The following is a 53,462-nucleotide window of genomic DNA, read 5'->3' on the forward strand; positions in this document are numbered from 1 at the left end:
TTCCATGAGGGGTTTCATGGAATGGATTGTCTTACGACACATTTAAAAATTTTTAACTCACTTAACATATGGAGCACAGGATTATAGGCAGGCCAAGTTACAGCCTTCTCGAACTAAAACTCAGAAGTGGAGAAGAGGTCGTCGCTGAAACGGGGGCAATGGTTTACATGCAGAATGTTGAGTTAAAAACCGAGATGAGAGGCGGCTTACTCAGTGGTTTGAAGAGATCGCTACTCGGTGGGGAATCTCTATTTCTGAACAGGTTTGTTTCCAAGGGAGAGGGGATAATAGGTCTTGCACCACCCTATCAAGGTGACATAATTCACATACCTCTGAGAGGCAGAATTTTCGCCCAGAGCGGTGCGTTCTTGGCTTCAACTCCTGAAATCAGCATTGATACAAAGTGGGGAGGGGCAAAGACTTTTTTCGCCGGGGAAGGATTGTTCCTGCTTAAACTTGAGGGAATGGGAGACCTGTTTCTTTCATCCTTCGGAAGCATTGAGGAAATTCAGGTTGACGGAAGCCTGAGGGTTGATACTGGTCATATCGTTGCCTTTGAGGATACGCTTAATTTCAAAATTTCGAGGGCTGGTGGGCTTAAAACAACGTTACTAAGCGGTGAGGGGCTTGTTGCGGACTTCAGCGGTAGTGGTAAAGTCTGGATTCAGACGAGGTCTATATCGGACTACGTGGGCTGGCTCTCTTCTCTGATACCAACCAAGGATTAGAGCGGGAACTCCCTCTTTACTTTTTTAGTCTTTAAGACCTCTGTTCCTGTCATTTCTGCAGCTTCACCTATCATTTTCTTTATTTTTGAATTTACAGATTTTTCATCAAAAACGATGTGTTTTGCCTCGCTCAATTCTACAGCCTTTGCGAGAAATTCTGCGCTCAGATACTCGAAGGTGTATTTTGCAAAGTTGTGTCCAAAGGTGAATGTCGTTTCGAGCATAATTTCAGTCTGTCTCGGAGCGTAGTGGGTACCACCAACCCCCACAGCAATGTTCCACTCGCACCTCTCATCTCTGATAGCCTCCAAAAGCGATTCTGCAACAACTGTTGCAGCTTCTTCATCCTCCCACTCCTCCTCTGTTGAACCAATTTCATAGAATGCAGACGGAATTGAGATTTCAGAAGGGCCATGGTGTGTGACCTCAAGTGTGAACTCGAATTCCGGTTTTCTGTCGAGCTTTTCCTTTAAAGCCAGAACGTAGTTCTTCATCGTGTGTGGAGAGGGTTTTGCAAGGCTGTATGGTCTTCCCCCATAATCTGCCGTACCGATGTTGCCTGAAACATGAACTGTGAAAATTTTTCTGGCATCCTTGCTGCTGTGTCTCGACGCGAAAAGGATTTCATTAAAACTGATGTGTTTTGAGAGCTTCAGATCAATATGATCGGCGTAAATAAGCCTTTCATCAATCTCGGCAATTGCAAAATCCTCTGAGATGTAAAATTTGTAATCTCCTTCGCTTCTTTCATCGAAGCTCTCCATCATGAGAAGAGCATCCCGTATGTTCATCCCCGCTTTGTCTTTTCTGCTACACACTATGAGCTTCATAGGGATGGGATTAGCACTGGAGTTATAAATGCTTCAACTGCTGCTGCGATGAGCAAGATAGGAACTATGACCCTAAGGTATACTTTAAGGGCGTGCATGAGATAGGGTTTGAACGCCTCTCCGGCAAAAAGGGATATATAAAATCTATATCCGAGCCAGACTCCATAGGAGCAGGCTATTATTATCGCGGGTATTTCAAGTATTCCGTGGGGTAGTATTGCCATCAAAACCTTCTGAATTCCCCACTCTGGCTGACGGAGCGATACAACAACACCCACGATGTACCCATTGAGAGTTATGAACAGAACGGGAAATATACCGAAAAAGAATCCGGCAAGCATAGCTATTAGCCCTTTTCCAGCATTATTAGCGAATATTATTAGCATAAGAAGTACAGGATTGCTCATATAGTCTCTGAAACCCTCGAAGAACTTTCTCAGCGTGTCGTCAATACCCGGATTCTCCTGCGCGGCTGTATAGCCTACATAGGCGGAGATGAAAAATATCAGAGTTAGGACGAGTGAGACGCTGATTATGAAATCCCTCATTGTTTCTTTAATTCGAACTGCATTTTATAAAGGTTCTCAACTCTCTCGATTGTGTCAGCCTCATCAACATCCTTGTCATCCCTCAACCTAATAAACCTCGGAAATCTTAAAGCGTATCCGCTCTCATACTTTGGACTCTTTTGAATTTCTTGATACGCCACCTCAAATACGTATTTTGGGATAAACTCAACTTTTTTGCCTTCCTGCGATACTATCAGCGGTTTAAATAATTCTGTCATCTCCTCCAAATCCTCTTCGGTAAATCCCGTTGCCACCTTCCCCACTCTCAACAGACTCCCGGTTGTGGTATCAACGCAGGCAAGTTCAAAGGAGCTCAACCAATGACTTCTCTTACCCTCTCCCCATTCTCCTCCTACAACTACCAGATCAAGTGTTTCCATTACTGCCTTCAATTTCAGCCAGTGCTTACCCCTCTTCCCCGGAACGTATGGGGAGCTTGGGTTCTTGATCATAACCCCTTCATGACCAGCATCTACTGCCTGCCTGTATATTGTCTCCACCTTCTTTACGTTATCGGTGATGGTTTGTACTGCAATCTTAATCTTCTCGGACTCTTCAATCACCGATTCGAGTATTTTTCTTCTCTCTTTAAGCGGAAGGTCAATAACTTCTCCCTCGCTATAAAGAACATCGAAAAAGTGGACTTCAAGCGGAATTTTCTCCACCATCTTACCCACATCGTGCTTTCTCCTGAACCTTCTCAGCACATGTTGAAAGGGCATCGGTCTGCCGTCTTTCACGGCAATTATTTCTCCGTCCAGTATGACATTCGGCTTGATACATTTCTTTATCTCCTCCACCATCTCCGGGAGCGCGTTTGTAACATTTTCGAGTCTTCTGGAGTATATCGTAACCTTCTTTCCATCCCAGTGCACCTGAACCCTGCTACCATCAAACTTCCATTCAACCGCAGCTACCTTCATCTCGTCTAATGCTTCCTTAACACCCTCGGCAACCTGAGCAAGCATCATCCTCACCGGAACGTGTATCTGAACACTCATATTTTTCAGACCCTTTTCTCCTTCATTTTTGGCTACAACTGCAACCTTTCCAAGATCGTTGGTTATCATGTATGCTCTCTCCACAATTTCAGAATCCGCACCGAAAGCTCTTGCGATTGCATCCCTCATTATCCCTTCTCCCACCCCAAGTCTCATCTCGCTAAGAATCAGTCTTGTTAGATACTTTGCCTCCATAGGAGACGCCAAACCGTAAAGACCTGTAAGAAGCATTATCTTCCTTTTCCTGCTGCCTTCGCCTGTCAAAGAGGACATTTCATCAAAAGTATCCCTCACCTTTCTTATGGTAAGCTCCTCAAAGGCAAGGGTTGCCATCTTCTTTTTCTCTATCAATTTTTCTGCAGCAAGCCCAAGATCACCGAGTTCCCTAATCATCTCTTCGATCTTCGCCTTCTTAACCCCACTCACGTTTTCCAGAGCTTCATAAATCAAGCCCACACCCACTCCAAGTTCTCTCTCATCCCAAGGAGGATAGACTTTACCCAGAATGAAAAGGACAACATCGTAAAGGTCTTTTTCATCCTCAATCTTCTTTAGAAGTTCAGCTATTCTTGCTGCAAGCTCAAGAGTTGAGGAGATTTTTTCAAGCCTTTCGCAGAATTCGGCAAATTCTCTGAAGAGCATAAATAATAGACGTTGGCAATTAATTAAATTTTATCGCCAACCTTTTAAACTTCCCCCCTCTAATTCTTACGATGGCTCTTGAAGCACTCAAAGATATTGCGAGGAAAATAGCTGGATCGTCGAGCATAGATAAGAAGTTTGTTGAGGAGATGGTTAGAGAGATTCAGAGAGCCCTGATTAAGGCTGACGTCAATGTGAGACAGGTAAAAGAGATCAGCGACGCGATAAAGAAGAGAGCGTTAAGCGAGGATGTGTTGCCCGCCTTGAACGCAAAGGAGCAAATCCTGAAGATCGTTTACGAAGAGTTGCTGAAGGGTGTTGGAGAGGGACTTGAGATTCCGCTAAAAAAAGCAAAAATTATGCTTGTCGGACTGCAGGGGAGCGGTAAAACCACCACAACGGCGAAGATTGCCAAGTATTTCAAGGATAAGGGTATGAAGACTGCTGTCGTTGCTGCAGATACGTGGAGACCAGCAGCCTACGAGCAGTTGAAGCAGCTTGCCGAGGAGTATGGGATAGCCTTTTACGGTGAAAAGGATGAGAAAGATGCGGTGAAGATTGCCAAGAACGCAATTAAGCAGCTTGAGGACTATGATATGATTATTATAGATACTGCCGGAAGACACGCTTTGGAAGATGAACTGATTGAAGAGATGATCAACATTGCAAAGGTTGTGAACCCTGACTACAAGTTTCTGGTTCTGGATGCCGCAATTGGGCAACTTGCGAGCAAGCAAGCTGAGGCGTTCCACAATGCTATCGGGATTGATGCGATCGTCATTACAAAGTTTGACGGAACTGCAAAGGGTGGAGGAGCTTTGTCTGCGGCAAGGCAGATTGGCATTCCGATAGCCTTCATAGGAACGGGTGAAAAAGTTGAAGACTTTGAAAGATTCGATCCTGCAGGCTTTGTGTCAAGACTGCTCGGCATGGGAGACATAAAAGCTCTGATGGAGAAGATAGAGAGGATAGCGAGTGAAGAGGAGCTTGACCCAGAAGCGTTTTTGAAGGGAACCTTTACGCTGAAGGACATTTACAAGCAGATTGAGGCCATGAACAAGATGGGACCTGTTAGGAAGATATTTGAGATGCTTCCCTTTGGATTGAGTATGAAGGTTGACGATGATGTTATGGACATGACACAGGACAAGATGAGGAGGTTCAAGGTGATTATGGACTCAATGACCGAGGAAGAAATGCTGAATCCGAAGATAATTGATTCTTCGAGGATAAAAAGGATTGCAATTGGCAGTGGAACTTCACCACAGGAAGTAAAGGAGTTACTGAAGTATTACAAGACAATGAAGAGTCTGATGAAAAAGATGAAGAAGAACAAGTTACCAATCAGGGGCTTGAAGCTGGGTTTCTGATGAAAGCTGGAGTAGACGAGGCAGGAAAGGGCTGTGTGATAGGGCCTTTGGTGGTTGCGGGAGTTGCGTGCAATTGCGAGGAAAGACTGGGTGAAATCGGGGTTAAAGATTCGAAAAGGCTTTCCCATAGAAGGAGAGAGGAGCTTGCTGCTGAGATACGTAAAATGGGGAAAGTTGAGGTCATTAAAGTTCAGCCAGAGAAGTTGGATGAGATGATGAGATACAAGACAATCAATGAAATCCTAAGGGAATGTTACGCTTCGATAATCAGGAAGCTAAGCCCTGAGGTTGCGTATGTTGACAGTCCCGACGTAATTCCTGAGAGGCTTTCGAGAGAGCTTGAGAAAATGACATCGGTTAAAGTCGTGGCAGAGCACAAGGCAGATGAGAAGTATCCATTGGTTGCTGCGGCCTCGATAATAGCCAAGGTAGAGAGGGAAAAGGAGATAGAGGAACTGAAGGAAAAGCTCGGGGATTTTGGAAGTGGTTACGCAAGTGACCCAAGAACAAGGGAAGTTCTGAGGGGATGGATCACAAAGGGAAAGCTGCCAAGCTGCGTAAGGAGGAGGTGGAAAACAATCTCAAACCTGAAGCAGCAAACGCTTGAAGACTTTTAGCAGGCAAAACCACACAATCGAAAGCGTTATTATCCTTCCAACATACTTAATAAAAAGCCCCGTGGTGTAGCGGTCAATCATGCGGGCCTTTGGAGCCCGCGACCGGGGTTCGAATCCCCGCGGGGCTATCAATCATAAACGTTTAATATAAAGGGCTACACGTGTGTTTTTACATCTCAATTAAGGACGAGGATGTTGAAGATATGGATGAGCTGGGAGAGGATGTGTTTGTGGAATACAACAAAGATGGGGGGATAGGCATAGAAATCTGGCAGGCTCGTAAATATGTAATTCCGGAGATTTTGAAGTTCATTAAGGCGGCGAAGCAGGTAGGGTGATTTTGCAATTAATTCAACCGGTCATAGTCTGTTTAGAAATTACTATCTCCTTTCGAGTCTTCTTCTGAACGCTATAAACACGTTACCAAGAAGGATAATTGACAGTAGCCTAATCGCGATCTCCCACATACCGTATCCGTGTTCCACCGGGAGCTGGAAGAACAGCCTTGCGGTGGCCTCAACATTAGACCAGTAGTTCTCGAAAGCTGGCACTCCGCTAAGGAGACTTGCGGTGATGGGTAGCGTGAAAATCGACCCGACAAGTATCATAAGGGGTCTTAGGAAGGATTCTCCGTACCTCGATATTCCATCGTAAGCCCAGTGCACGATCTTCTCGGGGAAACTTAGATTCTCTCTGAGCATTCTCATCTCTCTGATGAAAAGCTCTGAAGCTTCAGCGAAGGTTCTATTCTTTTCGAAGGATTTTCGGATGTTCCTGTATTCGGCAAGGACAGTTTCTTTACTCAAATGTGGCTTGAGAGCATTAATAGCTACTTTTACGTATTCGTTATTGATTCCAGATTTGCCCTTCTGTTCCATTTCTTTCAGCAAACGCTCGCTAAGAATCCCCTTCTTCTTTATTTCCTTCGGATCGCATATAATCAGGATATTGGAGACATCGGTCATGAGAAAAGAGAGACTGGAAAGTGGGAAGTGGATAAAAGTTACATTCTGCGGGTTTTTGAAGGTTACGAGATGGAAAAGGAGCATGGACTCGATTTCTGGATTGTACCTAAATTCGTCACTTACATTCTTAAAAACAGAAGTATCTTCAAAAATGGAACGTGAGAAGTCGGCACATTGTATCTCTACCTCATTGAATTCTGCATTCCGAAAGTAGGCATTTTCAAAGTCTGCTTTTTGGAATTTGGCTCCTCCAAAATTTGCATCTCTATGAAAGTAAGCTCCAGCAAAGTCTGCATCTTTATGAAAGCAAGATTCTATAAAATATGCACCCTGATTGAATTCGACTTCAGAGAAATATGCATTCTGATGGAATTCAGACTCTCCAAAGTATGCATTTCGATAAAATTTAGCTCCAAAGAAATAAGCATCCTGATTAAATTTAGCCCTCCAAAAATTTGAATCTCGACTAAATTCAGCCATAGCAAACCTTGCATCCTCAAATTCGGCCTCGCTGAAGTTTGCATTCTGAAAAAATTTACAATACGAAAAATTTGCAAATCCAAATTTTGAAATGTTCAATTCCTTAATGTTTATTTCAGGTAAGTTGTATCCTATGCAGATAACGTTTTCTTCCTTATCAACAGCGCTCCTTACCTCTTTGTAGAATTTCTTCCTAATCTCGTCAGGATTTTCTTTCCAATAAGCGGGATGGTGAAAGATGCAGTAGCCGTCCTTTACAGCTTTATGTGGACATTTGTAGCTTACTGGTTTTTTGGTTCTACTATCTAAGTATTCGACTTCTTTTTCACGCCCGTATTTACACAATCCTTCAGTTTCGGAACTCATTTAATCATCTCCCTTATCCATTTTAATAATCATCCTTCCAGTTCAAGAACTCCTCATCCGATTCAGGGGCGTAATGATATTTCTCAAACTCTTCCTGCATCTCTTCAAGGTGTTTCAGAATTTTCTTTCCGAGAGGGCTTAGCTGATAGGCTTTTGATCCTGTTGGTGTATCGTAGATTATTGTTATTTCAAGTATACCGAGATTAAGGAGTTCCCTTATACGATAGCTTAGAGCTTGTTTGTCTCCAATTTCTTTTTCCAGTTCACTCCAGCGTTTTGGCTCGTTTTTGAGCAGATTTAGTATTTCGTAAGACGCTTTTAATCCCAGAGTTTTCAATAGTTCTTTGAATGAGGGTTTTGTTGGATTCATTTGACCAAAGTATGGTTTTTATTTTGATATAAGCAATACCTACGATTTTTCTAACAAAAGTTTGATAATCGTAACTTTAATGGTTTGAAATTTCATACTTTAGATTGAGAAATATAACATGAAGTAATGCTTATATAGTGGATATGTCATACAAAAAATTGGATACAATAGAATACAATAGATATGAGGGTGGACACACCCCAACATTAGAAAGCTTAAGACTTGTGTTAGGGGAGGGCGGGCACGCCCTCACAGGGACACCCTCAGAGGATGTTATTATACCTTGTGTACTCTTTTTTATATTTTTAAATTTAGATAAGTTGGGGAATCCCAATATTTCAGTCCATACCCTTTAAATTGACCACTATTGTCTTTATCTAATCGTTTTATGATACATCTAAAATATTTATCAAAATCAAAGTATTTTTTAGTAATTTCATAACGTTTTTTGGCAATCCACTTTGAAATCGTATATGTGACCACATCTGCTAGTTGTATTCCGATATGTTTATGCGAGGGAGCAAAGAGAGGGGGAACAATGATGTATTTTGAACCTGGGATTGTACTTGCATATACACCTCTTACTATTTCATTCTCTAAATCATTTGTTGTTCCTTTTTGGTGGGATAGGCCGGATTCATCTATCATCAAAAGCATCCATTCAAGTCCGTTGTTAGTAATATACCACGCCAAACGTTCTATTAACAATCTGTATAACTGTTTTCTTGTTTTTTCTGCTACGATGGATTTTTTTAAATTAATGCGACTGTCAATCGTCTCATTAATTCGTTTTTTATCCATGACAACAGATATGATTGTTATATTTGAATCGCTACCTATGTAATCATGAAGTGCATCCATAAGTTCAATTCGTTTATCCAATTTCAGCCCTTTATAGTTTTTATTTCCATGAACGATCTCATTAGCGTGTAATTCGAGATTTCTGTATTTTTTTGGGAGGATGTTGCGCTTAATCTTTTCGATTTCACGGTTCAAGGCGGTGATGTGTGAGTCATGTATAATTATCGCAGAAGCCGCGTAAAATATCTCCTGCTCATTGTTGAAATTAGGATTGCCACTTTCGTCGATGTAGGCTACCCACATCTGTGACCCTCCTCAACTTTTCTTATTCATCCTCTCTAAAACTCATCTTTCTTTCTAAAAACTCCTCATCCGATTCAGGCTGATAATGCCACTTCTCAAACTCCTTCTGCATTTCTTCAATGAGCTTAACAATTTTCTCGCCAAGAGGAGAGAGTTTGTAGGCTTTTGTGCCCGTAGGAGTATCATGGATTATTGTTATTTCGAGTATTCCGAGATCCAGAAGTTCTTTTATTCGGTAACTTGTGGATTTTTTGTCCTTTAACTGATGTTCAAGCCAGCTCCAGCGTTTGGGCGAGTCTTTTAGCATCATGAGTATCTCAAGCCCGCCTTTTTTTGCAAGAGTTTCAATGAGGCGACGGAAATCTGGTTTCATTCAATAAAAGTTAGTAGCATCTTTATAATATTCTACCTTCTAAAAAGAAGGTTAAAGGTTGGAAAATAGAAACATTTTTAAATTGGTTTCTAAGAATAAACTAAAAAGTAGGAGTTGGTAAACATGAAAGTATGGATAGGAGTTCCAGAATTTGTAAAAATGGAAGGCTGGGAAAAAGAGACCGACTACACATCAGAGAACCAATCAAAAACGACCTGAAAGCCAAGGGTCTGCTCGGCGTGCAGAACGGCAGGGAGGAGAAAGGGGCTGTTGTGGTGGAGGGTTGAGGATGTTACAGTCGGTCGTAAATTCTCTCCCGCTTGTCGATTCTCAGGATACGGATCTCCTTACCTCTAACAGCGTAGATAACTCTGAAGTCACCAATACCAATCCGGTAAGTAGCGTCTCTACCTTTGATTTTCTTATACGGCAGAGCGAAAGGATTTTCAACAAGGAGCTTGAACTTCTCCACGATTCTGCTTCTCGCCACTTTGTCAGTCCTATCGAGGAACTTCCTTGCCTGCCGGCTGAGAAAAATCTCGAACGTCATTCGAGTGGGAACTTCTCTCCCATTTCCATCTCAGCCTCGATGTCGTCGAGTTCCTTCAGTTCTTCCTCGCTGAGCTCCTCGAAGCCCATGAAGTTGTCCAGCTTGCTGTTGATTATCTCCAGTTGCTTCTCGATTCTCTGCAGATGTTCGAGAATGGCATTCTCTTGCATATTTGATAATCTGCTAAAGGAAGTTGATAAAGGTTACCTCTTCGAGTATTCCTCAATCTCCTCCAGCTTCTCTAAAACGAATCTGCCGAAGTCTGTGAGGACATACGCCTTGGAGCCTTTTGGGGAGTCTTCGAGGAGGATCGGCTTTACGAGACCGAGCTTAATGAATTCATCGATTCTCCGACTTACGGAGTTCTTGTCACCTTTTGCAATTTTTTCAAGCTCTATCCAAGTCTTTGGCTCCTTAAGTGAGCGAAACAAAACCAGACCTTTTGCTTTGCCGAGCGATGCAAGTATGTTCTCTAAGTTTGACATTAAATCCTCTGTTCGAGCAAAGATACATTTGTTTTGGGTTGAGAATTGTGATTTTGTAATTGAATACAAACAAAGTAACGTATCAGAAACATTTAAATACATGTGTATGATATTAGATACAAAGTTTGGAGGTCAGAACATGAAAGTCTGTTCGGATGTGCCGGAGATGTGGGAGGAGCTGATAAGGAAGGCGATGCGCATAGAGGGCTGGGACACGGTTTCAGCATACATTCAAGACTTAGTCAGAGAAGACCTGAAGAGAAAGAGCTTGCTCGGCGTGCGGAACAGCAAGGGATGGGCTGGTGTGGTGGAGGGTTGAAGATGCTACAAATACTTCAAAAACTCCTCAACTGTCATATCAGCATCCCTTATAAGAGCCCTCAGCAACCCCTTCTTCAGCTCCCTATGCAGCGGAACGGACAGCGTGACAGGCGAACCCTCTTTACGCAAAATAACATGGCTGCCAACAACCCTGTCAACCCGCCAGCCAGCTTTAACGAAAGCCTTAACTGCCTTCTCGCCGGAAATGACAGGAAGTTTAGCCATTCAGACCACGACTTCAACAATCCTGCCCTTCTCTTTGAGATGCTTCATCCTTTCCTCAGCCAGAGATTCGAGGCAGCCGATGATGGCTTCTTTGATGTTCTCCAAAGCTTCCTCAATGGTTTCACCCTGAGAATGGCAACCCGGCAAAGCTGGGCAGCTGACAATGTAGCCACCCTCCTCAGCCTCCTGAATGATGACCTTGAACTTCATGGTACTCTGTTGGTTGATGTTATAGAAAAGAGTTACTGCTGGTTGTACTTCTCAATCTCCTCCAGCTTTTCCAAGACAAAGCGGCCGAAGTCTGTGAGGACGTATGCTTTGGAACCTATAGGCGAATCCTCAATAACTACTGGCTTAACAAGTCCGAGTTCGGCGAGTTCTCTCAGACCTTGGTGCACGTATTTCTTATTCATGAGCTTTTCAAAATCACTCCATTTTTTCGGGCCGGACTTCAGAGAGAACAGAATAAGAAGATTCGGCTTTTTGGCGATTCTGCGGATTATCAGTTTATTGACGTCGAGCACAGTTTTTGTTTTCCAGATTGTATATTTAGTTGGTAGTTTGCTAAAATGCAAAGTAAGTATGCAATTGCGAAAACCTTATAAAGATAGTATTCTTTATTGGATATACAGTTTGCTAAAAGGTGTGTGACGAAAATGAGGTTGTGGATAACTTTCCCTGAGGAATGGGAAACTACAACGGTTGAAGCAGCAGCAATGGAAGGATACAGAAACGATTTGAACAAGTACATACGGCAGCTTGTCAGAGAAGACCTGAAGAGAAAGAGCTTGCTCGGCGTGCGGAACAGCAAGGGATGGGCTGGTGTGGTGGAGGGTTGAAGATGCAGTAGATAACACTTGAGGAGCTGAAGGAGCAGCTTAAAGCTTTGCCAAGGAGTGAGAGGCTTCAGAGGTTAAGAGGGCTGGTTGAGGCTGAGTGGAGGGTTGCGCAATCTTATAAAGCCAATGACCTTCACTAAGTTTTTATTGTGGCAAAGACCCAGAATGATGATTTGGAATTTCAAAAATGAGGTGCTGGAGAATTTTGACGACCTACCTTGAGTTCAGGGGCGGTGTGGAAAAGGTAGACCAAAAAAGAGGGGGCGACGAACGGCAGGTTGTCCTCAAAACAACGGTAATGTTCGTCGTACCTGCGAAGGATATAGCACCGTTACCATTCGAAACCTATTTATTTCAGGGGTCAGACCACAGACCATGCAAGTATCATCTCTGAGGTCATGGTTCCAGATCGGTGATAAAAATTACTACAGCGGTATACTTTTCGCAGTTCACAGGCTTACAGGGCTGATGATGGTTGCACTTTTGCTTCTGCATCTCTATGCTTTCAACGTATCTCTCTTACTCGGTTATAACTACTATAAAATCTTCTTTATAATTGCACTGTTTCATGGAATGAACGGGATAAGGCTCAGTTTACAGGAGCTGGGGTTTTTTTACAATGCCAGGAAAATCATTTCCAGCACAGTTCTCGCATTTTGGCTTATTGGAAGCATACTTATCTTGACCTTCTTTTGAGGTGGTGCTATGAGGTTCAATTCTGTTTTATGGCTAATGAAGATTTTGACGGGAATTCTCCTGATACCAACCATTTTGACGCACTTAAACATCACCCACCTCCACTCGGAGAACCTGATTTTATCCGGGAGTACACTGTATTTTTTGATTTTAATTCTCCTCTCTCTACATATCACAGCAGGTCTGAGAGATATCCTCATTGAAGCTGAGGTGCAAAGATCAGCAACATATCTGGTGCTTTTACTTATCTTTCTGGCTTTGTTGCTTCCCTTAAACTCCAGTGGAAACACGCTGGAAAGCTTCGTAAACTCCACACCTGAAAACGGTAACTGCATTAAAAAACCGGAGTGGATGATATACAATCACGGATACCTGCTCAAGAAATGGAGAGATGAGGTAGTGAGAGACGGGAACAGGTTCCTTCCTGAGTATGGAGAGAAGGGTTTTACAACATGCTACTCCTGCCACTCCTACAGAGATTTCTGTTCAAGCTGTCACCAGAAAATAGGAATTAGCCCAGATTGCTTTAGCTGCCATATTGCTCAGGAGAATTTAGAAAAATATCGAGAGGGAGGTGGTTGGTATGGAAGTTGAAATAAAAAAATTGAAGGAGTTTTGCAAGGAGATAGCTGTCTTAATGGGGTTACCTGAGAAGGACTGTGAAATTGTAGCGGATCAACTGGTTTTGGCCGAACGCTTGGGGCATAGCTCTCACGGAATTATCAGGCTTGTCTACTACTACAGAGCCTTGAAAGATGGTCTTCTCAATCCAAAGCCCAATATCAGGGCACTAAAGGAGAATTCGTGTATTGTGCTTGTTGATGGAGATGGCGGTTTTGGACAGGTCGTTGCAACAAAAACAACAGACTTGGCAATTAAAAAATCCGAAGAATGTGGCTTAGGGTTTGGAAACGCTATAAACTTGGGACACGTTGGAATGCTGTCCTATTATATTCTAAGGGTTATTGAAAAAGAGATGATTGGCATTGCTGTAACAAATGCCCCGGCAGTAATGGCACCGCTTGGGGGCAGAAAACCATTTCTTGGCACAAATCCGATCTCTGTAGGAATACCCTTCAAAGAGCCTATACTCTTCGATGGAGCCATGAGTGTTACCTCAAGAGGAAAAATAATGATCGCAATGCAGAAAGGTGAAAAAATCCCTGAAAATTGGGCACTCGATGAAGAAGGTAAGCCAACCACAGACCCTTCACGTGCGATAAAGGGTGCATTGCTTCCTGATGGTGTAAAGGGCTATGCCTTCGCGTTATTTATTGATTTGATATGTGGTGCTCTCATTGGAGGGAAGTACGGACATGAACTGCCACCAAATTTTGCTTCACAGGGAGGATTTTCCATCCTTGTCATCAACCCAAGATTTTTCAGAAACTACTCAGATTACCTAAGCTCAGTTGAGGATTACATAACCAAACTCAAAAGTGGAGAGACTAACGTGAAGCTACCCGGTGAAATAGAGTTTTCGAGATTAAAGAAAGCCAGCAAAGTGGTACACATAGATCCAAAAATTGCGTCACAGTTGAATGATCTGGCAAAAGAGTTGGGTTGCAGTGTTAAACTATAAAATGAAAGACGGTAAAACTGCTCTGAATGTTTCACTCATCGTTTTTTTAATGTATACAGTATACTACTTAGGAAGACTGAACTTAGGTGCGTTGATACCAGTTATAAGAGATACTCACGGCTTCACAAACACAGAGCTGGGACTGGTTGCAGCATCAATGTATCTGGCTTACACTTTAATGCAGGTACCGTCTGGTTTTCTTGCAGACAGAATTGGGGTGAAGAGAACTCTGATTTTGGGTTGCATTTTTATAGCCGTGGGTAATATTATAATGATAACCTGGTTTCTCTCCCTCCTAATAATTGCCCAACTGATTAACGGTTTTGGCCAGAGTACTGGCTGGAGTTCTCTTGTAAAGTTCGGATACAGTCACAGACGTGAGGGAAGGAGAATCTTGGGGATACTGAGTTCATCTGTCCCTGCTGGAACTTTTTTGGCATACGTTGTTGCAGGTTTCACTGCCGAAAAATTCGGCTTGGATTATGCATTCATAATTCCTGCATTAGTTATGATCTCGGTTGCCTTCCTGATCTCTGTGGCTTTTCCTCCGCACGCTATTTCTCACGACAACAAAAAATTTAAACCTAAGTTTATATTAAATAAGAATGTTATAGCTCTTTCTGTAATCCAGCTATCAATACTTTCAACCATGAACGGTCTCTTTGTTTGGATGCCAGCACTCTTAGTTGATTTATATGAGATAAGCGCCTACGAGGTATATAAATTCGCATCGCTGTTCCCACTTCCAGGAATTATTGGTGGAGTTGCCGGTGGTTATTTTGCCAGCAGATATGGAGATAAACCATCAATTTTTCTGAATCAGCTTATGCTATCGCTTCTAACTTTGGTGATCATAGTCGGTATGCGCCTATCTCTGATCAACTTTTCACATTTCTTCGCTCTGCTTCTCATCCTATCAATGTTCTTCAGATTTGGCTCCGCAGGGTTGTTCTCGCTTGGTGTTAAAACTGCCGGAACAGAAGTAGCCGGAACAGTCTCCGGATTTTTAAACTTCGTAGGTAGCATAGGTTCGGTTATGGTAACAGGACTCATCGGATTCATTCTGGATTACTACCCGAGCTTCTACGTCCTTTGCATATTTGAGGCTATTTTCATATTCTCACTGCTCGTTTCTGCACTACTCTCCGAAAAAGATGGAGAACTACGACTTGACTAACTTACTTTTATAGTAGCTGTGATAGGTATAAATCGCACCCATAGGATTGTGAGCAAGGACCCTGTCCTTCACAGCTAAGCAGGTAACGGGAGCTTTGGAATGCATTATGAAAAGCGAGTCGTGACCAACACAAAGACCAAATATTATGTTAAGCTCCGTTCCCTCCTCATTTAGCAGCATTGCCTGAGCTACTGGATTACACAAAGCTTCATATGCATCTGGTCGTATTCTTTCATGTTTTTCGAGTCCTACTTCCTCTTTTGGAACTGAACCCGTTTTACAAACTACCGATACGACTTCAAAGCCGTTTCTTTTGAGAATGCTGGTAAGAGTTTTTGCTTCGTTTCTCAATCCGATACAGAAGGCTAAACCAATTTTTTTGAAATTACATCGTTTTGCAAATTCCATTGTCTCTTCAAGTCTTGTCCATTTTCCATAACCGGAGGCCTCAACTCTCGCTGAATTTAGCGCTATACTCCTAACCTTGCCCTCTCTTAGATATAGTTCCTTTGAAGCTTTATACAGAGCGCGAAACCTATCGTCTTTCATGGGACAGTTCTCAGGAGCCTTTTCGAGTTCGCCAGTATAGCATGCAAACCTACCGCACTCTCCGCATACAACCATAAACAACATCCAAGCGTGGGCATAAAACTCATTCTAATTTTGGTAAGATTGTTGAAGCATGGGGGATTACTGCCACCGTCTCTGGTTCTGTGTAACCATGGGCAATATCAAGTGCATCTTCAAGATTTTCTGTCAGTTCAACCTTTAGAATTCTACCCGTCTCCTCCTCAACCTCTTTGGAGACTAAAATAACTTTGTTCCTCAAAAGAGTTCTCGCCCAGAGGTATGCCTTGTGTACCCCCATTCTAAAGGGTGTTCGGAGAAAGTAATCCATAACCTCCTCTGGCGTATCAAAAGATTTCATCACATGCTCGAAAACGGGGTTTCCAATACCCTCACGACATTCTGCAGTGAGTATTATGACTCCACCCTCTTTAACTACAATTTCAGAGGTCGCCAAGGCTTTCTGAGACTGGTACACATCAATATCTCTCGGGTATCCACCCGGAGAAGCTAAAACTAAATCGGCTCTCCTTGATATTCTAACTTCAAAAAGCTCCTTAGCATATTTCACTCCCGCTCTATGAGCCTCATACCAGTGACCCGCAAAAATTTTCGCTACCTCATCCTCCGAGTTCAGAACAGCGTTAACCAGTAAATCAATTTTCGCTCTTTTCCCAATTTCCTCAATTTCCTCTCTTGCGGGATTTCCGTCCAAGATACCCAGTCTTGCTTTGGGAGATGTGAGTAGAGAGTGTGTGGCTTCAATCGTTTTTTGGCCAGCAACACCCACAGCAGCCCCTTTTGCTCCTCCCGTATACCCCATGATCTGATGCGGAGTTATTGCACCAGTGACAATTCTTTTATCAGCCTTTACGAACTCCTTATTTAGCCAGATTGGAGTCCCTCTCCCAGTTTTGCCCAAATAAACAAGATTTTGATCATCTCCTGCATCATGGAACAACAATCCTCCAACTCTTTTGAGCACATTTTTTCCAATTATTGCTTTCACAGCCTTTTCATTTGGAGCATGCAACCCTCCGCCAACCATCAACGTTACCTGCGAGCCGTCCACCTCAAACTCCTCTAATTTGTCAAGAATTGCTTCTACAATTAAACCAGAAGGTAAGGGTCTTGTTTGATCGCTCACAACTATGCAGACGTTCTCTGCTTCCCTGAAAAATTCTATGCTTTTAATTCCAATCAGCTGATTAAGAGCATTGTAAACTTCCCGTTTTATGTCCTCTACTTTCTCTACTTTTTTTGACTGCAAAATATTTATTTCATCCTCCAGTTCGACTTCCATTTTGCCCTCTCCGTAGGGAAGTGCAACCCTCAAGCGGCTCACCTTTGATAAAGCACAAATTTATATCTTGAGACAGATCTAATGGCGAAAGCCATAAGCAAAATTCCCAGTGCCCATATACCCGCTGAAATTAGAATCTCTAATATCGTTGGTGTGTATTCTTCAATCAGACCTGTTGGTGAGGGCACATAGGCTGGAACTATAAGTAGAAGGCCCTTGTCCATCCACACCGAAACTAAAATGAAAGTGGAGGATATTGCCAAGAAAACTTTATCTCTCCTCGTAGTCGGGATTATCAAAAGAATTACTGCTGCCAGTCCCAAAATAACACTAATCCACCACATGGAGGTCAAATTTCCGTAATTTTCGATTCCAAAAAATAAATAGAGGTAGTGAGTAACGTGTTCCGGATTGGCTGAATACATACTGGTAAAAATCTCGACTCCTGCCAAAAACAGGTTACAGACCATTGCAAATACACCAATCTCAGCCAATTTAAGCAAGGCTTCATTTTCGATCTTCAGTCCAGTGTACTTTTTAGTAATCATTCCTAAGATTATCATCATTGATGCTCCAGAGGCAAATGCAGAAGCGAGAAATTTCGGAGCCAATATTGCAGTATTCCAGAAGCTTCTGGCAACCAAACCAGAATATATAAAAGCTGTAACTGTATGGATGCTGATAGCCCACGGTATTGATACCACCGCCAGAAGTTTTGCTATTTCACTCCTGCCCTTAAGAATGAAGGTTACGACTCCTATGTTCAAGAGAAGATATGTAGAAAGCACAATGAAATCGTAAAACATTACCGATGTGTATGAGGGATATCGAATGATATTCAGAACTCTATCAACTCTTCCCAGATCAACCAAGATGAAAAGCATACACATTACTATAGCACATATCGCAACAATCTCACCCAATAACGCCAAACTCCTGAACTCTCTGTAGCTGTACAAGTAATAGGGTAAAACCAGTATGACGGCGGAGGCAGCTATACCCACAAGAAAGGTAAAATTCGAAATATAAAGCCCCCAGCTCACCTCTCTTCCCATCCCTGTTACGGTGAGGCCGTAGGTTAGCTGAAAATAATAGGCAATTGAACCAGCTAAAATCAGAGGGACAAGGCATAAAACCAACATTCTAAATTGCGACATGAATGTCACCTACAGCAGATAGTAAACCTTCGGTTCTGTCCCCAAATACTCCTTACACCTCAAAAATACGTCAGAATTCAGAATCTCTGCGATCTCTGACTCCAGTTTGTTGATATCTCCGAACAGCATTGCACCCTTTGAAGCCTCAACACAGGCTGGCATCATCCCTCTGTCTATCCTCTCAGAACACATGTTGCACTTTTCTACAACTCCTGCAGTTCTTACAGGAAACTCCGGGTTCACAAGCTCAATATAGGGTCTCGGGTCTCTCCAATTAAATGACCTCGCACCATAGGGACATGCTGCCATGCAGTACCTACACCCTATGCATCTGTGGTAATCCTGTTCCACAACCCCATCATACCTCTTAAACGTGGCTCCTGTGGGGCAGACCTTGACGCATGGAGGGTTCTCGCAGTGGTTGCAGAAAACCGGCACAAGAACATCTCCAAGCCTGCTTTTTTCTGATAAATTTTTCGGAAAAATCTCTGAGAGTTTTGAAAGCCATATCCAGTGAATTCTATCCTTGCCCTCTATCACAGGAATGTTGTGCTCCCTTCTGCACACTTCAACTACCTTTAACATCTCCTCATAGCTAAGTCTGCCAAACTTGGATACATCCACAACTATCCCCCACTTGGGATTCTCTGATGATTCTCTGAAGCTTGCTAAAACCTTTTGAACCATCCACGCAGGCAAAGAAAAGGAAAGGATAGCTGAACAGGTTAAAGTTACAAACTCCCTCCTTGAAAGCACAGTCACCACCAGTCAAAGTAGCTTTCTCCTAAGCCTTTGTATCGCCTCAGCAGGCTCAACTCCCTTAGGACAGGCTTCACTGCACTCACCAGCAAAATGACATCGCCAAACACCCTTGTCAGAGTTTAAAATTTTCTCCCTCACATCAAACCCCTCATCTCTGCTATCAGCTAAATACCTGAATGCCTGTGCAAGTGCCTGCGGTCCCAGATATCTACCCCCACTCCTGAAAATTGGGCAAGATGAAGAACAGAGTCCGCACATAATGCAGTAGGCAAACTGGATGTATCTGCGAACTTCTTCAGAAGTTTGAAAGTAAAATCCCGTTGGATTCTCCTGTTCCTGAACGTTTCTCCTAATTAGATACGGTTTAACACTTCTGTGTTTGTCAAAAAAGTCATCCATTTCTACTACAAGGTCTCTGATCACTTTAAACTTGGGTAGTGGTTTTACTTCCACCACATCGGTTTTCAGAGTCTTAATTATGGTCTTGCAAGCAAGTCTTGGTTTATTGTTTATCAGCATGCCACAAGAACCACACATGGCCATTCTGCAGGAATAACGTAAGTTTAAGGAGGGATCAATGTTCTCCTTCACCCACAAGAGTGCTTCTAAAACTCTGGTATACTCATCCACTGGAACTTCGTATTCGGCAAATTTTGGTTTTCTTTCGCGTTCAGGGTCGAAACGAAAAACTCTCAGAGTGATCTCCCACTTCATTTGTTAATACCTCCTCTCTTCCGGCTTCCATTTCGTTATCTTTACAGGCCTGTATGAGACGGCTAATCCAGCATCGGTAATCCGAACTACGGAGTGCTTTAACCATTTTTCATCATCTCTTTTCGGAAAATCTGTTCTGTAGTGCGCACCCCGAGATTCTTCTCGTTTAAGTGCGCTTAAAGTTATAACTTCGGCGACATCCAGCATGAAACCAAACTCTATGGCGTTTGTAAGCTCGGTGTTAAACACTTTACTCGAATCATCTATGCTCAAATCGGTCAGATATGATATTTTTAGCTGCCTAATTCTTTCAAGTGCTTTTAACAATCCAGCCTCATCTCTGAACAATCCAACATAACTCTCCATAATGTGGCTCAATTCTTTTTTAAGCTCATAAGGATTCCTCGACCCTTTTATTTGAGTTAGTCTCTCAAATTTCTCCATTTCCCTCTCAGCATTCTGAAAAACACGTGATGATGAAGTGGCATTTTTCCTCATTGCGTAAACAGCAGCATTTTGTCCGGCAATCCTTCCAGTTGCAAGGCAGAGTGGTAAAGAGTTGCTTCCCAACCTGTTGGCACCGTCAAAACCCGGACAAGCTACCTCTCCAGCAGCGTAGATTCCCGGAATAATTGTTGTAAGATTTATATCAACGTCTATCCCACCCATGGCAAAGTGTGCAGCAGGTCTTACTGGAACAAGTTCTTCAAGGGGGTCTATGCCTATAAAATCTCTGGCATTCTCAACAAATGTCTTGTATATAGTCATCAGTTTATCCTCCCCCACAGGTCTTGCGTCGAGCATTACACATTCCATGTCTTCTGGACCTTTAAAACCTCTACCCTCTCTTATCTCGGTTATCATTGCCCTGGAAACTATATCCCTGGCTGCCAACTCCATTTTAGAAGGAGCATAGTGTTTCATGAACCTCTCACCCTTTGAGTTTAGCAGAACTGCGCCGTGACCTCTCAACGCTTCGGTGGCTGGTATGCCGTGTGGCACCATACACGTGGGTAGCCACTGAACGAACTCCATATCTTTCAGGGGTATACCGGCTCTGAGTGCAATTGCAAAGCCGTCACCGGTGGTGGTATGGGCATTAGTCGTGAATTCCCAAAGCCTCCCCAGCCCACCTGTTGCAATCACCAGTGCCTTCGATTCAAACAGAACATAGTTGCCAGAACTTTTTTCCAGTGTCAGAAGACCTCTGAACTCTCTATCATCAATTATGATGGAAAGAGCAAGATACTCATCGTACCTCTCGAAATTTTCAAATTTCAGCAGAGTATCATAGAGAGTCCTCATCAAAAAGAATCCTGTTCTGTCTTCGGCAAAAACCGTTCTGGGGACGTCATGTGCACCGAACAAGCGCATTGCAACTGAACCATCATCATTCCTGCTCCAAGGACGACCCCAGTGCTCCAATTGTAGAATTTCTTTTGGGAAAAGTCTTACATATGTCTCGACGACATCCTGATCAGCCAGAAAGTCACTCCCTTTTACCGTGTCGTATGCATGCTGGTCAAAACTGTCATTCTCCGATAACACTGCTGCTGCTCCACCCTCAGGGGCAACAGAGTGTGAGCGCATTAAATGAACCTTAGAGACAATACCCACGCTTAATTTATCCTTGCTGACCTTCAAAACCTCAACTGCAGCCCTTAATCCTGCCAATCCGGTGCCTAAAACAAGCACATCGTGCTTTCTGATTTCCATTTTGGTTACTCCACCTCCTTTCTGAACACTTCAGCAAGGTCTGCAACCAAAGTATCCACAATAACGGGAGCTTTTTCCTTTGCGTAACTCAGAATTTTATTATAAATGCTGTTACCGTGAGAATCCATGGCGACAGTGAGGGGTCCAAAATCCCTAACCTCAAAAACCCATAGACATTCAGGGAATAAGTCTTCCCAGAAAACATCCTCAATTCTCTCTATCTGCAAAGTTTCCAAAGCTGCTGCTCCGCCAACTATGGCGAAATAAACCGCTCCAAATTCTTTCATCGCTTTCAAACTACTCTCAAGCAACCCACCTTTGCCTATTACTGCACTGACACCGTATCTTTCAATTAAAACTGGCGTGTATCTCTCCATTCTTGCACTTGTTGTCGTTCCTATGCAGATTTTCTCCCACCTTCCTTCAACCTTCCTTGCATTGGGAGCGGTGTGAAGCAGAACATGGTTTTTCAGATCAATCGGAGGTTCAATCCCTTCATCCACTATTCTGCGCTGTGTCGCGTCTCTTATCCCTATGATTTTGCCATTCAGATATACCACATCCCCTATCCTGAGCTTTCTCACAGTCTCCTTGTCAAGTGGAGTGCTTAGGGTGTATTCCATTCAAAACACCTCATATGTGGTATTCAACTTCAAGTCGGTCATTTATCAGCGCTTCAGCTCTCTGTCCTTTCCAGCACTGCGTGTTTATCGCAACTGGAAGCTGACTGATGTGAGTGTCTGCAACCTCTATATTCACAGCCAGAGCGGTTGTTTTACCGCCCAAACCCATCGGTCCTATGCCTGTTTCATTGATGGCTTTCAGCAATTTTTCTTCCATAGCTCTAATTTTGGGATTAGGATTGGGAGAATCTATTCTTCTCACAGTTGCCGCTTTTTTAGCAAGCCATGCGCATTCATCGAAAGTACCGCCAATACCAACACCCACTATCGCGGGTGGACAGGCTTTGTTTACCCCGGCAATCACACTTTCGATTACAAAATTTACAATGCCTTTTATACCATCAGCCGGTGGAAGCATCTTTAAAAAGCTCTGATTCTCTGAACTGGAACCCTTCGGAACACACACAACCCTGATGGACGATCCGAGATTCTGCTCATACTCCAGATGAATCACCGGAATTCTAATTCCTACGTTGTCGCCTTTAGACTCTCTTGTGACTGGGTCCACCATATTCGGTCTCAGGTAGTATTTTTTCGTGGCTTCGCTCACGCCTCTGCGTACTGCATCGCACAGCCTTGCGTAGTTGACATCCACATTTTCACCGACAGCGATGTAGAACACCGGAGTCCCTGTATCCTGGCAGACCAGCATATCGTGACGTTGTGCAACCTCTATGTTCTTCAGTATGGTTTCCAGTATCATTTTTCCTGTTTCACTGTCTTCTTCCTGATAAGCCTTTTTCAGAGCTGATTTAACATCAGAAGGTACGTTCTTCAGAGCCTTTACGTAAAGTTCACTACAAACCTCCTGTAACAGGCTATACAGTCTGGTCATAAATCTCAAAAATAATAGATTACATTGAGGGATACAGTCTTGTAATCGTGAAGTTGTCGTGCCTCAGAATTTCAGCTGCGGTCAGTTTTCCATTTGCTACCTTCACCGTGAAATCATACACCTTTTTAGCTCCCTCATCAAGCGATATTTCGCCCATTGTAATTCCGCTAACATCCACGTCTATGTTGTCCCTCATTTGTTTGGCTGTGATCGGATTCCCTGTAATTTTAACCACAGGAACAATTTGATTCCCAACAGTATTTCCCTTACCCGTCGAGAAGAGGTGTATTGCAGCACCGGCAGCTGCAAGAAGGGTTACCTGTTCTTGAGCGCTTGAACTGGTGTCCATAAACCACACACCCTTACCTTTCGGCCTTTCTGCAGGTCTAAGCACACCTTTTATCGGCCGATTTGGTACCTTCTGAATGTTCCCAAGTGCTTTTTCCTCAATTGTTGTTAAACCTCCTGCTATATTTTCCTGAGTTGGCTGTGATCCAAGAATGTCTGCACCTTTTGACTTTGCGAACTCGATGTAGTCATTGAAAACCTTCAAAAACTTCTCTCTCTCCTCATCACTTTCGAATCTCGATGCAACTATGTGCTCTCCTCCTGCCAGTTCGGTGGTTTCGCCGAAGATAAAGGTTCCGCCCAGATCAACAAACCACTCCCCCACTCTGCCAATAACAGGGTTGGCGGCTATTCCAGAAGTTGTGTCTGAAGCTCCGCACTTCACACCTATAACAAGCTCAGAAAGTTTGCATGGTTCTCTCTGGATTTCTGTTGCGTAGGAGACAAGCTCTCTTGCCTTTTTTGCCGTCTCTTCAATTGCCGAAATCGTTCCCTGACCGATGACCCATACCGACTCTACAGGTTTTTTACTCCTTTTGGCAATTTCTTCGGCGATTTTCGTAGTCCAGTTTGGTTCTATACCCACAACAACTGCCGCAGCAACATTGGGATTGCAACCTACACCTATCAATGTTTCAAAAGTCAGTTCTAAGTCTTCTCCAAACTGCAGTCTGCCATACTGGTGGGAGACGGCTTCTACACCCCTCAGAAGTTTTGCTACACCTTCAACCACTACTGCACCAGCATGATCAACAGCAATCAGGGCTACGTGGTTTCTGACGCCTACACTACCATCATCCCTTCTATAAGCCAGTATCTCCACATCTTCCATACTACCACCCAAAAATTACGAATACTTTAAACTTCTCAGATTATGGATGTGCACGTGTTCTCCTTCCGCTATATCTTCAGTTGCCACACCTATTGTCTCTCCGTACTTTATTACCTCACCTCCCCTCTGAATTCTCTCCAGCGCGACCTTGTGTCCAAAAGGAATTTCCTGCTTCACTTCAATTTCAAGCTCAGCCCCGTTTCTGTTCACCTTTATTTTGTCCCCAGGTTTCAGGTCTTCGAGTGCCACAGCAACGTTGTCTCTTTTATCATGGATGTGAACTTTCTTATACATGGTCAGTCCTCATACCTTTAGTTTAAAAAGGTTTCTAATACTTTCGTCTTGATATACCAAAAATCAAAACTGAATTTTTACTTAAAATTTAATTTTGATTTTTTAAAACCTTGTTTAAAACATCCTTTTCTACCGATCGCAAATGTTCTTCCATATATTTACTCGCTTTCTCGGGGTCTCGATTTATCACAGCTTCTGCAATTTTTTCATGTTCCTTCAAAGACTTAATCTGACGGCCCTCAATTTTCAGAGTATGAGACCTAATTTCAGCCAGAAAATCCAGTAAATTAGACATTAAGTTAACCAGTACAATATTTCCTGTAGACTCTGCTATCAGCGTGTGAAATCTGTTATCATGATCTATTAACGTAAGCAACGTACCCTCGCTTTGGGAAGATATACGATTTTTTGTTGTTTCTATTAACTCCCTAAGCTGGTTCAACTGCTCTTGAGAAGCTCTTTTTGCCGCCCATTCTGCTGCCTTCACTTCGAGTACTCTCCTAATTGCCATGATATCTTCAATAGTCTTGTAGTCTGTTTTCTGAACCTCAAAGAGTTTTCTTACCAAATGATCAGGATTTTCCGCGCTAACAAAAGCTCCCTGTCCATGGACTATTTTTATCAAACCCTGAGCTGCAAGTAACTTAAGAGCTTCCCTTACAGACGTTCTGCTCACGTTGAGAAGTTTAGCCAGTTCCCGCTCTGAAGGTAGTTTCTCTCCCGGCTTCAGCTTACCGCTTAAGATTGAGGATCTTAATACTTCCAGCACCTGAAGGTAAATGGGTTTCCTTTCATTTACTATGGGTTTAAACATCCTTCTCTCCTCTCTGTGATGTCAAATTAATTTTTCCATTATTCAATATAGCAGCTTCACACCTGTTATCAAAATTATCACCAAAACTAATGTTCTGAACATCTCCTGTGAAAGTTTCTTGTTCAAATGATTTCCCAACAGACTCCCAAGGACAATCAGGGGTGACAAGACAAAAACCATTAAAACTAAATCAACTGTAAGTATCCCAATCCGAACGTAGCCCACCGTTTTGGCTACATTTGTAATTACGAAGAAAAGTATGAAAAGACCGACAAAGATTCTTTTTTCAAGTTTTCTGGTTAGAAGATAGACCGACAGCACAGCCCCTCCTGCATGCGATACCGCGCTCACAAATCCCCCAGCAAATCCAAAAATAATACCTGATCTTCTTCCCAATCTCCAATTTTCGGGAATCGTTATACTAATCTTCCAGACTTTGCTGATGAGATTGTGCAGAACAAAGGATACGGCGAACGCACCAATCCAGTAACGGAAGATGGTCGAAGGAATAAACTTAACCAAGACAACACCTACTGCAACACCTATTACTGATGGGGGTACTATCAACAAAGCCTCTCGGCTGTTCCATTCTTTCCAGTAAAGTTTCAAACCCACAATGTCCGAAATTAGCATTGCTGGTGCTCCAATGCCGAGTGCTGTTTTAGGGGGGAGTACCAAAGAGAGCAATGGAAGTAAAAATATGCCTGCCCCAACACCTACCCCCGTCTTTACAATTGCCGAACCGATTACAGCCAAAGAGATGACAAAGAGTAAAAGATAATCTGCTTCAAACAATTCCATCGTCCTATTTCCTCCTATACAGTAGAAGGGGTGGAACAAGACCAATAGCAATCAGTGCAAATCCAACAATGTCTATCACGATCGTTGAAACTCCCGGTAATAATGCCCCAATGGGAAGAACTATCAATAACCCTCCGATAATGAGAGTAGCCCTGCTAAAGGTTTGTTTAATTGGCCATGAAAACACGGACGCTTCGATAGCCAGCACAGCAATGATGAGAAGGGCAATGTCCAACAGTATTTCGAAGGGGGAACCGACAAGCAATATAGCTGGATGCAGTACATACCTGACGGGTATTATGAAGCTCGGGATGACCATTTTCATTGCCGTTAGGGCTATTTTTATTGGATTCCCTCCCGAAACGTTTGCTGCTGCGTATGCTGCTAATGCCACGGGGGGCGTAATTGTAGAATAAATGGCAAATGTGAAAACGTAAAAGTGTGCTGGTAGTTTCTCAACTCCAGATGCAATCAAGGCGGGAGCAATTAAAGCTGCTGCAAGAATGTATGCTGCCGTCGTTGGCATCCCCATCCCCAGAATTATTGCAAGAAAGGCTGCTGAGATTAGCAGAATGTAAACATTCCCATGACTGATATCAACCAAAATTTTCGAGAACATTACTCCTAAGCCTGTTAGCGTAAGCACACCTACTATAATTGAAGCCACCCCACATGCCATTGCGATCATGATGGCGTTTCTCGATGCCTGATCCAAGGCATTCCACATTTGAAGTGGTCCAAGACGAGTTTCTTTTCTCAAAAAGCTTACAATGAGCAAAATCATAATTGAAATGAACACGGCTCTGTAAAGCGAGAAACCAGTCATTAGCATGTAGACGAGTGCTCCTATAGTCACCGCAAAGCTGGCAAACTGTCCCAGTTCTTCTTTCAGAGTAACTCTGAGCGGTCTAACCTGTTCAGGGGGAAGACCCATGAGCCTTCTGTTTTTTGACTCAGCATGAACGGCAAAGAAGGCTGCAAGATAGTAGAGCATGGCAGGAATGATGGCTGCTGCAGCAATTCTTATATATGGAATCCCGAGAAATTCCGCCATAACAAAAGCTCCTGCGCCCATTATAGGTGGCATTAGCTGACCGCCAGTCGAGGCAACAACCTCCACAGCCCCAGCAAAATTTCTATCAAATCCAAATTTTTTCATTGTGGGTATCGTAAAGACGCCCGTTGCGTAAACGTTTGCTGCTGCACTTCCAGAAATTGAGCCGAATAGCGAGCTGGAAATAACTGCAACCTTCCCGGGACCTCCAGTGCTTTTGCCCACAAGAGAAAGTGAGAAATCCAAAAAGAATCTGCCAACTTTGGTAGCCTCAAGAAGGGCAGCAAGAACCACAAATAGAAATATGAAGGTTGCAGAAACCATTGTTGGTATGCCCCACAGCCCCTGAGTGCTTATAAAGAGAGCATGTATCCACCACCAGTCCTGTATTTTTGGTATGTTCAACGTAGGACTTATCTGAATTGTAGCAAATAGATATCCGGCAACAAGAAAAATAAGGGCTAAAAGTGGCAAAACTTTCCCAACAGACCTCCTTGCAGCCTCTAACACAAGGACAACTGCCAGAATCGTGAAAATCCAGTCTGTGGGCAGGGGGCGATCAACATAAAGCACCGTATCCATAAACCTATCGTGATTTATTAAAATATACAATAGAGTGGAGAGAGTTAAAATAACGAGTGCCAAATCTAAAATCCTATACCTCAACTCTTCTCTCCCAAGAAACGGATACACACAGAAACTAAGAGCCACAAGCAGAAGTAAATGTACTGGTCTCTGCGTTAACGCATCGAAAATACCAAAAGCTCCGGTGTAAAGGTGAAACATAGCTATAGTAACCGAAAGAATAGAAACGCCAATTCCTGCTAAGCGTTTAAGACTCATAACTGTCCCCCACTAAAAAATTGAAAAATTTATAAAGTTTAACTCATATATCCCAGTTCTTTGTATGCCTCCACAGCGCCTGGGTGAAGCGGGAATGGACTAAGCTCATACATCCCAACTCCCGGTTCAAAGGTAGCCAGCATTGCATGCCTTTCTCTGAATTCGTCTGGATGCTCTGCTATCGCCTTCACAACTTTGTAAACTACTTCCTCAGGTACATCCTTATTCGCTATGATGTATCCAGTATCTTTGAATCCAATTATATCTTCCTTCTGTTTAGGCAGTGTTCCCGCCGGTATCATCACTTTTTGGAGTCCGTATTGTTTTGATATCTTGTCAGCGAGTTCCTCAGAAACGCCCACGTATTTTACATCCTTCAATGCCGTTAGCTCCTCCAGCCAGCCCACCTTTTTGCCACTAACTGCCAGAATAGCATCTACATGTCCATCTCTCAGCAAGCTGGCTGCATCAGACCAAACAACTCTTGTATAGCTACCTCCCCAAGATTTTATCGTGTCCTCGTCCATTCCCACATCTTTAAGGATGGCATCCCATACCCATCCACCAAAAGTTCCTTGTGGCTGGTTGGTCACCCTCAGCGCATACTTATCTGCGGCAATTTCTTCCACTGTATCATACGGAAAGTCGGCTCTTGCTACAATATAGTAGTAAATCTCTATCTGATCAACAAAAACCCCTCTGACGTTTTCAGGAACGGGTTTACCCTCAAACGGACCCAGTTGTTTAGTAGCGAGTGTCGCTGCAGTTACAGTCGTATGAGCAAGATCAAGTTCACCAGCCTCGACACGGGGGATATTTCCTACCCACCCTCCAGGAACGATATTATAGGTTATTTCCGGATAATATTTCGAGGTAATCGCCATCGTTGCACTCATAATCGCAAATCCGGTACCACCAGGTGTTCCTCCTGCTGTTGTCAAACTGTAAGTTGTTGGTGGAGTAGTTGTTTCTTGAGGTTTTTCTTCTGGTTTCACCTCTTGCTGGGCGCATCCCGCCAAAGCAACCACTATCACTAATACTGCTGCCACTATCGTTCTAACTTTTCTCATTCTACTTCCCTCCGGTATGTGGTCTTACCACTACTGTGTCGAGGTTATTTTAAAAATTTTTTGGTATTTATAGTCATAACCCAACTTCAGCATACAAAAATCATGCACCCATAAAAAGTGGACATTGAAAAAGACCAAGGAGACTTGAAACAATTGTTGAGGGGTTGAAAGATAATCAGATTACGCCTTATATAGCTTCGCTCTTGGAAACTGGAGCGAGGATGGGGAAAAATTCCGCATGTAAGAGCCATTTAACCAAAAAGTAGGATGCTCCGGCCGGGATTTGAACCCGGGTCACGGGATCGAGAGTCCCGTATGATTGGCCGGGCTACACCACCGGAGCCTGAATGCGATAATGCTCAGGTGTTTATAAATTCTTCTGTCCCCCTTCCCTTCCGCCCCAAAATAAAAAATAAAAAAGAAGATCACTCGATCTTTATTCTCTTTCCACTCTTCTTTGGTGTTTTCTTCCTCAGAACGACCTCAAGCACACCGTTGTTGTATCTCGCCTTTGCTGAATCAGGTTCGACCTCTGCGGGTAGCTCGACCATCTCGTAGTACTTTCTGCTCTCTCCCTCCGCCCTTATCTCAAGAGAGGTTTCAGTTGCATTGAGTTCTATGTCCTCTTTGTTTACTCCGGGCATCTCTGCGATGACCTGCACCTCGTTGTCAGTCTCAATTACGTCAACCAGTGGCTTCCTCTCCTCGATTCCTGCCTCCCTTATTGTGGGCTTCGTACCGAACTCCCTGATCTCAGGTTTGCCATCAGGACCGATTCTGATGGAAAATCCTCTAACAATCGGCTTAATCTCACCGCTCTCTGCCCTTCTGAACATGTCTTCGATGTCCCTCATCATCCTTTCGAATATGTCGTCTATCCCGAATCTTCCGAAGAATTCATCGAATATGTCCCACTCTTCATCCCAATCCTTCCTTCTCCTTCTCCACACCATCTCACACCACCTCCTTTAAAAATTAGGCATACATCCTATGAAAGTCCTCAATCATCTTCTCATACTTCTTTACGTCTTCCTTAGTAAGACTTGGCTTCACCTTCTTCAATACCTCCTCAAAATGCTTCTTTGTTATCTTAAGCTTCTTAGCAGCCTCTTTTGCCTCTTCTTTTGTCATTCCGGGTTTGATCAATTCTCTTATCGCCAACATCCCTGCCTCTCTACACACTGCCTCAATATCCGCTCCGCTGTATCCCTCAGTCTTCTCTGCAAGCTCCTCTATGCTCACATCATCATCCAGAGGCTTTCCTCTCAGATGAATCCTGAATATTTCTTCTCTTGCCTTCTTGTCAGGTGGCGGGATATAGATGTGTCTTTCAATTCTGCCGGGTCTCAGTAAAGCTGGATCGATCATGTCAGGCCTATTGGTTGCCGCTATGACCACAACATCCTTCAGCTCCTCCATTCCATCGAGTTCAGTCAGCAACTGGCTAACCACTCTTTCTGTAACATGAGAGTCACCTATGCCTCCCCTTCTCGGAGCAAGGCTATCTATTTCATCGAAGAACAACACACATGGAGCAACCTGCCTCGCTTTCCTGAACATCTCTCTGACGTGCTTCTCACTCTCTCCAACCCATTTGCTCAGCAATTCTGGCCCCTTGACGCTTATGAAGTTCGCATTGCTCTCGTTGGCAACAGCCTTTGCCAGCAAAGTCTTACCAGTCCCGGGTGGACCAAAGAGCAGTATTCCTCTTGGTGGTTTTATGTTTGCAGCCTTGAAAACATCAGGATACTTCAGAGGCCACTCTACAGCCTCCATCAGCTCTTGCTTTGCCTGTTCCAGCCCACCTATGTCCTCCCACTTAACATTCGGAACCTCAACCAGCACCTCTCTCATTGCTGAAGGCTCGATGTTCTTCAATGCCTCCATAAAGTCATCCCTCGTCACCTTAAGGTTCTCGATAAGCTCCGCTGGTATTTCCTCTGCCTCAATGTCAATCTCAGGTATAACTCTCCTCAATGCATGCATCGCAGCCTCCTTGCACAATGCCTCCAGATCAGCACCAACGAACCCATTCGTGAGCTCTGCAAGTTCCTCAAGGTCAACATCTTCTGCAAGGGGCATCTTTCTTGTGTGAATCTCAAGTATCTCCTTTCTACCCTCCTTGTCCGGGACACCGATTTCAATCTCTCTGTCGAATCTCCCCGGTCTTCTCAGAGCAGGATCAAGGGAGTCGGGTCGGTTGGTAGCACCGATGACTATAACCTGCCCCCTTGCCTCCAGACCATCCATTAAAGCCAGCAACTGTGCCACAACTCTTCTTTCCACCTCTCCAGTAACTTCTTCCCTCTTAGGGGCGATTGAGTCTATTTCATCTATGAAAATTATTGCTGGTGCATTCTCCTTCGCTTCTTCGAATATCTCCCTTAGCCTCTGTTCAGACTCGCCGTAGTACTTGCTCATAATTTCAGGACCACTGATGGTTATGAAGTGCGCATCAACTTCATTCGCCACGGCCTTGGCTATCAACGTCTTTCCAGTTCCGGGTGGACCATAAAGCAGCACCCCCTTGGGCGGATCGATTCCAAGCTTCTGGAATAGCTCTGGATGCTTCAATGGCAGTTCTATCATCTCCCTAACGAGTCTCAGTTCCCTCTTAAGACCTCCGATGTCTTCGTAGGTTACATCTGGCACTGCTCTCCTCACTTCTTCCGCGGGCTTCTCCTTAAGGTCAATTACAGTGTTTCTCGACACAACCACAACCCCTGAAGGCTTGGTTGCGGTTATCACGAAAGTGAGCGTATGACCGAACACCTCAACTCTTATCTTCTGTCCCCTAATCACTGGCCTGCCTTCAAGCAGCCTTAGAAGGTAAGCTTCACCCCCCATCAACCTGACCGGCTCAGTTGGAGCGAGCGTTACCTTCTCTGCAGGTTTTGCTGTGACTTTCCTGACTCTAACTTTGTCATCAATACCTACTCCCGCGTTGCTCCTGAGATTTCCATCAATCCTGATTATTCCTGTTCCCCTGTCCTCAGGATAGCTTGGCCAGACTATTGCTGGAACTGTACTCTTTCCAATAATCTCAACTATATCACCACTCTGCAGTCCAAGCTTTTCCATAACTGCCGGGTCTATTCTCGCAATCCCCCTCCCAACATCACGATAATAAGCTTCAGCAACTCTCAAACTTATCTCATCTTTAACTGGCATCTTCACATCACCTCCAATATTTTATTTAATCACCCAAATGGTTTCACCACCATTTTCCTCTTTCTCAACCAATCCTTTCTTATTGAGAGAGTTCAGGGCTCTCTCAACCTCTCTGTAGGGTAACCTGAAGCATTCTGCAATTTCTGTAGCATTTCTCAATCCTTTAGCCAACCCAAGCATCACGAGCCTTTCAAGATCGTCGCTGAGAACCCTCTCTACCTCGTTGAGCATCCTCTCCACGAACTGGTTAATTCTTGCCGCAAGAACGCTCTGGATGCTTGAAAATCTGTTCTGCAAATCCTCTGCCAGCCTCAAAGCCTTGTATATTTCAGAGATTGAGCCAGCCCTTAATCTTTCGATCATATTGAACTCATTTCTGATCTCCCTCATCAGGGAAGGGATGTCGTAGTTCTCGTCATCCCTTATTTTTGCATCAAACTTGTGAGGAGAGATAATAACCTCAAGACGGAGACTTCTTGGGATGTAATAGTACCTTCTTCTCCCTTCCTCAAAGCTTGCAACAAGTCCTGATTTCTCAAGCTTCTCCAAGTGCTCTATCACAACTTTTGGAGCCATTCCAAGGTAGTATGAAATCTCACTAACGTAACATGGCTTTTTTGAAAGTAATTCGAGTATCCTCCTCCTGCTTTCGTTGCCGAGTATCTCGAGTATCGTTTCCACCTTACTGACCATGATTATCACCCTACTTATACTTGGTTACTAACCTTATGTTAGTAAATAAATATATAAATCTTTCGCCCCTTAAATGTAAAATAGTGTTACAAGTTCTCCCCCCTGTATACCCCTCTGTATCCCTCAGTTTCCGATGTGAGCTTTATAAACACAAGCTGAACAATTCTCGCGTTTCTTGACAACCATATCCCATATTCGTTGTGCACCACAATGCCGACCTCGCTCCTCCCCTCGTAGCCAGCATCCCAAACTGCAGTCAGAATGTTCGCCCCACATCTGACGAGCGAAGACCTCGGTCTCGCAATCGCCATAATGTCCTTCCCGAGCTTTACAACCTCATTTAAATACGCTCTGTAAACCCCTTTCGGTAGGTAAACCCAATCCCTGAACTCAATCTCCTCAAGTTCCGGCAGTTCTCTTCTGCTGTTATCGAAGTCCACCCTTCCGCACCCTCTGAGTTTTGCAACCCCCTTGAGCGTGCAATCAAAACCGTTAGGCTGAAGCTGAGTTTCAAGGTCAATATAATCTCTGATAAGGCCTTCTTCAATAATCCTTTTTCTGATATCTTCCGCACTTAAAACCGCCATGTCAGACAGTTCAGCTCAAACTAAAATTACTTTCGCTTAAGAATATCATCGGCGTAATCAACGTAGTAGGCATCTACCCTATCATAGTTCCCTGTAAGTTTGGCAACCTCTACTGCAAGTATGTGCGCACAGGGTTTTAAACCCTTCAAATTGACAAGAAAGTCAGGACACGTGCACGAATTCTCCTCAACCACATACTCTTCCTTCCCTACAACAACAAAAAAGTCTCTGTATTTCTTTACCCTCCTTTCCTTCAGGTATTCAAACGCTTTCTCCCCTCTCTTCCCATGATTTACGAGCAGAGCTTTGTAAAGCTGGTATTCATCTCCACTTTTTGCCGCTCTTGCAACTTCACTCGGTAGAGGCATCTATCCTGATGAGTTCAAAAACTGAGTGGATAGCATCTATGCCGTCAAGCCAGCTAAGAACTACGCTATCCTCGGGCACATCCAGCTCTGGGAGTTGCTCACCTTTGATAATCTTGGCACCCATTCTCGCAATAACGTCAAAAGAGGACTCGTAATCACCTTTCTTCTCCTTCTTAACAGCATCTGCCAGCAATGCGTTGAAATCCTTTTTGCTGAATTTTCCCTCAAAGAAGTACTGGAAGGACATCAAAACCGCCCTTATACTCTCAAGTGTAAACTGGTAAAGGTCATTCTTTAACTCATCCCCAAAATCATAACTCCTGAGAAAGGAGAATATTTTCTGAAGCTCACGAATGGCGTCAGATTTCTTAATTTCTCTCTCTTTTACAGCCCTTAACAAACTAAAGCAGGCTATGACCATGTCTTCAAGCATCTGATCAAATACAGCGAGGGTTGAAGCATCATCCTCACTAATCTCGCTTTCTTCTATTTTCCTGATCCAGTTGTTAAGTCTCGCTTCACTGTAGAACTCCATATTTGATCTTATCTACAAGGGGTTATTAAGAATTTTGAATGAACCCGCCAGGATAAATTTTTTAATTTGAAAAAACAATTGACCGCATGCGGGAATACAGGTTCAAGAGAGGTTTTAAACCTACATCGGAAAGGCTTGAAGAAATGCTTCAAAAACACTTCAACGGATTTGAGATAGAAGGGGAGTTTTATGTTGTAAGAAACTTCGGGGCTATCGAGGAACTGAGGTTGAAGCTTGAGAACAAAAAGTTGTATGCTGAATCAAAAACAAAACTAACGGATGACGAAACAGCCATGAAAACTCTCAAAACTTACAACAAGTTCCTTGAAGAGCTTACAGGGTATACAGCCAAAGAGAGGCAAAAACTCATGAAAAAGGAGGCTGAGAAGGAAGATTGATAACTTTCCAGCACCAATATGAAAAGGCTTTTGATTGGATTGGTTATTGGATGTTTAATTTGTGGATGTTCACAGCCAACTCAACATACCGAACCCACTTTTGTGGTTACAACAACTCAAGTTTCTCCTCAAGAAACTAAGCCTGACTTAACGTATTTGGAGAGAACACACTTTTCAGTTGTTCATAATGTCCTCGAGGCACATTGGATAAGGGTGTGGATAACCTGGGGGGAAGTTGAAAGAGAAGAAGGGGTTTTTGATTTCTCGTATACCGATAAAATAGTTGAAAAAGCTCAGAAAAATGACATTTTGCTTTTGATAACAGTGATGCCATTTGCGGAGTGGGATCAGGACAGGTGTCGTGGAGATGAATGTTATGGAAAGATGCCAATGCCAGAGGGAGTAACCACGATGAAAGTTTGCAAACCATGCAGCATGGATGACTACATTGAATTCCTGAAGAAATTCGTTGAGCGATACGATGGTGATGGTGTGGATGACATGCCTGGATTAAAGTATCCTATAAAATACTGGGAAATAATGAATGAACCCAGTATGAGGGGTTTGGACGTGACGCAGCTAAAGTTCTTCTACGGATCTCCCCAGGATTACTTGGAAATTTTAAAAAGCAGTTACGCTGCCATTAAGGAATCTGATCCAGAAGCAAAAGTAGTGATGGGTGGTATGGCAGGAATGCACAAACAATTCAGAGAGTTTTGGGGCCAGATTATAAGCGAGGCTGGAAATTATTTCGATGTGGCTAACATTCACAGCATAGACACTTCAGAGAGGAGAGAAGACATGTTTGTCCTATCCTTTAAGCAGTTTCTGGAAGAGCATGGAGTCGAAAACAAACCGATTTGGATAACAGAGGCTCAGTTTGGAAAGCTGGAAGAGCCACTACCTCCAGATGAGTTGGACCCTCTCGTCCTGAGAGCAACAGTTCTGTCACTCGTTTTCGGTGCGGACAAGATATTCTACATCTCAGATAACTGGATTTACAAGGAAACTTTCCAGATGTACAAGACTCTCGTGAAAAAATTAAACGACTTTGAGAAAGTAGAAGTCGTTGACCAGGATTACATTGTGAATAAAAAAGACGATGAGGGTGTAACTTCCTTACATGGTTGCTACAAGTTCATTGGACATAACAAGACGATATATGTTGTGTGGGGAGAGGGAAGTTTGTCCAGATATCTCAATGGTACAGTTAAGGTTACAGACATATACGGAAACGAGAGAATAGCAGAAGCGAGTGAAATTCAGTTAACCTCTGTACCCATATATGTTGAAAAAATTAGATAAAGGCTAATCCCAGTTTACAATTACATCTTCTATTCTGAAATCTGGCTTGACGTATGATTCTTCTACCGGCGTTTCGTAACCGTGTTTATACATGAGTAAGCCAGTGTAGGCGATCATCGCTCCGTTATCTCCAGCAAGCTCCTTTGGTGGCACAAAGAACTTTGCTCCCCTGTCCTGACACATGATCTTCAGCATATCCTGAAGTCTTCTGTTCGCAGCCACACCCCCAACTAGAAGCACCTCATCAAGGTCGAGGTAAGCGAGTGCCCTTTCAGTGACCTCCGTCAGCATGGCAAAAGCAGTTTCCTGAAAGCTGAAAGCTACATTTTCCATGCTTATTCCAGAATCGTAAAGTTTCTGCGCTGCTGTAACCATTCCGCTAAAGGAGAAGTCCATACCCTTCACCACGTAGGGCAGGCTGTAGTATTTCTCTCCTCTCTCTGCCAACTTCTCTATCTTCGGCCCTCCGGGATGCTTCAAGCCCATATGCCTTGCGAGCTTGTCTAAAGCGTTTCCTATTCCTATATCCAGCGTCTCGCCGAAAACCCTGTATCTCTCACCTCTTCTCGCTATAACCTGGCTGTTTCCACCACTAACATACAAAGCAACAGGCTTCTTTGCTCCTGTCTTCCATCTTCCAACCTCAACGTGAGCCAGACAGTGATTCACACCAACCAGAGGCCTTTTGAGCTTTAGAGCTAACAACCTCGCTGCAGTCGCAATAACCCTCAAGCAGGGACCCATCCCCGGACCCTGAGAGAATGCAATGAGGTCAATTGAGTTCTTATCCACTGTTTCAAACAATCGGGATAAAAGAGGTGCTATTTTCTCGCTGTGATGCTGCGAAGCTTCTCGCGGATGGATGCCTCCCTCCTTAGGGATATAGGGATCATTCAGCAGAGCTATTACGTCCTTCTCATCAACAACTCCGACGCTTAAACTCCATGCTGTGCCCTCGATTCCAAGAGCAATCATTTTGCTTTCTTGAACTCAGTGTATCCACATTTCCCGCAGCTAAGTCTGTCCTTATGCTCTGCTAAAAATACCCCTTCACCGCATCTGGGGCAGGACTTCCTCTTCCTTACAACCTTCTCGCCTTTAATCTCGTAAAACCTATATACACTATCGGAGCCTTTCGCCATGCCTACCAATCCTCCTTAAGCTTCTTCTCCCTCTCCCCCGCCTTCTGCTTCTTCAGCACTCCCTTCTTCTGCTTCACTTTCAGCAGCCTTAAGGTTCCTTTCGATGATATAGTCTTCCTCAATGGCTTTCAAATCTTCAACAGTATCGTATATCTTCACGTAACTCTTCGCTTCTGTCTTTCCGAATTCGGTCTTTATGTAGTCCACTACGACTCTTTCCAGCTCTGCATTCATCAGCCCGGCAATCTTTGCCTTCACCTCTCCTCTCGATGGGGTTTTGCCGTCAAAGCTGAGTCTGCAGTAAACCTCTTTTCTCTTGAGCAGCGGGTTGTACCTCTCATTCTCCACGTAAACTTCCAAACGAATCACCTCCTGTCAGCTCTACCAGCTCTTCGCATTCTCCAACTCTTTCCATTCTCTTTAAGAGGTTGAGTATTAGAACCTTCTTGTTGGGCTCGATCATAAGTGCCACCACTCCTTCGTGTGGTTGACCGTAGATTATAAGAGACTTTTCAGGAAGAATAATGCCGAGAGGCATTACAGCAAGGTCCTCTTCTCCGTCAACAAAGACTAGCACCTTCCTACCATTCACAGCCACATCAACAGCTCTCTTCAACGCGGAAATCAGCTCACAGGTAATATACCCAGCCGGGTTGAAGGTCTCAATCTTCTCTTCAAAAAAGTCAGATTTGAAATCCACTTTATCCTCTCTCAGAGTTTTGCCATCTACTACCGCAATATCTGGATTTAAACCAACTTTCACCGCCGAGGCACTTACCAAATCTCCGACGCAGCAGAGGAGTTTGCAGTCCTTAACCTCTTCAACTTTAAGAAGTAACTCATCTCCCTCTCCTTTGTAAAGTCTTCCGTGTGGCTTTGCAAGCTCCTCCCTCATCTCCTCAGGCAACCTGAGCCCCTTCAGTTGTTCCATAAACTCAACCCACTCTGAGTGCGTACTTTCCCGGAATTTTGATGTCAAGTCTCTTCGCTATCTCGCTCTTCTCAGGATCAATAATAACCACGTATCCATACCACTCCTTCGTGAGTTCACTGCTTCCACAATTCTTACAAATTGATGAATCCACATTTATGAACTTGCAGTTCCTGCAGGCAAGTTCTGCCATTACACTTCACTCTCCTTCTTTAGCTTTTCAATTTCCTCCTCAATCCACTTCAAAACACCAAGCCAAGGCTGCCTCATCGTTAGCCCTATCTTGCTCTTCTCTGGCTCTCTCTCTTTCAGACTCAAAGACACAATTCTTGCTCTGACCAAATCCCCCTCCTGCAGAACCTTCTTTGTCTCTCTTCCAACAAGCCTCTTGTTTTTCTCATCAAAAACCATATAATCGTCTGTAACCTGACTCATGTGGAGCAGAGCATCAAAGGGCCCTATGGAGATGAAAGCTCCAAACTCAACAACTTCGATGACTTCCCCTTCAACAACTTCCTGATGGATGGGTTTAAAGCATATTGCATTGAATACGACATCGAAATATGCTGCACCATCACCCTCGATTATTCTGCCCTCTCCAATTTCTTCGATACTTTCAATACCAACTATCATCCCATATTCTCTGTCCAACCTACCCTCAAACTGCTCCCAGAGGAGAGAGTTAATTACCGATTCAATATCCTCTCCAAGCTTAGATGGTGGAACCCTCACCGTGTCGCGAAGCTTTATACGAGCATACATAAAATCATCACCGCAGCTTTGCTCGGATGGAAAGCAATATAAATTTAACTTTGCGGAATACAAAATTGCAGAGAACTATTGTTATTTTTGTAAGATAGCAAATAGCAAAATATAAAAATACAATACGCTACAACTGCACATGACATTGAGAAGATTTGTCCCACTAATTGTGCTTTTAATGCTGGCTGGTGCAAGTGCTGCATACGTGTATTTCATGACCAAAGGCAGCATAGTAATCTTTGACTCAAGTCTTGAGGTGAGTCCTGAGAGTTTCAGTGTGGATATCGCCAAAGGCGGTCATTACGTCAAACAGATCACAATAAAGAATACTGGAGCAGAGAGAGAAATTTACTTTGAAGACGTCATTGAAGGTGCTGACAGCAAAGCGATTGATGTTACTTACCATACGACTGATGGGACAACGATTTCAAGTTCCAACAAACTTACAGTTCCCGCTGGCACTTCCGACATCCCTGCTGAGGTTAAAGTCAATGTGCATATTGACGTAGATGAGGATGCTCCAGAAGGGGAGTATACTGTATACATCCAAGCAAGGAGCTAAAGATTTAAAAAATGGTGGGAAGAGTATTGGTGATGGGTAAAGTTGCGCTGGTATCTCTTGGCGGTGCAGGAACGAGCGTTATGCGAGAAGTGACTAAAGCAAATTTAGATATTGACATGTATAACGTTAATTCCAAGAGGTCTCTGAAGAATGTCAAATATTACGGTTTCGAGGAAATAGAGCTTCTGGCAGATGAATTGAAAAATTACGATACCGTTGTACTAACCGCTGGACTCGGTTCAACTGGCGGAGATGCGTTAGTAAAGCTCTACCACTTGCTCGATACTGTTAGGAGAGTCTGCTTTCTAATATCCCCATTTTATTTTGAAATAGACCGACTAATTAGGTCGAGAGGTCAAATTAGCCGGATTGTTAGCGACGAATTTGAAGGGGCTATTATTAGTCTGAACACTATTTTGAGAGAAGGTGTAGAAGGTGGTATCGTGAGCAAAACGCAACTTGAAAGAGCAATCTCAAAATTTGACAAGGAAATGGCAGAGATGATAGTAGACTTTATACCTGAGTTTCAGTAAATGTTAATTACCTTGCAACATTACTTCCACAATGATGGACGAGAAGAATCTCAGAATTATGGAGGGTATCGCGAAGGGGTTATCCCTCGACGAAATAGCCGAATATGCAGGGGTGTCCAAAAAGACAGCCTATAACAGAATAAAAGCCCTTGAAGATCGTGGAATCGTTAAAAAAGTAAAGAGAACATGGGAGATTGACTACAAGAAAGCAGAATGTGATACAATCGGGATTCTTTTACTCGGCGTACACAACGATTACGAGGGATTGAAGAAGATGATAACAAGGCTTGAAAAGTTCGATTTTGTTGAGAAGGTCTACAAGCTTGTAGGATCAAACTACAATCTACTCGTAGTTGTGAGGTATAAGAATTTGAAGGAGCTGGTTTCGGAGGGTGAGAAGTTCCTCGAGTGGCTGCAGAGAAGTGACATCAAGATAGACTCCATGGCTCAGTTTGTTGGCGAAACTGTTAAGGACAGTCAGCGAACGATTCTCGTCTGATTTTTACAATTTCATTGTAATTTAGCTGCTATTTTTGGAAAAACTATGAAATTAGTTTTACATTTGAGAGATAAATAAGCCAAAATTTAAATAAGATCATGACGAAAATGAAATATGAGAGTTCTGGTTGTTGGAGCAGGCACGATGGGACATGGAATAGCCGAAGTGTGTGCTCTCGCTGGTAACGAAGTAATCCTGAGCGATATAAGCGAAGAAGTGTTGAAAAATGCAATGAACAGAATAACATGGAGTGTGAAAAAGCTTGAAGAGAAAGGCAGAATTAAAGGAGCCGATGAGGTTGTCAGGAGGGTCAGAACAACAACAGACCTTGCAAGTGCCGCTAAAGAGGCAGACTATGTCATTGAAGCCGTTGTTGAGAAGACAGAGGTAAAACATGAGGTTTTCAAGGTTCTGGATGAGAATTGCAGAGATGACGTAATCCTTTCGACAAACACCTCAACCATACCCATAACCGATATTGCGAGCGTTACAAAAAGACAGGACAAGGTTGTGGGACTGCACTTTTTTAATCCGCCGACACTTATAAAGCTTGTTGAAATCATCAGAGGAGAGAAGACGAGCGATGAAACTGTCAAGAAGACAATAGAATTTGCAAAATCTATTGGGATGGACTACGTGCTTGTAGAAAAGGACGTTCCGGGTTTTCTGATAAATAGAATAAACATAAGGGTCTTTATTGAAGCGATAAGGCTTCTTGAAGAGGGGTTTAAGCCTGAACAGATAGACGCTGCTATTAGATACAGAGCAGGGTTGCCAATGGGCATTTTTGAGGTTGTTGACTTCAGCGGTGTTGATACCGTTTACAATGTCCTGCACGAGGTCAAGAAGAGGGGTTTTGAGGTAGAGGTGCCAGATTTGCTTGAGAACATGGTAAGCGAGGGTAGGCTGGGGATGAAAACAGGAAAGGGCTTTTACGAGTATAGCGGATTTTACGCAAGAGCAAAGATTTCAAAAGACCTCGCTTACAGCGTAAATCCAATACAGATTCTTTCTCCCGGGGTGAATGAAGCTGCATGGCTTATCAGGAACGGAATTGCGAGCAGGGAAGATATTGACAAGGCAACTGTAAAAGGTATGGGTTATCCCAAGGGAATTCTGGACTTTGCCGACAGCTACGGAATAGACAAGATAGTTACCATCCTTGAAACGAGAAAAGGAAAGACGGGCTTGAGGGAATATGAGCCTGATCCACTGCTGAAAGAGATGAAGGATGCTGGAAAACTTGGAAAGAAGACGGGTGAAGGCTTCTACAACTGGAAATACGAGCAGATTGATTTCGGACCTGTTAGATATGAGAAAAGACACAACTATGCAATGATAACTATGAGAAGACCTGAAAAGCTGAATGCGTTGAACGAGGAAATGTGGAAGGGATTGACAGAGGCTTTCAGGAGAGCAAGGATGGATGATGACGTGAGGGTTGCGGTTATAACCGGAGAAGGTAGGGCTTTCTGTGCTGGAGATGACATCGCTGTAATGGGTTCATGGAAGAGCTTCAGAGACGGGGTTGAGTTCTTTGAGAAGATAGCAATGCCTCTTGTCGAGGAGCTTGCAAGCTACGACAAGCCGATAATTTCCCTCGTGAATGGTAACGCCTTTGGAGGTGGAATGGAGCTCAACATGTTCTTCGACATAGTGATTGCAAGCGAGGATGCGAGCTTCGCAATTCCTGAGGGGTTGATAGGGGCTATACCACCTCTCGCAGCTTCCTTTGGCTATGCCATTTTCGGAAGAAAAATAGCCCACTATGCACTTACCGGTGACATCATGGATTCAAAAGAGGCAAAAGAGCTCGGACTCGTTGATGTCATAGTTCCAAAGCAGTGCCTTGAGGATGCTGGAATTGAGTATGTTGACAAGGTGTGCAGAGTTGCACCCCTTTCGACAAAGGCGATAAAGAGGTCAATGAATGCAGTGAGACAGCTTTACAGGAATGCAATTGAGCTCGCCGGAAAAGAGATAGAGCTTCTGATACCAACAGAGGACTTTGCCGAGGGTATGAGAGCCTTCGTGCAGAAAAGGAGACCTGAGTGGAGGGGTAAGTAAATTTTCGCTTTGATACTCAGTTTGTTCCAATTTTTTTCGCTTTTTATTTAAATTTGGAAGAATCAGAACGTATATTGAGAAGTCAAACATCTTTGAAAGTCTTCACTTGTTGATGAGTATCATTAAAACATTCTTAACACTTAATGAAAAAATTTATATGCCCAGCTTTGTCAAGACAATCAATGGAGGTGGGTGCGATGGAGTACACGGACTTTGTTGAAACTGTCAGAGGGTTCACCAAGATGGGGTTTGCAACTGGCAAGACTACGCTGGATTTGGTAAAGTTGGGCTTGGAGAGCTACGTGAACATGTACAGCATATACATGCGGCAGTTCATGCCCTCGGAGAGTTTTGAGAGCATAAAGAAAACAGTGGACATCTATCTCGAATCGCAGGCGAAGGTGCTCGACAATTTCAAAAAGCTCATTGACCAGATCGAAAAGCAGCAAGACGAAATCTTCAACAGACTTTCTGAAGTCGGCAAGACTACTGAAAAGAAGAAAAGCTAAATTTTTATTTTTTGAGGGATTAGAATGCTTCAGGGGCTTTCATCTATTTTTGGTAAAGTTCCCAAGGAGTCTTACGAGTTACTTGGAAGGAACATAGAAATAAGAAAAACACTTGAAAAAATTTATAGAGACTACAAAGCTGGTATCGAGATTAACACCAGAGATTTTGATTTAGTATTCAATGAAATCTTCAGATACTTCTTTCGACCACTTGAACTCACGATTATAGGTGCAAGACCACTTACATTTATTTTACCAACAAGAAAAAATATCAGTTTGTTTGAAACCTTCAGTAATACCTTTCAGGCATACGATGATTTTTTGAAGTCCCTCAGGGACCATTTCCAGCTCACTTTTAGCATTTTCGAAAAAGAAGGATACACAACGTTGCTAACTGATTCGATTAAAGAATTCAGAGAACTTGTCGAAAAATACGGGGATTTAGAACTTTACGATTTTGACAGGTACAAATTTGTTGCGGATTACCCCTACATTCTCACCAACAGGGCTCTGAAGCACATCTCTGAATCCTTTGAGGCATGGGAGAGATTTGGCAACGACTATTTTACTTTCAAAAACCTCATGAAGAGAACTTACAAAAAAGCTGTAGAAGAGTTCATCAACACTGCAAAGACTAAGGAATTTGGAAGCTATTCAGAATTTGCAAACGAGTTTTACAACATTGCCGCCAAACACTTCGATGAGTTACTGAGATCGGAGGAATATCTGAAGGTTCAGAGTAGCATGAATTCCAACCTTATGGATCATATATACCACTTCAGGAGATTTGCCGAGGAGGCGTTAGAGAACAATCCTCTAAATCCTTTCGCAACAGTGTCTCAGCTTGACGAAGCTTATAAGAGGATTACAGACTTAAAGAGAAAGATTTCGGAGCTGGAAAAGAAAATCGAAGAGATCAGTAAGGACAAGGTGGTGCAAGCATGATTGAGATACCGGAAACCAGACCGGGTGTTTGTGAGTTCGAGATCGAGATCGAGGACTGGCTTTTTAAACTGGCACACTTCAAATCCAAACCAAAACACAAAATTCCAGTTTTAATCTGCTATGCCTTCATAAATCGTCCCTACATCCTTGATCTTCATGAGGATGTGAGTGTAATCAAAAAAATGCTGGAAGCAAAGCTCGATGTTTGGCTGATAGACTGGGGATATCCGAAGAGAGCTGACAAGTATCTTCAGCTTTCAGATTATATTGACTTCATAGACAGGTGTGTGGAATACATCAGACAGAAGAGAGGTGTGGATGCCGTGACCCTACATGGATACTGCCTCGGTTCAACTCTCAGCATCATCTATACATCCATGTTTCCGGAAAAGATCAAGAATCTCGTTTTGCAAGCCCCTCCGGTTGACTTCTACACTACAAACACCTTGGCAGAGTGGGCAAGGAACATAAATCCTGAAAAGATTGCAAGAGCTCTGGGGAATGCCACTGGAGACATGCTGAACCTGTCCTTTTTACTGGTTGATCCGATCAGGCTTGTGGTAGGAAAATACCAGTCTCTACTGGACAATATGAACAATGAGAAGTTTTTGAGAAACTTCTTTTACATGGATCACTGGATATTTGACTCTCCCGCAGTTCCGGGGGGGATCTATGTTGAGTATATAACTCGGTGGTATCACAGGAATGAAGTAATAAACGAGACCTTCGACTACAGGGGCAGGACGGTGAATTTAAACAACATAAAAATGCCCACACTTATTCTTGCAGCTGAGAAAGACCACATAACTCCTCCTGAATCCGTCTTACCATTTTTTGAGAAAATACCATCAAAGGACAAGAAGATGATCCTGTCAGAAAAGGGACATATTGGCTTGACAGTCAGCAGCGCATCACAGAAGAAGGTCTGGCCGGAAGCTATAAAATGGATTGTGGAGAGGTCTGATTAATGTCGTTGCTGGAGGACTTGAAAGGGATTTACTCTAAAAAGGGTGGAGAGATTAAGCCCTTTGAGAAATTTAAGGGTGAAGTAAAAGAGGGATACAGGATAGAATACGAAAAAAGACTCACTGAAGCTGACGTAACATTCTTTGGACTTACATCAGGAGATTTGAATCCAGTGCATTTTGATGAGGAATTTGCAAGCAAAACGAAATTTGGTGGCAGGGTCGTTCACGGAATGCTCACGACAAGTCTTGTATCTGCAGCGGTTGCGAGGATGCCGGGCATCATTGTTTTGCTTGAGCAGAGTTTTCGATACGTTTCCCCGGTGAGAATTGGAGACACGGTAAGAGTAGAGGGGGTTGTTACTGAAGTTGTGAAGAACCGATGTAAAATTGACGTGAAGTGTCTGGTTAACGACGAGGTTGTTGCAGAGGGTTGGGTCAGGGTTCTGATCTGGTGACGTTAACTCTTTAACTCCTCCTCTTTATTTCTTATCATGCGCAGAAAAAGACTGAGGAAAAAGGAAGCAAAGAGAATCTCCGAGGAGTTGAGGGAGACTGCAGGTGTTGACGTTAGCGGAGACATGGATATCGTTGATTTTGGAGAAGTAAAGGTTATTCTCGTTAATAACGAACCTCTTTTGATTGAATACGACGGTAAGCATTACGTCTCGGTATATGGTGCAATAAAGCTGAAACCTGCGAAATATATGGTTAAGGTTGACGAGGGGGCGTTGAGGTTCATAATGAATGGAGCGGACGTTATGAAGCCGGGAATAGTTTACGCTGATGAAAGAATAATGGAGGGGGACTTCGTTTATGTTACTGTGGAGGGAAAGGAGAGCCCTATAGCAGTTGGAATCGCTCTGTGCAGCGGGAAAGAGATGAGAGAAGGAAAGGGAAAGGCTGTAAAAAATCTGCATCACTTGAAAGACAAAATCTGGAAACACTTTTATGGGTAAATTTAAAATTTTCAGCGATTACGTCTCTTATGGCTCTTGGGTTTGTGCTGATAAAGGTCTCACCGGGGAAGGAGAGAAGGGTTTACGATACCCTCGCAGGACTGGAAGAGGTTGAGGAACTGTACCCCTTATTCGGCGAGTATGATCTCATTGCAAAAATTGTCGTTAGAGACTTTGAGGAACTCAGCGATGTTGTTGTCAACAAGATTAGATCAATTGACGGTGTCGTGGAGACGAAAACTCTGACAGGGGCGAAATTCTGATGTTGAAGGGTCTGAGGATAATCGCGGAGAACAAGATAGGAGTCTTGAGGGATTTGACTGCCATTATCGCTGAAGAAGGTGGAAACATAACCTTTGCCCAGACTTTCCTAATCAAGCATGGGGAGTATGCAGGCAAAGCTTTGATCTACTTTGAAATTGAAGATGGAAATTACGAGAAAATGCTTTCAAGAATAAAAGAGCTCGATTCTGTTCTTGAAATTGAGGAAGAGGAGCCATTCGAGAGGGTCTTTGGCAAGAGGGTTATAATATTGGGTGGTGGAGCTTTGGTTTCTCAGGTTGCAATAGGCGCGATAAGCGAGGCAGATAGGCACAATTTGAGAGGGGAGAGAATTAGTGTTGACACGATGCCGGTGGTTGGAGAAGAGGAGATAGCCGAGGCTGTTAAAGCTGTATCGAGACTTCACAGGGCAGAAGTACTTGTGCTTGCAGGTGGAATAATGGGTGGGAAAATAACAGAGGAAGTTAAGAAGCTTAAAAAGAGTGGAATAAGTGTTATCTCTCTCAGCATGTTCGGTAGCGTGCCGCATGTAAGCGATATTGTCATCAGCGACCCAGTTATGGCGGGAACACTTGCAGTTATGCACATAAGCGAGAAGGCGAAGTTTGACATTGACAGGGTAAAGGGGAGGAGGATTTAGGCGATAACTTTTCCAACGATCTCCCACCACTTCTTATTGTTAATACACCCCGGATCAGGCTTAAGATAGTCTCCGAAGTAGTTATAGGCTCTTGCCCTGCAACCACCGCAAACATATCTAAACCCACATCTCCCGCATCCCTCAAGAATGTCCTTGTCCCTCAAGTCTTCGAAAACTGGACTGTGGAGCCACAAGTCTTCGAGATCATCCTCCCTCACGTTTCCAAGCTTCAGCGGGAAGAAGACGCATGGCTGCACATCTCCATTTGCTTTTATTGCAAAGTAGAACCTTCCTGCTCCGCAACCGCCAATGAACTCGGCCAGCTGTCTCAACCTTTCACCAGCGTTTACATTGTAGAAATGCGTTGGCATTATGCTCCCATGACACTGCAGAGCTACACGGGCAAACTGGGGAGCAGTTGAGAGCAGAGAGATGTTCGAGTTGTAGTTCTTTTCATACAACCACCTAAGCAGCTCCTCCCTTTGTTCGGGTGTGATTTCCGCCTCAAGCATCTCTCTCCCTCTCCCAGTGGGGATAAAGTTATAATGCATGAACCAGTCCACTCCAAGCTTCTCACAAAGCTCCACAACAGCAGGAACATCGTGATAGTTGTATCTGGTTACAGTCATAGACACGTTCACGAACAAACCAGCCTTCACAGCATTCTTTATCCCCTCAACTGTCCTGTCAAAACATCCGTTTATACCTCTGAATCTCTCATGTGTCTCCTTCAACCCATCAAGGCTTATCTGTGCATAGCTCACACCGCTCTCCCTCATCTTTTTTGCCATCTCTTCCGTGATCAGCGTCCCATTTGTTGCAATCGCCACGTAGATACCTTTATCAGCAGCATACATTGTCAGATCAAAAATATCTCTTCTCACAAGTGGTTCTCCACCCGAAAAGGCGATAATTGTTACACCGAGTTTATTCAGCCGATCAATAACGTCCAAAGCCTCTTCAGTCGTTAGCTCATCCTCCAAAGCCTTTCCCGCTGTTGCGTAGCAGTGCTTGCATCGAAGATTGCATGCATACGTTACATCCCACACAACTTGAAAGGGCGCTCCGGGAACGAAGGGTTTTCTCACGCCAAAGTGGGCTATCCCCTTTATCACGCTCGCCAAACCTTTTCTCCAGTATGGATCACCAAACTTCTCTTTAAGCTCCTCGAAGGTGACACTGAAAGCTTCAGCCCCTCTATTCAAGATTGGTTTGACAGTTTTGGCAGCAAGTTTGCACTTCCAGCAGGCATCTTCGCGATAACCTAAAGCCAATTCGAGTGCAACCTCAAGTCTGTTCTTTCCACAACTTTCACAGTAGTTAGAGATAAGTTTGAGGGTATTTTTCGTTAAGGGATTGTTTGCAATCTCGGCAAAAAGTCTCACCCCATCCATCCCTACCCACCCCCATGTTACTACGTGTCAGGATATATAGGTGTTACGCAAAATTTATTCCTATGTAGGAACATATTAATTCAGATATTATTAAATATCTGCAGCAGGGGGAGGAGAGCATGAAGAACCCGCTATCAGAGATCATGGAAATCGTGGAAAGAGTGAAATTCAAGCCATCAGACATCAGAATATACGCCCTGCTGCTTGAAAAGGGCGAGATGAGGGTAAGCGAGATAGCAAAAGAACTTGAACTTTCAACAAGATTCGTAAGGGACAGACTTAAAGTTCTCGTAAAAAAAGAAGTTGTAAAAAAGAAGCTCGTCGAAAGGGGTTGGGTTGGATACGTTTATACTGCCGAAAAACCATCCAGAGTTGTTGAGAAGCTAAAAACGGGAATAATTGGGGAGTTCGAGAAGCTTGAAAGGGCATTTCTGGATTGATCAAAATTTTACAAACACAGCAAAACCCTCTCCCACCCTCTCAACTCTTTCAATTCTGCACCCCATAATTCTGGAACTTCCATCGCAGATTGTCGGAGACTTTGACCCCCCGATAACCATTGGCGCAAAATAAATTCTCATCTCGTCCACCAATCCGCCTGAGACGAGGGATGAAATCAGCGTTCCACCTCCCTCGACCATTACTCTTCTGACGCCCCTTGAAAAGAGATGTTCCAGCAATCTACTGAGATCAACCTTTTCCTCACCAAAGACAGCCACTTCAGCACGCTGTGAGACCCTTCTTATCCTTTCCTCATCGGCAGCTTTGGAAACAGCAACAAGTGTTTTAGCCTCGTCGTTCAGAACTTTCGAACTCAACGGCACTCTGCACCTGCTATCAACTACAACTCTGAGTGGATTCTCATCCTTCTTTTCTTCCAGCCTTCTCTTTCTCAAATCCCTGCTCTTCACGGTCAGCCTTGGATCATCTGCAAGGACTGTCCCTATCCCAACCATGATAGCATCTGACTCAGCCCTTAACTCATCCACAATCCTCAAATCCTCATCACACGAAATTCTAAGCTGCCTTCTACTCTCATCGCTAATCTTCCCGTCAAGACTTGCTGCAACGTTGACAAAAACAAAAGGTTTCTGCAGAAATCTCACCCCTTAAAGTAGGGTTCTCTCTCCCCAACAACCCTTGCAATCGCATTCATTAGCTCTTCTCCATGCAAAACGTTAATGTCAACCACCGAATCCCTCAGGAGACAGGGCTTGAGCTTACCGTCTGAGGTAACTCTCATTCTGTTACAGTGCATGCAGAAGACGCTGTTGTCGAGCGGCTTTACGAACTCTATAACTCCTGATGGTGTAAAATACTGTGTCCTCCTGTGCATTGCCCTCACTCTCGTTTGTGTTGCTATCTTCGAGTACTTCCTTTCGAGAGTGGAGATGTCGAAGTAATAATTCTCAAAACCTGGAAACGGAATCAACTCTATAAGCTGCAGTATCGCTTTAATATCCTCTCCATTGAAGGAATTCGTGAATTTCAGCAGATCATCAACTTCATTCTCATTTATTCCTTTCATTACAATCATGTTTACCTTTACCGGCGTTAGATTTGCGTCACATGCTGCAGAGATGCCTGCTATTACTTTCTCAACGTCTCCAACTTTCGTTATGAATTTATACTTCTCTGGATCGAGTGTGTCGAGGCTCACATTTACTCTGCTTAAACCGCACTCCTTTAACTCTTCAGCATAATCTTCGAGCAATACGCCATTGGTCGTCATGGAAATTTCATCAAAAGCTGGCAGTTCCTGTATTATGTCGAGTATATCCTTGCGGAGAAGTGGTTCTCCTCCTGTAATCTTCAGCTTCTTAACTCCAAGCTTATAGAAGGCTTCCGCAATCTCGATTATTCTGTCGGCGGGCATCTCTTCTCCCGGATTCTTCTCGCCCTCTTTATGGCAGTAGAAACACCTGAGATTGCATCTGTTTGTCACCGCAATTCTCAGATTCGTTACAGCCCTTCCAAACCTATCTCTGAGCATAATTTTCCGGCCCTCTCCAAGTCATCTTTTGTGTTTATGTTGAAAAATGAAATCAGCTCTTTATCAAATTTTCTCAGGTTTTCAACTGGGTAATAAACAACTTCAAGATTCCTAAGGGGAGCCAGAATCATCCTTTCCCCCGATTTTATAGCTTTTTCGATCTCAACTACGGCAGTTCTTGAATAATATGCCAGAAGTGGCTCGGGAAATTTATGTTTTGGAAGTAATGCATCACAGCCACTCTCGATACCCTTTTCATAAATGTGCTCCAAGACCTTTCTCTTTACAAAGGGCATATCAATGGCTGTAACGACGCAATCGCCAAAATAGTTCAATGCAGCATGAATTCCGGCTATTGACCCCACATTTTTGAATGCATCTGCAATGAACTTACCCTCATACTGCTGTGAAAGCCAACTCACCTGCCTTTCATCCCTGCAAACAAAAACTGTTTCGTAGTCACTGTACTTCTCGATGGCTATCTCGATTAGTTTTTTTCCGCAAAGCCTTATTTCTGTTTTCTCCATTCCTATTCTTCTCCCTATCCCACCCACAAGTACAGCTATCCTCACTTCAATCCCTTTTTAGATAACATGTTGGGCTTCCGCCCTTAAACACTCCAACCGAAATAAGATTGGAGGGATAGCATGGGCGGAAGCCGTGTATACGTAGGTGTGGACGTACATAAGAATTTCTCCTTTGTATGCGTTATGAAAGAGAGCGGAGAAGTAATCCTGGAAAAGAAAGTAAGAACAGAAGAGCTTGAAAAACTCCTTGAGGATATAGAGAACAAAACAATCATATTGGAGCCAACAACAACAGCCATAAAACTTGCAAGAAAGCTCAGAAAGAACAATGAAATCCTTCTCTCCCACCCGTACAAAACAAAGCTTATAGCAGAATCTAAGAAGAAAACAGACAAAGTTGATGCAAGGGTTTTAGCAGATCTAGCAAGAACTAACTTCTTACCAACTGCATACCTTCCACCGGATGAAATAATGGAGCTGAGGGAGATAATAAGGGAAAGAATTAGACTGAAAAAGCTTTCAACTTCGATAAAGAACAGAATCCATTCAATCCTTGCAAAGAATGGAATAAAGTACGATAGAAATCTATTCACCTCAGAAGGAAGGGAATTCCTTTATTCATTAAACAACGAATGGATTAACCGTTATCTGAGAATCCTTTCATCAATCGAGAATGAAATAAAAGAAATAGACAGAGAAATAAGGCAGAAGTGCTTGGAAAATGAGGAAACCATGCTTCTAACAACTATCCCGGGAATAGGATTTTTCTCAGCCCTGCTAATCTACGCAGAAATAGGAGATGTAAAGCGTTTCCCAAACTCAAAGAAGCTCTGCAGTTATGCGGGATTAGTTCCCTCAGTAAGACAATCTGGAAACAAAGTTATTACGGGAAAGATAACAAAGGAAGGGAACAAACTTCTCAGGTGGGTTCTTGTTCAGTGTGCCTTTGTAGCAATAAGGAACGACGAGAAATTCAGAAATTTCTATGAAAGGATAAAACAGAGAAAAGGACCTCAGAAAGCCATAGTTGCAACAGCGAGAAAGCTTTTAACAGTCGTATATGCAGTACTAAGGGATAAAAAGCCTTATATAAGTTACACCCCTACAACATACGGTGAGGAGTTTACCCCGGTAACTAACTGGGCTTAGGTTTTAGTCTAAAGCCCGACGTTTAGATTGGGGAGAATTCCTCACCGAACGACTCGTTAAAGTGGGCTTTGAAGCCCGGATGGGAGTGTGTCGAGATCCATAGGTATGGAACTTGGCGGAAGCCCACATGGGAGTTAGCTATTTATTACACTTTCCAGAGTGTTGGTCATGGACGTCATTGAAGAACTGAGGACTTACAGAGAAAAGGATATCCCCTATTCGAGAGTGTTAAGCTCGATGTGCACAGTCCCACACCCGGTAGCTCTCAAAGCTCATAAGATGTTTGTTGAGACCAACCTCGGTGATCCGGGAATATTTGTGGGTACGGTTGAGCTTGAAAAGAAGCTGATGACGATGATTGGCAAAATTCTGCACTGCAAAACTCCTGCAGGTTACATATGCTCTGGAGGAACTGAGGCAAACATTCAGGGGATAAGGGCAGCGAGGAACATTCAGAGGAGGCAAAGAAGAGGGAATTTGAACATTGTTATCCCAAAAACAGCTCATTTCTCATTCGAGAAGATAGGAGACATTCTTGGAGTAGAGATAAGAAGGGCAGGAGTTGATGGAGAGTATAGGGTTGATGTTGCTGAGGTGGAGAGGCTCATTGATGACTCAACAATCGCCATCGTCGGGATTGCCGGTACGACAGAACTTGGACAGATTGATCCCATTGTTGAACTCTCAAAGCTTGCCGATGAGAGAGAAGTGGAGTTGCACGTTGATGCTGCTTTTGGTGGCCTTGTAATTCCCTTCATGAACAATCCCTATCCCTTTGACTTCCAGAACCGGGGAGTTTCGTCAATCACCATTGACCCTCACAAGATGGGGATGGCAACGATCCCGGCGGGTGGTATAATCTTCAGGGACGAGAGATATTTGAGAGCTCTTGAAGTTGAAACACCCTACCTCACCTCTAAAACCCAGTTCACACTCACCGGAACAAGACCTGGGACTGGTGTGGCTTCGGCTTATGCAGTTCTTAAACATCTCGGTTTTGAGGGCATGAAGAAGGTTGTTGATAGCTGCATGAAGAACACGAAAATTCTCGTGGAGGAAATGCGCTCTCTGGGTTTCGAGCCGATTATTGAGCCTGTGATGAACGTTGCTTCTTTTTTCACAGAGAAAGCTGAAAGGATAAAGGATGAACTTTACAGGAAAAAATGGGTTATATCAACAATTCGAGAACCAAGAGCCATAAGATTCGTTATAATGCCGCACGTGACAGATGAGGTCATCAAGGAATTTATATCTGATTTCAGAAAAGTTGTTGGCAAGATTAATTAGAGGTGGTAGAATGGAGGTTAGGCTTGTTGTTGATGGGGAAGATATAGAGATGAACGAGTTTGTGACAAAGGTCTTTGGCAGGGTGATCGAGGCCCTTGTTTCAACACTTAAGGGTGTCAACGAGGACTGGGATATCGTGAAGATCGAGGTAGTCAGGTGACCTCTTTGCCTATTAG

The 53,462-nt window shown here is 43.5% G+C and carries 73 protein-coding genes and 2 tRNA genes (1 of these 75 running past the window's edge); 31 read left to right on the forward strand and 44 right to left on the reverse strand.

Going from position 1 to position 53,462, the window contains the following annotated elements; genetic code table 11:
• The first annotated feature begins 68 nt into the window (after positions 1-68).
• Positions 69-728: a TIGR00266 family protein gene (locus BP688_RS09625; protein ID WP_290596360.1), complete on the forward strand. Its 660-nt coding sequence runs from the start codon at positions 69-71 to the stop codon at positions 726-728.
• Here BP688_RS09625 and BP688_RS09630 read toward each other — a convergent pair.
• The 3 genes from BP688_RS09630 to BP688_RS09640 are packed head-to-tail and all read right to left on the reverse strand — an operon-like array spanning position 725 to position 3,770.
• Complete coding sequence (locus tag BP688_RS09630) at positions 725-1,558, reverse strand: D-aminoacyl-tRNA deacylase (RefSeq protein WP_290596361.1); 834 nt, start codon at positions 1,556-1,558, stop codon at positions 725-727. The two genes, BP688_RS09625 and BP688_RS09630, sit on opposite strands and share 4 nt — an antisense overlap.
• The gene (locus tag BP688_RS09635) at positions 1,555-2,106 is read right to left on the reverse strand and encodes a stage II sporulation protein M (protein ID WP_290596362.1); all 552 of its coding nucleotides are present in this window, start codon (positions 2,104-2,106) and stop codon (positions 1,555-1,557) included. The genes BP688_RS09630 and BP688_RS09635 overlap by 4 nt, the downstream gene beginning before the upstream one ends.
• Complete coding sequence (locus tag BP688_RS09640; protein WP_290596363.1) at positions 2,103-3,770, reverse strand: ATP-dependent DNA ligase; 1,668 nt, start codon at positions 3,768-3,770, stop codon at positions 2,103-2,105. Before BP688_RS09640 ends, BP688_RS09635 begins: the two co-directional genes overlap by 4 nt.
• 71 nt (positions 3,771-3,841) lie before the next feature.
• On the opposite strand from BP688_RS09640, the gene BP688_RS09645 reads away from it, so the two are divergent.
• From BP688_RS09645 to BP688_RS09660, 4 genes are all read left to right on the forward strand, one after another.
• A complete protein-coding gene (locus BP688_RS09645; protein WP_290596364.1) occupies positions 3,842-5,140 on the forward strand; it encodes a signal recognition particle protein Srp54 in 1,299 nt (432 codons plus the stop codon).
• Positions 5,140-5,757, forward strand: coding sequence for a ribonuclease HII (gene rnhB / locus BP688_RS09650; protein WP_290596365.1), 618 nt, complete (start codon positions 5,140-5,142; stop codon positions 5,755-5,757). Before BP688_RS09645 ends, rnhB begins: the two co-directional genes overlap by 1 nt.
• A gap of 55 nt (positions 5,758-5,812) precedes the next feature.
• A tRNA-Gln gene (locus tag BP688_RS09655) sits at positions 5,813-5,885 on the forward strand.
• A 33-nt stretch (positions 5,886-5,918) separates the two neighbouring features.
• Positions 5,919-6,095 (forward strand): DUF2283 domain-containing protein, encoded by a 177-nt coding sequence (locus BP688_RS09660; protein ID WP_290596366.1) that lies wholly within the window; start codon positions 5,919-5,921, stop codon positions 6,093-6,095.
• A gap of 42 nt (positions 6,096-6,137) precedes the next feature.
• Here BP688_RS09660 and BP688_RS09665 read toward each other — a convergent pair whose 3' ends face one another.
• The 4 genes from BP688_RS09665 to BP688_RS09680 all read right to left on the reverse strand — a co-directional run bounded on the left by BP688_RS09665 (position 6,138) and on the right by BP688_RS09680 (position 9,415).
• Positions 6,138-7,568 (reverse strand): pentapeptide repeat-containing protein, encoded by a 1,431-nt coding sequence (locus BP688_RS09665; protein WP_290596367.1) that lies wholly within the window; start codon positions 7,566-7,568, stop codon positions 6,138-6,140.
• A gap of 22 nt (positions 7,569-7,590) precedes the next feature.
• Positions 7,591-7,938 carry a winged helix-turn-helix transcriptional regulator gene (locus BP688_RS09670; RefSeq protein ID WP_290596368.1) on the reverse strand — a complete coding sequence of 116 codons (348 nt, stop codon included), beginning with the start codon at positions 7,936-7,938 and terminating at the stop codon, positions 7,591-7,593.
• Positions 7,939-8,235: 297 nt separating this feature from the next.
• Positions 8,236-9,042, reverse strand: a complete 807-nt coding sequence (locus BP688_RS09675; protein ID WP_290624049.1) for a DUF3800 domain-containing protein — start codon at positions 9,040-9,042, stop codon at positions 8,236-8,238.
• A 22-nt stretch (positions 9,043-9,064) separates the two neighbouring features.
• Positions 9,065-9,415, reverse strand: a complete 351-nt coding sequence (locus tag BP688_RS09680) for a winged helix-turn-helix transcriptional regulator (RefSeq protein ID WP_290596370.1) — start codon at positions 9,413-9,415, stop codon at positions 9,065-9,067.
• A 131-nt stretch (positions 9,416-9,546) separates the two neighbouring features.
• Between BP688_RS09680 and BP688_RS09685 the strand changes: the two genes are divergently transcribed.
• The gene (locus BP688_RS09685; protein ID WP_290596371.1) at positions 9,547-9,702 is read left to right on the forward strand and encodes a hypothetical protein; all 156 of its coding nucleotides are present in this window, start codon (positions 9,547-9,549) and stop codon (positions 9,700-9,702) included.
• A 5-nt stretch (positions 9,703-9,707) separates the two neighbouring features.
• Here the strand turns inward: BP688_RS09685 and BP688_RS09690 are convergent, their stop codons facing one another.
• From BP688_RS09690 to BP688_RS09700, 3 genes are read right to left on the reverse strand one after another with little or no spacing between them, the layout of a single operon-like run.
• Positions 9,708-9,965 (reverse strand): type II toxin-antitoxin system RelE family toxin, encoded by a 258-nt coding sequence (locus tag BP688_RS09690; RefSeq protein ID WP_290596372.1) that lies wholly within the window; start codon positions 9,963-9,965, stop codon positions 9,708-9,710.
• Positions 9,962-10,135 carry a hypothetical protein gene (locus BP688_RS09695; protein WP_290596373.1) on the reverse strand — a complete coding sequence of 58 codons (174 nt, stop codon included), beginning with the start codon at positions 10,133-10,135 and terminating at the stop codon, positions 9,962-9,964. The genes BP688_RS09690 and BP688_RS09695 overlap by 4 nt, the downstream gene beginning before the upstream one ends.
• 33 nt (positions 10,136-10,168) lie before the next feature.
• The gene (locus BP688_RS09700) at positions 10,169-10,450 is read right to left on the reverse strand and encodes a hypothetical protein (RefSeq protein WP_290596374.1); all 282 of its coding nucleotides are present in this window, start codon (positions 10,448-10,450) and stop codon (positions 10,169-10,171) included.
• A gap of 139 nt (positions 10,451-10,589) precedes the next feature.
• Between BP688_RS09700 and BP688_RS09705 the strand changes: the two genes are divergently transcribed.
• On the forward strand, positions 10,590-10,769 hold the full coding sequence (locus BP688_RS09705; protein ID WP_290596375.1) for a hypothetical protein: 180 nt from the start codon (positions 10,590-10,592) through the stop codon (positions 10,767-10,769).
• 5 nt (positions 10,770-10,774) lie between these two features.
• Here BP688_RS09705 and BP688_RS09710 read toward each other — a convergent pair whose 3' ends face one another.
• Genes BP688_RS09710 through BP688_RS09720 form a run of 3 tightly spaced genes read right to left on the reverse strand, consistent with a single transcriptional unit; the run spans position 10,775 to position 11,520 of the window.
• Complete coding sequence (locus BP688_RS09710; protein ID WP_290596376.1) at positions 10,775-10,996, reverse strand: type II toxin-antitoxin system HicA family toxin; 222 nt, start codon at positions 10,994-10,996, stop codon at positions 10,775-10,777.
• The gene (locus BP688_RS09715) at positions 10,997-11,206 is read right to left on the reverse strand and encodes a type II toxin-antitoxin system HicB family antitoxin (RefSeq protein ID WP_290596377.1); all 210 of its coding nucleotides are present in this window, start codon (positions 11,204-11,206) and stop codon (positions 10,997-10,999) included.
• 32 nt (positions 11,207-11,238) lie between these two features.
• Positions 11,239-11,520: a winged helix-turn-helix transcriptional regulator gene (locus BP688_RS09720; protein ID WP_290596378.1), complete on the reverse strand. Its 282-nt coding sequence runs from the start codon at positions 11,518-11,520 to the stop codon at positions 11,239-11,241.
• Positions 11,521-11,652: 132 nt separating this feature from the next.
• On the opposite strand from BP688_RS09720, the gene BP688_RS09725 reads away from it, so the two are divergent.
• The 6 genes from BP688_RS09725 to BP688_RS09750 all read left to right on the forward strand — a co-directional run bounded on the left by BP688_RS09725 (position 11,653) and on the right by BP688_RS09750 (position 15,290).
• A complete protein-coding gene (locus BP688_RS09725) occupies positions 11,653-11,835 on the forward strand; it encodes a hypothetical protein (RefSeq protein WP_290596379.1) in 183 nt (60 codons plus the stop codon).
• A 205-nt stretch (positions 11,836-12,040) separates the two neighbouring features.
• Positions 12,041-12,229, forward strand: a complete 189-nt coding sequence (locus tag BP688_RS09730) for a hypothetical protein (RefSeq protein ID WP_290624048.1) — start codon at positions 12,041-12,043, stop codon at positions 12,227-12,229.
• Complete coding sequence (locus BP688_RS09735) at positions 12,211-12,531, forward strand: hypothetical protein (RefSeq protein WP_290596381.1); 321 nt, start codon at positions 12,211-12,213, stop codon at positions 12,529-12,531. Before BP688_RS09730 ends, BP688_RS09735 begins: the two co-directional genes overlap by 19 nt.
• Before the next feature lie 9 nt (positions 12,532-12,540).
• Positions 12,541-13,125 carry a hypothetical protein gene (locus BP688_RS09740; RefSeq protein ID WP_290624047.1) on the forward strand — a complete coding sequence of 195 codons (585 nt, stop codon included), beginning with the start codon at positions 12,541-12,543 and terminating at the stop codon, positions 13,123-13,125.
• Positions 13,115-14,113 carry an Ldh family oxidoreductase gene (locus tag BP688_RS09745; protein ID WP_290624046.1) on the forward strand — a complete coding sequence of 333 codons (999 nt, stop codon included), beginning with the start codon at positions 13,115-13,117 and terminating at the stop codon, positions 14,111-14,113. The genes BP688_RS09740 and BP688_RS09745 overlap by 11 nt, the downstream gene beginning before the upstream one ends.
• Positions 14,100-15,290, forward strand: coding sequence for an MFS transporter (locus BP688_RS09750; RefSeq protein ID WP_290596383.1), 1,191 nt, complete (start codon positions 14,100-14,102; stop codon positions 15,288-15,290). The genes BP688_RS09745 and BP688_RS09750 overlap by 14 nt, the downstream gene beginning before the upstream one ends.
• Here BP688_RS09750 and BP688_RS09755 read toward each other — a convergent pair.
• From BP688_RS09755 to BP688_RS09855, 21 genes are all read right to left on the reverse strand, one after another.
• On the reverse strand, positions 15,276-15,914 hold the full coding sequence (locus BP688_RS09755) for a DUF1847 domain-containing protein (protein ID WP_349677319.1): 639 nt from the start codon (positions 15,912-15,914) through the stop codon (positions 15,276-15,278). The two genes, BP688_RS09750 and BP688_RS09755, sit on opposite strands and share 15 nt — an antisense overlap.
• A gap of 28 nt (positions 15,915-15,942) precedes the next feature.
• Positions 15,943-17,193 carry a nickel-dependent malate racemase, LarAH5 family gene (gene larAH5 / locus BP688_RS09760; RefSeq protein ID WP_290596385.1) on the reverse strand — a complete coding sequence of 417 codons (1,251 nt, stop codon included), beginning with the start codon at positions 17,191-17,193 and terminating at the stop codon, positions 15,943-15,945.
• A gap of 5 nt (positions 17,194-17,198) precedes the next feature.
• Complete coding sequence (dsrP, locus tag BP688_RS09765) at positions 17,199-18,317, reverse strand: sulfate reduction electron transfer complex DsrMKJOP subunit DsrP (RefSeq protein ID WP_290596386.1); 1,119 nt, start codon at positions 18,315-18,317, stop codon at positions 17,199-17,201.
• A 9-nt stretch (positions 18,318-18,326) separates the two neighbouring features.
• A complete protein-coding gene (dsrO, locus tag BP688_RS09770; protein WP_290596387.1) occupies positions 18,327-19,073 on the reverse strand; it encodes a sulfate reduction electron transfer complex DsrMKJOP subunit DsrO in 747 nt (248 codons plus the stop codon).
• 12 nt (positions 19,074-19,085) lie between these two features.
• Complete coding sequence (locus tag BP688_RS09775; protein WP_290596388.1) at positions 19,086-19,793, reverse strand: succinate dehydrogenase iron-sulfur subunit; 708 nt, start codon at positions 19,791-19,793, stop codon at positions 19,086-19,088.
• A 3-nt stretch (positions 19,794-19,796) separates the two neighbouring features.
• Entirely contained in the window at positions 19,797-21,509 is a 1,713-nt protein-coding gene (locus tag BP688_RS09780) for an FAD-binding protein (protein WP_290596389.1), read from the reverse strand.
• A 5-nt stretch (positions 21,510-21,514) separates the two neighbouring features.
• Positions 21,515-22,132 carry a FumA C-terminus/TtdB family hydratase beta subunit gene (locus BP688_RS09785; protein ID WP_290596390.1) on the reverse strand — a complete coding sequence of 206 codons (618 nt, stop codon included), beginning with the start codon at positions 22,130-22,132 and terminating at the stop codon, positions 21,515-21,517.
• 10 nt (positions 22,133-22,142) lie between these two features.
• A complete protein-coding gene (locus BP688_RS09790; protein WP_290596391.1) occupies positions 22,143-23,027 on the reverse strand; it encodes a fumarate hydratase in 885 nt (294 codons plus the stop codon).
• 19 nt (positions 23,028-23,046) lie between these two features.
• On the reverse strand, positions 23,047-24,207 hold the full coding sequence (locus tag BP688_RS09795) for a UxaA family hydrolase (RefSeq protein ID WP_290624044.1): 1,161 nt from the start codon (positions 24,205-24,207) through the stop codon (positions 23,047-23,049).
• A gap of 15 nt (positions 24,208-24,222) precedes the next feature.
• Positions 24,223-24,501, reverse strand: a complete 279-nt coding sequence (locus BP688_RS09800; protein WP_290596393.1) for a UxaA family hydrolase — start codon at positions 24,499-24,501, stop codon at positions 24,223-24,225.
• Between the two features lie 88 nt (positions 24,502-24,589).
• The gene (locus BP688_RS09805; RefSeq protein WP_290596394.1) at positions 24,590-25,315 is read right to left on the reverse strand and encodes a FadR/GntR family transcriptional regulator; all 726 of its coding nucleotides are present in this window, start codon (positions 25,313-25,315) and stop codon (positions 24,590-24,592) included.
• Between the two features lie 42 nt (positions 25,316-25,357).
• Positions 25,358-26,116 (reverse strand): sulfite exporter TauE/SafE family protein, encoded by a 759-nt coding sequence (locus tag BP688_RS09810; RefSeq protein WP_290596395.1) that lies wholly within the window; start codon positions 26,114-26,116, stop codon positions 25,358-25,360.
• Between the two features lie 4 nt (positions 26,117-26,120).
• Entirely contained in the window at positions 26,121-28,013 is a 1,893-nt protein-coding gene (locus tag BP688_RS09815) for a TRAP transporter permease (RefSeq protein ID WP_290596396.1), read from the reverse strand.
• Positions 28,014-28,051: 38 nt separating this feature from the next.
• On the reverse strand, positions 28,052-29,083 hold the full coding sequence (locus BP688_RS09820; RefSeq protein ID WP_290624043.1) for a TAXI family TRAP transporter solute-binding subunit: 1,032 nt from the start codon (positions 29,081-29,083) through the stop codon (positions 28,052-28,054).
• Positions 29,084-29,351: 268 nt separating this feature from the next.
• A tRNA-Glu gene (locus BP688_RS09825) sits at positions 29,352-29,426 on the reverse strand.
• A gap of 82 nt (positions 29,427-29,508) precedes the next feature.
• Entirely contained in the window at positions 29,509-30,036 is a 528-nt protein-coding gene (gene hsp20, locus BP688_RS09830) for an archaeal heat shock protein Hsp20 (protein ID WP_290596398.1), read from the reverse strand.
• A 22-nt stretch (positions 30,037-30,058) separates the two neighbouring features.
• The gene (locus BP688_RS09835; protein ID WP_290624042.1) at positions 30,059-32,254 is read right to left on the reverse strand and encodes a CDC48 family AAA ATPase; all 2,196 of its coding nucleotides are present in this window, start codon (positions 32,252-32,254) and stop codon (positions 30,059-30,061) included.
• Positions 32,255-32,275: 21 nt separating this feature from the next.
• Entirely contained in the window at positions 32,276-32,947 is a 672-nt protein-coding gene (locus tag BP688_RS09840; RefSeq protein ID WP_290596400.1) for an ArsR/SmtB family transcription factor, read from the reverse strand.
• 86 nt (positions 32,948-33,033) lie between these two features.
• Positions 33,034-33,534, reverse strand: a complete 501-nt coding sequence (locus BP688_RS09845) for a deoxyuridine 5'-triphosphate nucleotidohydrolase (RefSeq protein ID WP_290596401.1) — start codon at positions 33,532-33,534, stop codon at positions 33,034-33,036.
• Between the two features lie 26 nt (positions 33,535-33,560).
• Positions 33,561-33,902, reverse strand: a complete 342-nt coding sequence (locus BP688_RS09850) for an SWIM zinc finger family protein (RefSeq protein ID WP_290596402.1) — start codon at positions 33,900-33,902, stop codon at positions 33,561-33,563.
• The gene (locus BP688_RS09855; protein ID WP_290596403.1) at positions 33,886-34,437 is read right to left on the reverse strand and encodes a DUF2150 family protein; all 552 of its coding nucleotides are present in this window, start codon (positions 34,435-34,437) and stop codon (positions 33,886-33,888) included. Before BP688_RS09855 ends, BP688_RS09850 begins: the two co-directional genes overlap by 17 nt.
• An 86-nt stretch (positions 34,438-34,523) precedes the next feature.
• Here BP688_RS09855 and BP688_RS09860 point away from each other — a divergent pair, with 86 nt between their 5' ends.
• Together BP688_RS09860 and BP688_RS09865 are read left to right on the forward strand one after the other, a co-directional pair.
• Entirely contained in the window at positions 34,524-34,835 is a 312-nt protein-coding gene (locus tag BP688_RS09860; RefSeq protein ID WP_290596404.1) for a DUF5611 family protein, read from the forward strand.
• Between the two features lie 213 nt (positions 34,836-35,048).
• Positions 35,049-36,140: a hypothetical protein gene (locus BP688_RS09865; RefSeq protein ID WP_290596405.1), complete on the forward strand. Its 1,092-nt coding sequence runs from the start codon at positions 35,049-35,051 to the stop codon at positions 36,138-36,140.
• 3 nt (positions 36,141-36,143) lie between these two features.
• On the opposite strand, the gene BP688_RS09870 is transcribed toward BP688_RS09865, so the two are convergent.
• The 6 genes from BP688_RS09870 to rpoE are packed head-to-tail and all read right to left on the reverse strand — an operon-like array spanning position 36,144 to position 38,975.
• Positions 36,144-37,115, reverse strand: coding sequence for a bifunctional N(6)-L-threonylcarbamoyladenine synthase/serine/threonine protein kinase (locus BP688_RS09870; protein WP_290596406.1), 972 nt, complete (start codon positions 37,113-37,115; stop codon positions 36,144-36,146).
• Complete coding sequence (locus BP688_RS09875) at positions 37,112-37,282, reverse strand: 30S ribosomal protein S27ae (RefSeq protein ID WP_290624040.1); 171 nt, start codon at positions 37,280-37,282, stop codon at positions 37,112-37,114. The genes BP688_RS09870 and BP688_RS09875 overlap by 4 nt, the downstream gene beginning before the upstream one ends.
• A gap of 15 nt (positions 37,283-37,297) precedes the next feature.
• Positions 37,298-37,642: a 30S ribosomal protein S24e gene (locus BP688_RS09880; protein WP_290596408.1), complete on the reverse strand. Its 345-nt coding sequence runs from the start codon at positions 37,640-37,642 to the stop codon at positions 37,298-37,300.
• On the reverse strand, positions 37,620-38,213 hold the full coding sequence (locus BP688_RS09885; protein ID WP_290596409.1) for a GTP-dependent dephospho-CoA kinase family protein: 594 nt from the start codon (positions 38,211-38,213) through the stop codon (positions 37,620-37,622). The genes BP688_RS09880 and BP688_RS09885 overlap by 23 nt, the downstream gene beginning before the upstream one ends.
• A gap of 4 nt (positions 38,214-38,217) precedes the next feature.
• Complete coding sequence (spt4, locus tag BP688_RS09890; protein ID WP_290596410.1) at positions 38,218-38,406, reverse strand: transcription elongation factor subunit Spt4; 189 nt, start codon at positions 38,404-38,406, stop codon at positions 38,218-38,220.
• Positions 38,406-38,975, reverse strand: a complete 570-nt coding sequence (rpoE, locus tag BP688_RS09895) for a DNA-directed RNA polymerase (RefSeq protein ID WP_290596411.1) — start codon at positions 38,973-38,975, stop codon at positions 38,406-38,408. The genes spt4 and rpoE overlap by 1 nt, the downstream gene beginning before the upstream one ends.
• A 139-nt stretch (positions 38,976-39,114) precedes the next feature.
• On the opposite strand from rpoE, the gene BP688_RS09900 reads away from it, so the two are divergent.
• From BP688_RS09900 to BP688_RS09950, 11 genes are all read left to right on the forward strand, one after another.
• The gene (locus tag BP688_RS09900; RefSeq protein WP_290596412.1) at positions 39,115-39,537 is read left to right on the forward strand and encodes a hypothetical protein; all 423 of its coding nucleotides are present in this window, start codon (positions 39,115-39,117) and stop codon (positions 39,535-39,537) included.
• A 32-nt stretch (positions 39,538-39,569) separates the two neighbouring features.
• A complete protein-coding gene (locus BP688_RS09905; protein WP_290596413.1) occupies positions 39,570-40,070 on the forward strand; it encodes a hypothetical protein in 501 nt (166 codons plus the stop codon).
• Between the two features lie 31 nt (positions 40,071-40,101).
• On the forward strand, positions 40,102-40,569 hold the full coding sequence (locus tag BP688_RS09910) for a helix-turn-helix domain-containing protein (protein ID WP_290596414.1): 468 nt from the start codon (positions 40,102-40,104) through the stop codon (positions 40,567-40,569).
• Between the two features lie 114 nt (positions 40,570-40,683).
• Positions 40,684-42,636, forward strand: a complete 1,953-nt coding sequence (locus tag BP688_RS09915; RefSeq protein WP_290596415.1) for a 3-hydroxyacyl-CoA dehydrogenase/enoyl-CoA hydratase family protein — start codon at positions 40,684-40,686, stop codon at positions 42,634-42,636.
• Positions 42,637-42,818: 182 nt separating this feature from the next.
• A complete protein-coding gene (locus tag BP688_RS09920) occupies positions 42,819-43,145 on the forward strand; it encodes a hypothetical protein (RefSeq protein WP_290596416.1) in 327 nt (108 codons plus the stop codon).
• 24 nt (positions 43,146-43,169) lie between these two features.
• Positions 43,170-44,090: a poly(R)-hydroxyalkanoic acid synthase subunit PhaE gene (locus BP688_RS09925; protein ID WP_290596417.1), complete on the forward strand. Its 921-nt coding sequence runs from the start codon at positions 43,170-43,172 to the stop codon at positions 44,088-44,090.
• The gene (locus BP688_RS09930) at positions 44,087-45,058 is read left to right on the forward strand and encodes an alpha/beta fold hydrolase (RefSeq protein WP_290596418.1); all 972 of its coding nucleotides are present in this window, start codon (positions 44,087-44,089) and stop codon (positions 45,056-45,058) included. The genes BP688_RS09925 and BP688_RS09930 overlap by 4 nt, the downstream gene beginning before the upstream one ends.
• On the forward strand, positions 45,058-45,513 hold the full coding sequence (locus BP688_RS09935; protein ID WP_290596419.1) for a MaoC family dehydratase: 456 nt from the start codon (positions 45,058-45,060) through the stop codon (positions 45,511-45,513). Before BP688_RS09930 ends, BP688_RS09935 begins: the two co-directional genes overlap by 1 nt.
• Positions 45,514-45,549: 36 nt before the next feature.
• Positions 45,550-46,014, forward strand: coding sequence for a DUF1947 domain-containing protein (locus BP688_RS09940; protein ID WP_290596420.1), 465 nt, complete (start codon positions 45,550-45,552; stop codon positions 46,012-46,014).
• A gap of 29 nt (positions 46,015-46,043) precedes the next feature.
• Positions 46,044-46,277 carry an Lrp/AsnC ligand binding domain-containing protein gene (locus BP688_RS09945; protein ID WP_290596421.1) on the forward strand — a complete coding sequence of 78 codons (234 nt, stop codon included), beginning with the start codon at positions 46,044-46,046 and terminating at the stop codon, positions 46,275-46,277.
• Entirely contained in the window at positions 46,277-46,936 is a 660-nt protein-coding gene (locus BP688_RS09950; protein ID WP_290624039.1) for a DUF5612 domain-containing protein, read from the forward strand. Before BP688_RS09945 ends, BP688_RS09950 begins: the two co-directional genes overlap by 1 nt.
• Here BP688_RS09950 and BP688_RS09955 read toward each other — a convergent pair.
• Positions 46,933-48,330: a radical SAM/SPASM domain-containing protein gene (locus BP688_RS09955; protein ID WP_290624038.1), complete on the reverse strand. Its 1,398-nt coding sequence runs from the start codon at positions 48,328-48,330 to the stop codon at positions 46,933-46,935. The genes BP688_RS09950 and BP688_RS09955 overlap by 4 nt on opposite strands.
• 119 nt (positions 48,331-48,449) lie before the next feature.
• Between BP688_RS09955 and BP688_RS09960 the strand changes: the two genes are divergently transcribed.
• Entirely contained in the window at positions 48,450-48,770 is a 321-nt protein-coding gene (locus BP688_RS09960) for a transcriptional regulator (protein ID WP_290596424.1), read from the forward strand.
• Here the strand turns inward: BP688_RS09960 and BP688_RS09965 are convergent, their stop codons facing one another.
• From BP688_RS09965 to BP688_RS09975, 3 genes are read right to left on the reverse strand one after another with little or no spacing between them, the layout of a single operon-like run.
• Positions 48,771-49,436, reverse strand: a complete 666-nt coding sequence (locus tag BP688_RS09965) for a 2,5-diamino-6-(ribosylamino)-4(3H)-pyrimidinone 5'-phosphate reductase (RefSeq protein WP_290596425.1) — start codon at positions 49,434-49,436, stop codon at positions 48,771-48,773.
• Positions 49,433-50,323, reverse strand: a complete 891-nt coding sequence (gene moaA / locus BP688_RS09970) for a GTP 3',8-cyclase MoaA (RefSeq protein WP_290596426.1) — start codon at positions 50,321-50,323, stop codon at positions 49,433-49,435. The genes BP688_RS09965 and moaA overlap by 4 nt, the downstream gene beginning before the upstream one ends.
• The gene (locus BP688_RS09975) at positions 50,293-50,895 is read right to left on the reverse strand and encodes a molybdenum cofactor guanylyltransferase (protein WP_290596427.1); all 603 of its coding nucleotides are present in this window, start codon (positions 50,893-50,895) and stop codon (positions 50,293-50,295) included. Before BP688_RS09975 ends, moaA begins: the two co-directional genes overlap by 31 nt.
• A 75-nt stretch (positions 50,896-50,970) precedes the next feature.
• Here BP688_RS09975 and BP688_RS09980 point away from each other — a divergent pair, with 75 nt between their 5' ends.
• The 4 genes from BP688_RS09980 to hisC all read left to right on the forward strand — a co-directional run.
• Complete coding sequence (locus BP688_RS09980) at positions 50,971-51,999, forward strand: IS110 family RNA-guided transposase (RefSeq protein ID WP_290596428.1); 1,029 nt, start codon at positions 50,971-50,973, stop codon at positions 51,997-51,999.
• 168 nt (positions 52,000-52,167) lie between these two features.
• On the forward strand, positions 52,168-53,286 hold the full coding sequence (gene mfnA / locus BP688_RS09985) for a tyrosine decarboxylase MfnA (protein WP_290596429.1): 1,119 nt from the start codon (positions 52,168-52,170) through the stop codon (positions 53,284-53,286).
• 10 nt (positions 53,287-53,296) lie between these two features.
• Positions 53,297-53,446 carry a hypothetical protein gene (locus tag BP688_RS09990; protein WP_290596430.1) on the forward strand — a complete coding sequence of 50 codons (150 nt, stop codon included), beginning with the start codon at positions 53,297-53,299 and terminating at the stop codon, positions 53,444-53,446.
• Positions 53,443-53,462: the 5' end (the start) of a histidinol-phosphate transaminase gene (gene hisC, locus BP688_RS09995; RefSeq protein WP_290624622.1), read on the forward strand. It continues 1,036 nt past the right edge of the window; 20 of the gene's 1,056 nt are visible here — the first part of the coding sequence; it begins with the start codon at positions 53,443-53,445; its stop codon lies off the right edge, out of view. The genes BP688_RS09990 and hisC overlap by 4 nt, the downstream gene beginning before the upstream one ends.

This window comes from Archaeoglobus sp. UBA230 (genome assembly GCA_002507545.1).
Taxonomy (GTDB): domain Archaea; phylum Halobacteriota; class Archaeoglobi; order Archaeoglobales; family Archaeoglobaceae; genus Archaeoglobus.

Bases quoted from the DNA above. Each gene is read 5' to 3' on its own strand.
- BP688_RS09915 (WP_290596415.1), top strand. From the start codon at position 40,684: ATGAGAGTTCTGGTTGTTGGAGCAGGCACGATGGGACATGGAATAGCC.
- BP688_RS09790 (WP_290596391.1), bottom strand. From the start codon at position 23,027: ATGACCAGACTGTATAGCCTGTTACAGGAGGTTTGTAGTGAACTTTAC.
- BP688_RS09920 (WP_290596416.1), top strand. From the start codon at position 42,819: ATGGAGGTGGGTGCGATGGAGTACACGGACTTTGTTGAAACTGTCAGA.
- BP688_RS09950 (WP_290624039.1), top strand. From the start codon at position 46,277: ATGTTGAAGGGTCTGAGGATAATCGCGGAGAACAAGATAGGAGTCTTG.
- BP688_RS09930 (WP_290596418.1), top strand. From the start codon at position 44,087: ATGATTGAGATACCGGAAACCAGACCGGGTGTTTGTGAGTTCGAGATC.
- BP688_RS09635 (WP_290596362.1), bottom strand. From the start codon at position 2,106: ATGAGGGATTTCATAATCAGCGTCTCACTCGTCCTAACTCTGATATTT.
- BP688_RS09860 (WP_290596404.1), top strand. From the start codon at position 34,524: ATGCGGGAATACAGGTTCAAGAGAGGTTTTAAACCTACATCGGAAAGG.
- BP688_RS09900 (WP_290596412.1), top strand. From the start codon at position 39,115: ATGACATTGAGAAGATTTGTCCCACTAATTGTGCTTTTAATGCTGGCT.
- BP688_RS09745 (WP_290624046.1), top strand. From the start codon at position 13,115: ATGGAAGTTGAAATAAAAAAATTGAAGGAGTTTTGCAAGGAGATAGCT.
- BP688_RS09820 (WP_290624043.1), bottom strand. From the start codon at position 29,083: ATGAGAAAAGTTAGAACGATAGTGGCAGCAGTATTAGTGATAGTGGTT.
- BP688_RS09685 (WP_290596371.1), top strand. From the start codon at position 9,547: ATGGATAGGAGTTCCAGAATTTGTAAAAATGGAAGGCTGGGAAAAAGA.
- BP688_RS09940 (WP_290596420.1), top strand. From the start codon at position 45,550: ATGCGCAGAAAAAGACTGAGGAAAAAGGAAGCAAAGAGAATCTCCGAG.
- BP688_RS09980 (WP_290596428.1), top strand. From the start codon at position 50,971: ATGGGCGGAAGCCGTGTATACGTAGGTGTGGACGTACATAAGAATTTC.
- mfnA (WP_290596429.1), top strand. From the start codon at position 52,168: ATGGACGTCATTGAAGAACTGAGGACTTACAGAGAAAAGGATATCCCC.
- BP688_RS09910 (WP_290596414.1), top strand. From the start codon at position 40,102: ATGATGGACGAGAAGAATCTCAGAATTATGGAGGGTATCGCGAAGGGG.
- BP688_RS09665 (WP_290596367.1), bottom strand. From the start codon at position 7,568: ATGAGTTCCGAAACTGAAGGATTGTGTAAATACGGGCGTGAAAAAGAA.
- rnhB (WP_290596365.1), top strand. From the start codon at position 5,140: ATGAAAGCTGGAGTAGACGAGGCAGGAAAGGGCTGTGTGATAGGGCCT.
- BP688_RS09695 (WP_290596373.1), bottom strand. From the start codon at position 10,135: ATGCAAGAGAATGCCATTCTCGAACATCTGCAGAGAATCGAGAAGCAA.
- BP688_RS09835 (WP_290624042.1), bottom strand. From the start codon at position 32,254: ATGCCAGTTAAAGATGAGATAAGTTTGAGAGTTGCTGAAGCTTATTAT.
- BP688_RS09630 (WP_290596361.1), bottom strand. From the start codon at position 1,558: ATGAAGCTCATAGTGTGTAGCAGAAAAGACAAAGCGGGGATGAACATA.
- BP688_RS09705 (WP_290596375.1), top strand. From the start codon at position 10,590: ATGAAAGTCTGTTCGGATGTGCCGGAGATGTGGGAGGAGCTGATAAGG.
- BP688_RS09845 (WP_290596401.1), bottom strand. From the start codon at position 33,534: ATGGCGGTTTTAAGTGCGGAAGATATCAGAAAAAGGATTATTGAAGAA.
- BP688_RS09925 (WP_290596417.1), top strand. From the start codon at position 43,170: ATGCTTCAGGGGCTTTCATCTATTTTTGGTAAAGTTCCCAAGGAGTCT.
- BP688_RS09815 (WP_290596396.1), bottom strand. From the start codon at position 28,013: ATGAGTCTTAAACGCTTAGCAGGAATTGGCGTTTCTATTCTTTCGGTT.
- spt4 (WP_290596410.1), bottom strand. From the start codon at position 38,406: ATGGCAGAACTTGCCTGCAGGAACTGCAAGTTCATAAATGTGGATTCA.
- rpoE (WP_290596411.1), bottom strand. From the start codon at position 38,975: ATGTATGCTCGTATAAAGCTTCGCGACACGGTGAGGGTTCCACCATCT.
- dsrP (WP_290596386.1), bottom strand. From the start codon at position 18,317: ATGTCGCAATTTAGAATGTTGGTTTTATGCCTTGTCCCTCTGATTTTA.
- BP688_RS09715 (WP_290596377.1), bottom strand. From the start codon at position 11,206: ATGAAGTTCAAGGTCATCATTCAGGAGGCTGAGGAGGGTGGCTACATT.
- BP688_RS09680 (WP_290596370.1), bottom strand. From the start codon at position 9,415: ATGAAACCAGATTTCCGTCGCCTCATTGAAACTCTTGCAAAAAAAGGC.
- BP688_RS09675 (WP_290624049.1), bottom strand. From the start codon at position 9,042: ATGTGGGTAGCCTACATCGACGAAAGTGGCAATCCTAATTTCAACAAT.
- BP688_RS09690 (WP_290596372.1), bottom strand. From the start codon at position 9,965: ATGACGTTCGAGATTTTTCTCAGCCGGCAGGCAAGGAAGTTCCTCGAT.
- BP688_RS09755 (WP_349677319.1), bottom strand. From the start codon at position 15,914: ATGGTTGTATGCGGAGAGTGCGGTAGGTTTGCATGCTATACTGGCGAA.
- BP688_RS09625 (WP_290596360.1), top strand. From the start codon at position 69: ATGGAGCACAGGATTATAGGCAGGCCAAGTTACAGCCTTCTCGAACTA.
- BP688_RS09800 (WP_290596393.1), bottom strand. From the start codon at position 24,501: ATGTATAAGAAAGTTCACATCCATGATAAAAGAGACAACGTTGCTGTG.
- BP688_RS09640 (WP_290596363.1), bottom strand. From the start codon at position 3,770: ATGCTCTTCAGAGAATTTGCCGAATTCTGCGAAAGGCTTGAAAAAATC.
- BP688_RS09990 (WP_290596430.1), top strand. From the start codon at position 53,297: ATGGAGGTTAGGCTTGTTGTTGATGGGGAAGATATAGAGATGAACGAG.
- BP688_RS09670 (WP_290596368.1), bottom strand. From the start codon at position 7,938: ATGAATCCAACAAAACCCTCATTCAAAGAACTATTGAAAACTCTGGGA.
- BP688_RS09775 (WP_290596388.1), bottom strand. From the start codon at position 19,793: ATGAAGTGGGAGATCACTCTGAGAGTTTTTCGTTTCGACCCTGAACGC.
- BP688_RS09840 (WP_290596400.1), bottom strand. From the start codon at position 32,947: ATGGTCAGTAAGGTGGAAACGATACTCGAGATACTCGGCAACGAAAGC.
- BP688_RS09645 (WP_290596364.1), top strand. From the start codon at position 3,842: ATGGCTCTTGAAGCACTCAAAGATATTGCGAGGAAAATAGCTGGATCG.
- BP688_RS09885 (WP_290596409.1), bottom strand. From the start codon at position 38,213: ATGGAACAACTGAAGGGGCTCAGGTTGCCTGAGGAGATGAGGGAGGAG.
- BP688_RS09855 (WP_290596403.1), bottom strand. From the start codon at position 34,437: ATGGAGTTCTACAGTGAAGCGAGACTTAACAACTGGATCAGGAAAATA.
- BP688_RS09875 (WP_290624040.1), bottom strand. From the start codon at position 37,282: ATGGCGAAAGGCTCCGATAGTGTATATAGGTTTTACGAGATTAAAGGC.
- BP688_RS09780 (WP_290596389.1), bottom strand. From the start codon at position 21,509: ATGGAAATCAGAAAGCACGATGTGCTTGTTTTAGGCACCGGATTGGCA.
- BP688_RS09700 (WP_290596374.1), bottom strand. From the start codon at position 10,450: ATGTCAAACTTAGAGAACATACTTGCATCGCTCGGCAAAGCAAAAGGT.
- BP688_RS09725 (WP_290596379.1), top strand. From the start codon at position 11,653: ATGAGGTTGTGGATAACTTTCCCTGAGGAATGGGAAACTACAACGGTT.
- BP688_RS09960 (WP_290596424.1), top strand. From the start codon at position 48,450: ATGAAGAACCCGCTATCAGAGATCATGGAAATCGTGGAAAGAGTGAAA.
- BP688_RS09735 (WP_290596381.1), top strand. From the start codon at position 12,211: ATGCAAGTATCATCTCTGAGGTCATGGTTCCAGATCGGTGATAAAAAT.
- BP688_RS09740 (WP_290624047.1), top strand. From the start codon at position 12,541: ATGAGGTTCAATTCTGTTTTATGGCTAATGAAGATTTTGACGGGAATT.
- BP688_RS09810 (WP_290596395.1), bottom strand. From the start codon at position 26,116: ATGGAATTGTTTGAAGCAGATTATCTTTTACTCTTTGTCATCTCTTTG.
- BP688_RS09805 (WP_290596394.1), bottom strand. From the start codon at position 25,315: ATGTTTAAACCCATAGTAAATGAAAGGAAACCCATTTACCTTCAGGTG.
- moaA (WP_290596426.1), bottom strand. From the start codon at position 50,323: ATGCTCAGAGATAGGTTTGGAAGGGCTGTAACGAATCTGAGAATTGCG.
- BP688_RS09795 (WP_290624044.1), bottom strand. From the start codon at position 24,207: ATGGAAGATGTGGAGATACTGGCTTATAGAAGGGATGATGGTAGTGTA.
- hsp20 (WP_290596398.1), bottom strand. From the start codon at position 30,036: ATGGTGTGGAGAAGGAGAAGGAAGGATTGGGATGAAGAGTGGGACATA.
- BP688_RS09870 (WP_290596406.1), bottom strand. From the start codon at position 37,115: ATGATTGCTCTTGGAATCGAGGGCACAGCATGGAGTTTAAGCGTCGGA.
- BP688_RS09785 (WP_290596390.1), bottom strand. From the start codon at position 22,132: ATGGAATACACCCTAAGCACTCCACTTGACAAGGAGACTGTGAGAAAG.
- BP688_RS09945 (WP_290596421.1), top strand. From the start codon at position 46,044: ATGGCTCTTGGGTTTGTGCTGATAAAGGTCTCACCGGGGAAGGAGAGA.
- BP688_RS09905 (WP_290596413.1), top strand. From the start codon at position 39,570: ATGGGTAAAGTTGCGCTGGTATCTCTTGGCGGTGCAGGAACGAGCGTT.
- BP688_RS09850 (WP_290596402.1), bottom strand. From the start codon at position 33,902: ATGCCTCTACCGAGTGAAGTTGCAAGAGCGGCAAAAAGTGGAGATGAA.
- BP688_RS09710 (WP_290596376.1), bottom strand. From the start codon at position 10,996: ATGGCTAAACTTCCTGTCATTTCCGGCGAGAAGGCAGTTAAGGCTTTC.
- BP688_RS09935 (WP_290596419.1), top strand. From the start codon at position 45,058: ATGTCGTTGCTGGAGGACTTGAAAGGGATTTACTCTAAAAAGGGTGGA.
- BP688_RS09955 (WP_290624038.1), bottom strand. From the start codon at position 48,330: ATGGATGGGGTGAGACTTTTTGCCGAGATTGCAAACAATCCCTTAACG.